Source organism: Halopseudomonas oceani (assembly GCF_002903165.1).
Classification (GTDB): domain Bacteria; phylum Pseudomonadota; class Gammaproteobacteria; order Pseudomonadales; family Pseudomonadaceae; genus Halopseudomonas; species Halopseudomonas oceani.
On the sequence record NZ_PPSK01000019.1, the window covers coordinates 1 to 53815 of the forward strand.

66 protein-coding genes and 1 pseudogene (1 of these 67 cut by a window edge) are annotated in these 53815 nt (G+C 60.3%); 55 read left to right on the forward strand and 12 right to left on the reverse strand.

Annotation, left to right across the window (positions count from 1 at the left end):
- Positions 1-175 precede the first annotated feature (175 nt).
- From rpsJ to C1949_RS15950, 29 genes are all read left to right on the forward strand, one after another.
- On the forward strand, positions 176-487 hold the full coding sequence (gene rpsJ / locus C1949_RS15810; protein WP_044501102.1) for a 30S ribosomal protein S10: 312 nt from the start codon (positions 176-178) through the stop codon (positions 485-487).
- Positions 488-578: 91 nt separating this feature from the next.
- Positions 579-1217, forward strand: coding sequence for a 50S ribosomal protein L3 (gene rplC / locus C1949_RS15815; protein ID WP_104739441.1), 639 nt, complete (start codon positions 579-581; stop codon positions 1215-1217).
- A gap of 12 nt (positions 1218-1229) precedes the next feature.
- A complete protein-coding gene (gene rplD / locus C1949_RS15820; RefSeq protein WP_104739442.1) occupies positions 1230-1832 on the forward strand; it encodes a 50S ribosomal protein L4 in 603 nt (200 codons plus the stop codon).
- Positions 1829-2125, forward strand: a complete 297-nt coding sequence (gene rplW / locus C1949_RS15825) for a 50S ribosomal protein L23 (protein ID WP_104739443.1) — start codon at positions 1829-1831, stop codon at positions 2123-2125. The genes rplD and rplW overlap by 4 nt, the downstream gene beginning before the upstream one ends.
- A gap of 14 nt (positions 2126-2139) precedes the next feature.
- Positions 2140-2964, forward strand: a complete 825-nt coding sequence (rplB, locus tag C1949_RS15830) for a 50S ribosomal protein L2 (RefSeq protein ID WP_088277341.1) — start codon at positions 2140-2142, stop codon at positions 2962-2964.
- 17 nt (positions 2965-2981) lie between these two features.
- Positions 2982-3257: a 30S ribosomal protein S19 gene (gene rpsS, locus C1949_RS15835; RefSeq protein WP_104739444.1), complete on the forward strand. Its 276-nt coding sequence runs from the start codon at positions 2982-2984 to the stop codon at positions 3255-3257.
- Positions 3258-3268: 11 nt separating this feature from the next.
- Positions 3269-3601: a 50S ribosomal protein L22 gene (gene rplV, locus C1949_RS15840; RefSeq protein ID WP_065335991.1), complete on the forward strand. Its 333-nt coding sequence runs from the start codon at positions 3269-3271 to the stop codon at positions 3599-3601.
- A gap of 11 nt (positions 3602-3612) precedes the next feature.
- Positions 3613-4293: a 30S ribosomal protein S3 gene (gene rpsC / locus C1949_RS15845; RefSeq protein WP_104739445.1), complete on the forward strand. Its 681-nt coding sequence runs from the start codon at positions 3613-3615 to the stop codon at positions 4291-4293.
- Positions 4294-4304: 11 nt separating this feature from the next.
- Positions 4305-4718 (forward strand): 50S ribosomal protein L16, encoded by a 414-nt coding sequence (rplP, locus tag C1949_RS15850; protein ID WP_088277349.1) that lies wholly within the window; start codon positions 4305-4307, stop codon positions 4716-4718.
- Positions 4718-4909 (forward strand): 50S ribosomal protein L29, encoded by a 192-nt coding sequence (rpmC, locus tag C1949_RS15855; protein ID WP_104739446.1) that lies wholly within the window; start codon positions 4718-4720, stop codon positions 4907-4909. The genes rplP and rpmC overlap by 1 nt, the downstream gene beginning before the upstream one ends.
- 2 nt (positions 4910-4911) lie before the next feature.
- Complete coding sequence (rpsQ, locus tag C1949_RS15860; RefSeq protein ID WP_104739447.1) at positions 4912-5175, forward strand: 30S ribosomal protein S17; 264 nt, start codon at positions 4912-4914, stop codon at positions 5173-5175.
- Between the two features lie 42 nt (positions 5176-5217).
- Positions 5218-5586 carry a 50S ribosomal protein L14 gene (gene rplN / locus C1949_RS15865; protein WP_088277353.1) on the forward strand — a complete coding sequence of 123 codons (369 nt, stop codon included), beginning with the start codon at positions 5218-5220 and terminating at the stop codon, positions 5584-5586.
- Between the two features lie 11 nt (positions 5587-5597).
- A complete protein-coding gene (gene rplX, locus C1949_RS15870; protein WP_088277355.1) occupies positions 5598-5912 on the forward strand; it encodes a 50S ribosomal protein L24 in 315 nt (104 codons plus the stop codon).
- Between the two features lie 17 nt (positions 5913-5929).
- Positions 5930-6466, forward strand: coding sequence for a 50S ribosomal protein L5 (gene rplE / locus C1949_RS15875; RefSeq protein WP_088277357.1), 537 nt, complete (start codon positions 5930-5932; stop codon positions 6464-6466).
- Between the two features lie 11 nt (positions 6467-6477).
- Complete coding sequence (rpsN, locus tag C1949_RS15880) at positions 6478-6783, forward strand: 30S ribosomal protein S14 (RefSeq protein WP_088277359.1); 306 nt, start codon at positions 6478-6480, stop codon at positions 6781-6783.
- 39 nt (positions 6784-6822) lie between these two features.
- Positions 6823-7215, forward strand: a complete 393-nt coding sequence (gene rpsH / locus C1949_RS15885; RefSeq protein WP_104739448.1) for a 30S ribosomal protein S8 — start codon at positions 6823-6825, stop codon at positions 7213-7215.
- A gap of 12 nt (positions 7216-7227) precedes the next feature.
- Positions 7228-7758, forward strand: coding sequence for a 50S ribosomal protein L6 (gene rplF, locus C1949_RS15890; RefSeq protein WP_104739449.1), 531 nt, complete (start codon positions 7228-7230; stop codon positions 7756-7758).
- 10 nt (positions 7759-7768) lie between these two features.
- A complete protein-coding gene (rplR, locus tag C1949_RS15895; RefSeq protein ID WP_104739450.1) occupies positions 7769-8119 on the forward strand; it encodes a 50S ribosomal protein L18 in 351 nt (116 codons plus the stop codon).
- A gap of 10 nt (positions 8120-8129) precedes the next feature.
- Positions 8130-8633: a 30S ribosomal protein S5 gene (gene rpsE, locus C1949_RS15900; protein ID WP_083728626.1), complete on the forward strand. Its 504-nt coding sequence runs from the start codon at positions 8130-8132 to the stop codon at positions 8631-8633.
- A 6-nt stretch (positions 8634-8639) separates the two neighbouring features.
- Positions 8640-8822, forward strand: a complete 183-nt coding sequence (gene rpmD / locus C1949_RS15905) for a 50S ribosomal protein L30 (RefSeq protein WP_088277367.1) — start codon at positions 8640-8642, stop codon at positions 8820-8822.
- Positions 8823-8825: 3 nt separating this feature from the next.
- Positions 8826-9260: a 50S ribosomal protein L15 gene (gene rplO / locus C1949_RS15910; protein ID WP_088277369.1), complete on the forward strand. Its 435-nt coding sequence runs from the start codon at positions 8826-8828 to the stop codon at positions 9258-9260.
- A complete protein-coding gene (gene secY, locus C1949_RS15915) occupies positions 9261-10589 on the forward strand; it encodes a preprotein translocase subunit SecY (protein ID WP_104739451.1) in 1329 nt (442 codons plus the stop codon).
- Positions 10590-10613: 24 nt separating this feature from the next.
- The gene (gene rpmJ / locus C1949_RS15920) at positions 10614-10730 is read left to right on the forward strand and encodes a 50S ribosomal protein L36 (RefSeq protein ID WP_088277373.1); all 117 of its coding nucleotides are present in this window, start codon (positions 10614-10616) and stop codon (positions 10728-10730) included.
- Between the two features lie 160 nt (positions 10731-10890).
- Positions 10891-11247: a 30S ribosomal protein S13 gene (gene rpsM / locus C1949_RS15925; protein WP_104739452.1), complete on the forward strand. Its 357-nt coding sequence runs from the start codon at positions 10891-10893 to the stop codon at positions 11245-11247.
- A 20-nt stretch (positions 11248-11267) separates the two neighbouring features.
- Complete coding sequence (rpsK, locus tag C1949_RS15930) at positions 11268-11657, forward strand: 30S ribosomal protein S11 (protein WP_083728622.1); 390 nt, start codon at positions 11268-11270, stop codon at positions 11655-11657.
- A gap of 15 nt (positions 11658-11672) precedes the next feature.
- Positions 11673-12293, forward strand: a complete 621-nt coding sequence (rpsD, locus tag C1949_RS15935; RefSeq protein ID WP_104739453.1) for a 30S ribosomal protein S4 — start codon at positions 11673-11675, stop codon at positions 12291-12293.
- Positions 12294-12320: 27 nt separating this feature from the next.
- Positions 12321-13322 carry a DNA-directed RNA polymerase subunit alpha gene (locus tag C1949_RS15940; RefSeq protein WP_104739454.1) on the forward strand — a complete coding sequence of 334 codons (1002 nt, stop codon included), beginning with the start codon at positions 12321-12323 and terminating at the stop codon, positions 13320-13322.
- Between the two features lie 26 nt (positions 13323-13348).
- Positions 13349-13729, forward strand: a complete 381-nt coding sequence (gene rplQ / locus C1949_RS15945) for a 50S ribosomal protein L17 (protein WP_104739455.1) — start codon at positions 13349-13351, stop codon at positions 13727-13729.
- Between the two features lie 230 nt (positions 13730-13959).
- The gene (locus tag C1949_RS15950; RefSeq protein ID WP_104739456.1) at positions 13960-15918 is read left to right on the forward strand and encodes a methyl-accepting chemotaxis protein; all 1959 of its coding nucleotides are present in this window, start codon (positions 13960-13962) and stop codon (positions 15916-15918) included.
- Positions 15919-15920: 2 nt separating this feature from the next.
- On the opposite strand, the gene uvrA is transcribed toward C1949_RS15950, so the two are convergent.
- Positions 15921-18752 (reverse strand): excinuclease ABC subunit UvrA, encoded by a 2832-nt coding sequence (gene uvrA / locus C1949_RS15955; protein ID WP_104739457.1) that lies wholly within the window; start codon positions 18750-18752, stop codon positions 15921-15923.
- 170 nt (positions 18753-18922) lie between these two features.
- Between uvrA and C1949_RS15960 the strand changes: the two genes are divergently transcribed.
- The 4 genes from C1949_RS15960 to C1949_RS15975 all read left to right on the forward strand — a co-directional run bounded on the left by C1949_RS15960 (position 18923) and on the right by C1949_RS15975 (position 22679).
- Positions 18923-20275 (forward strand): MFS transporter, encoded by a 1353-nt coding sequence (locus tag C1949_RS15960; RefSeq protein WP_104739512.1) that lies wholly within the window; start codon positions 18923-18925, stop codon positions 20273-20275.
- A gap of 26 nt (positions 20276-20301) precedes the next feature.
- Complete coding sequence (ssb, locus tag C1949_RS15965; protein ID WP_104739458.1) at positions 20302-20790, forward strand: single-stranded DNA-binding protein; 489 nt, start codon at positions 20302-20304, stop codon at positions 20788-20790.
- Positions 20791-20876: 86 nt separating this feature from the next.
- Complete coding sequence (locus tag C1949_RS15970) at positions 20877-21602, forward strand: histidine phosphatase family protein (RefSeq protein ID WP_211287187.1); 726 nt, start codon at positions 20877-20879, stop codon at positions 21600-21602.
- Between the two features lie 207 nt (positions 21603-21809).
- Complete coding sequence (locus C1949_RS15975) at positions 21810-22679, forward strand: sugar nucleotide-binding protein (protein ID WP_104739459.1); 870 nt, start codon at positions 21810-21812, stop codon at positions 22677-22679.
- Between the two features lie 66 nt (positions 22680-22745).
- Here the strand turns inward: C1949_RS15975 and C1949_RS15980 are convergent, their stop codons facing one another.
- Complete coding sequence (locus C1949_RS15980) at positions 22746-23441, reverse strand: OmpW/AlkL family protein (RefSeq protein ID WP_104739460.1); 696 nt, start codon at positions 23439-23441, stop codon at positions 22746-22748.
- Between the two features lie 207 nt (positions 23442-23648).
- Here C1949_RS15980 and C1949_RS15985 point away from each other — a divergent pair, with 207 nt between their 5' ends.
- Genes C1949_RS15985 through C1949_RS16010 form a run of 6 tightly spaced genes read left to right on the forward strand, consistent with a single transcriptional unit; the run spans position 23649 to position 28435 of the window.
- Positions 23649-24410, forward strand: coding sequence for a DUF3450 domain-containing protein (locus C1949_RS15985; RefSeq protein WP_104739461.1), 762 nt, complete (start codon positions 23649-23651; stop codon positions 24408-24410).
- A complete protein-coding gene (locus C1949_RS15990) occupies positions 24407-25747 on the forward strand; it encodes a MotA/TolQ/ExbB proton channel family protein (protein ID WP_104739462.1) in 1341 nt (446 codons plus the stop codon). The genes C1949_RS15985 and C1949_RS15990 overlap by 4 nt, the downstream gene beginning before the upstream one ends.
- On the forward strand, positions 25740-26255 hold the full coding sequence (locus C1949_RS15995) for a MotA/TolQ/ExbB proton channel family protein (RefSeq protein WP_229744475.1): 516 nt from the start codon (positions 25740-25742) through the stop codon (positions 26253-26255). The genes C1949_RS15990 and C1949_RS15995 overlap by 8 nt, the downstream gene beginning before the upstream one ends.
- 10 nt (positions 26256-26265) lie before the next feature.
- Complete coding sequence (locus tag C1949_RS16000) at positions 26266-26676, forward strand: ExbD/TolR family protein (RefSeq protein ID WP_104739463.1); 411 nt, start codon at positions 26266-26268, stop codon at positions 26674-26676.
- Positions 26676-27368, forward strand: coding sequence for an energy transducer TonB (locus tag C1949_RS16005; RefSeq protein WP_104739464.1), 693 nt, complete (start codon positions 26676-26678; stop codon positions 27366-27368). The genes C1949_RS16000 and C1949_RS16005 overlap by 1 nt, the downstream gene beginning before the upstream one ends.
- The gene (locus C1949_RS16010; RefSeq protein WP_104739465.1) at positions 27368-28435 is read left to right on the forward strand and encodes a tetratricopeptide repeat protein; all 1068 of its coding nucleotides are present in this window, start codon (positions 27368-27370) and stop codon (positions 28433-28435) included. The genes C1949_RS16005 and C1949_RS16010 overlap by 1 nt, the downstream gene beginning before the upstream one ends.
- Here C1949_RS16010 and C1949_RS16015 read toward each other — a convergent pair.
- The 7 genes from C1949_RS16015 to C1949_RS16045 form a co-directional block, all read right to left on the reverse strand.
- Positions 28429-28935: a DUF3299 domain-containing protein gene (locus tag C1949_RS16015; protein WP_104739466.1), complete on the reverse strand. Its 507-nt coding sequence runs from the start codon at positions 28933-28935 to the stop codon at positions 28429-28431. The genes C1949_RS16010 and C1949_RS16015 overlap by 7 nt on opposite strands.
- 15 nt (positions 28936-28950) lie before the next feature.
- A complete protein-coding gene (locus tag C1949_RS16020; RefSeq protein WP_104739467.1) occupies positions 28951-30213 on the reverse strand; it encodes an ABC transporter permease in 1263 nt (420 codons plus the stop codon).
- Positions 30213-30923, reverse strand: coding sequence for an ABC transporter ATP-binding protein (locus tag C1949_RS16025; RefSeq protein ID WP_104739468.1), 711 nt, complete (start codon positions 30921-30923; stop codon positions 30213-30215). Before C1949_RS16025 ends, C1949_RS16020 begins: the two co-directional genes overlap by 1 nt.
- Positions 30924-30930: 7 nt before the next feature.
- Positions 30931-31581: a DUF2796 domain-containing protein gene (locus tag C1949_RS16030; protein ID WP_104739469.1), complete on the reverse strand. Its 651-nt coding sequence runs from the start codon at positions 31579-31581 to the stop codon at positions 30931-30933.
- 115 nt (positions 31582-31696) lie between these two features.
- Positions 31697-32575 (reverse strand): thioredoxin, encoded by an 879-nt coding sequence (gene trxA / locus C1949_RS16035; protein ID WP_104739470.1) that lies wholly within the window; start codon positions 32573-32575, stop codon positions 31697-31699.
- A 58-nt stretch (positions 32576-32633) separates the two neighbouring features.
- Entirely contained in the window at positions 32634-33287 is a 654-nt protein-coding gene (locus C1949_RS16040; RefSeq protein WP_104739471.1) for a class I SAM-dependent methyltransferase, read from the reverse strand.
- Positions 33288-33303: 16 nt separating this feature from the next.
- A complete protein-coding gene (locus C1949_RS16045; protein ID WP_104739472.1) occupies positions 33304-34251 on the reverse strand; it encodes a LysR family transcriptional regulator in 948 nt (315 codons plus the stop codon).
- Between the two features lie 103 nt (positions 34252-34354).
- Between C1949_RS16045 and C1949_RS16050 the strand changes: the two genes are divergently transcribed.
- The 16 genes from C1949_RS16050 (at position 34355) to C1949_RS16125 (ending at position 47974) form a co-directional block, all read left to right on the forward strand.
- A complete protein-coding gene (locus C1949_RS16050) occupies positions 34355-35341 on the forward strand; it encodes an NAD(P)H-dependent flavin oxidoreductase (RefSeq protein ID WP_104739473.1) in 987 nt (328 codons plus the stop codon).
- Between the two features lies 1 nt (position 35342).
- Positions 35343-36824: an AMP-binding protein gene (locus C1949_RS16055; protein WP_104739515.1), complete on the forward strand. Its 1482-nt coding sequence runs from the start codon at positions 35343-35345 to the stop codon at positions 36822-36824.
- A 208-nt stretch (positions 36825-37032) separates the two neighbouring features.
- Complete coding sequence (nrdR, locus tag C1949_RS16060; protein ID WP_104739474.1) at positions 37033-37506, forward strand: transcriptional regulator NrdR; 474 nt, start codon at positions 37033-37035, stop codon at positions 37504-37506.
- Entirely contained in the window at positions 37499-38629 is a 1131-nt protein-coding gene (ribD, locus tag C1949_RS16065; RefSeq protein ID WP_229744476.1) for a bifunctional diaminohydroxyphosphoribosylaminopyrimidine deaminase/5-amino-6-(5-phosphoribosylamino)uracil reductase RibD, read from the forward strand. The genes nrdR and ribD overlap by 8 nt, the downstream gene beginning before the upstream one ends.
- Before the next feature lie 12 nt (positions 38630-38641).
- Positions 38642-39898: a sodium:proton antiporter NhaD gene (gene nhaD, locus C1949_RS16070; protein ID WP_104739475.1), complete on the forward strand. Its 1257-nt coding sequence runs from the start codon at positions 38642-38644 to the stop codon at positions 39896-39898.
- A gap of 27 nt (positions 39899-39925) precedes the next feature.
- Positions 39926-40588 carry a riboflavin synthase gene (locus C1949_RS16075; protein WP_104739476.1) on the forward strand — a complete coding sequence of 221 codons (663 nt, stop codon included), beginning with the start codon at positions 39926-39928 and terminating at the stop codon, positions 40586-40588.
- Positions 40589-40612: 24 nt separating this feature from the next.
- The gene (gene ribBA, locus C1949_RS16080) at positions 40613-41707 is read left to right on the forward strand and encodes a bifunctional 3,4-dihydroxy-2-butanone-4-phosphate synthase/GTP cyclohydrolase II (protein ID WP_104739477.1); all 1095 of its coding nucleotides are present in this window, start codon (positions 40613-40615) and stop codon (positions 41705-41707) included.
- 195 nt (positions 41708-41902) lie between these two features.
- Complete coding sequence (gene ribH / locus C1949_RS16085; RefSeq protein WP_104739478.1) at positions 41903-42379, forward strand: 6,7-dimethyl-8-ribityllumazine synthase; 477 nt, start codon at positions 41903-41905, stop codon at positions 42377-42379.
- Complete coding sequence (gene nusB / locus C1949_RS16090; protein ID WP_104739479.1) at positions 42379-42855, forward strand: transcription antitermination factor NusB; 477 nt, start codon at positions 42379-42381, stop codon at positions 42853-42855. The genes ribH and nusB overlap by 1 nt, the downstream gene beginning before the upstream one ends.
- Before the next feature lie 16 nt (positions 42856-42871).
- Entirely contained in the window at positions 42872-43861 is a 990-nt protein-coding gene (thiL, locus tag C1949_RS16095) for a thiamine-phosphate kinase (protein ID WP_170063098.1), read from the forward strand.
- Positions 43854-44348 carry a phosphatidylglycerophosphatase A family protein gene (locus C1949_RS16100; protein WP_104739481.1) on the forward strand — a complete coding sequence of 165 codons (495 nt, stop codon included), beginning with the start codon at positions 43854-43856 and terminating at the stop codon, positions 44346-44348. Before thiL ends, C1949_RS16100 begins: the two co-directional genes overlap by 8 nt.
- A gap of 33 nt (positions 44349-44381) precedes the next feature.
- On the forward strand, positions 44382-45038 hold the full coding sequence (locus tag C1949_RS16105; protein WP_104739482.1) for a retropepsin-like aspartic protease family protein: 657 nt from the start codon (positions 44382-44384) through the stop codon (positions 45036-45038).
- A 122-nt stretch (positions 45039-45160) separates the two neighbouring features.
- Positions 45161-45790, forward strand: coding sequence for a GTP cyclohydrolase II (gene ribA, locus C1949_RS16110; RefSeq protein ID WP_104739483.1), 630 nt, complete (start codon positions 45161-45163; stop codon positions 45788-45790).
- Positions 45783-46208, forward strand: a complete 426-nt coding sequence (locus tag C1949_RS16115) for an MFS transporter (protein ID WP_104739484.1) — start codon at positions 45783-45785, stop codon at positions 46206-46208. Before ribA ends, C1949_RS16115 begins: the two co-directional genes overlap by 8 nt.
- Positions 46209-47021, forward strand: coding sequence for a cobalamin-binding protein (locus tag C1949_RS16120; RefSeq protein ID WP_104739485.1), 813 nt, complete (start codon positions 46209-46211; stop codon positions 47019-47021).
- Positions 47022-47086: 65 nt separating this feature from the next.
- On the forward strand, positions 47087-47974 hold the full coding sequence (locus C1949_RS16125; RefSeq protein ID WP_308421314.1) for an NYN domain-containing protein: 888 nt from the start codon (positions 47087-47089) through the stop codon (positions 47972-47974).
- Here C1949_RS16125 and C1949_RS16130 read toward each other — a convergent pair.
- The 3 genes and pseudogenes from C1949_RS16130 to C1949_RS16140 form a co-directional block, all read right to left on the reverse strand.
- Positions 47903-48508, reverse strand: a pseudogene (locus tag C1949_RS16130) (DUF2931 family protein); the annotation flags it as partial. The gene C1949_RS16125 and the pseudogene C1949_RS16130 sit on opposite strands and share 72 nt — an antisense overlap.
- Positions 48505-50391: a PAAR domain-containing protein gene (locus C1949_RS16135; RefSeq protein ID WP_104739486.1), complete on the reverse strand. Its 1887-nt coding sequence runs from the start codon at positions 50389-50391 to the stop codon at positions 48505-48507. The pseudogene C1949_RS16130 and the gene C1949_RS16135, both read right to left, overlap by 4 nt.
- 147 nt (positions 50392-50538) lie before the next feature.
- Positions 50539-53815 carry the 3' portion of an ATP-binding protein gene (locus tag C1949_RS16140; RefSeq protein ID WP_104739487.1) on the reverse strand. It continues 359 nt past the right edge of the window, so 3277 of the gene's 3636 nt are visible here — the last part of the coding sequence; its start codon lies beyond the right edge, outside the window; its stop codon occupies positions 50539-50541.

Here is a 53815-nt window from a genome sequence, read left to right on the forward strand (position 1 = left end):
GGTAGCCAAGATCATCGAGTGATGGTCTGAAGTAAAAGCAAAAGCCCCCGCTGAGCGGGGGCTTTTGTCTTTTGGTTGACAGTGGGGAAGCGCATCAGTAGAATTGCGCCTCCCTTGGACAGGCGTACCTGAAGTTGGGTGTGCCTGAAAACAGTTACTTGGAGTTTCTGGTCAAATGCAGAACCAACAGATTCGTATTCGGTTGAAGGCTTTTGACCATCGCCTGATCGATCAGTCTACCCAGGAAATCGTGGATACCGCGAAACGTACTGGGGCTCAGGTGCGTGGTCCGATCCCTTTGCCGACGCGCAAAGAGCGTTTTACTGTACTGATTTCTCCGCACGTCAACAAAGACGCGCGCGATCAGTACGAAATCCGTACCCATAAGCGGGTGCTGGATATCGTTCAGCCCACCGACAAAACTGTCGATGCGCTGATGAAGCTGGACCTTGCCGCTGGCGTTGAGGTTCAGATCAGCCTCGGCTGATAGCCCCAAAACGGGGGCTAAAGGTCGTGTAACGCCCTGTGTTGGGCGGCCATAGCGGGTAATAGCCCCGTGCACTCATGAGGTTTACAAAATGACTATTGGTTTAGTCGGCCGGAAATGCGGTATGACCCGCATTTTCACTGAAGATGGTGTTTCCATTCCGGTTACGGTTGTAGAAGTTGAACCGAACCGCGTCACTCAGGTTAAAACCCTGGAGACTGATGGCTATCAAGCCATTCAGATCACTGTGGGTGAGCGTCGCGCCAACCGCGTTACCAAGCCGATGGCTGGGCATTTTGCCAAAGCCAGCACCGCGGCTGGTCGCCAGGTCTGCGAATTCCGCATCGAAGACGGTTCCCAGTATGAAGCTGGGGCAGAGCTCACTGTAGCCCTGTTCGAAGCCGGTCAGAAGGTGGATGTAACTGGTCAATCCAAGGGTAAAGGCTTTGCCGGTACCATCAAGCGCTGGAATTTCCGCGGCCAGGACGCAACTCACGGTAACTCTGTATCCCACCGTGTACCCGGTTCCATCGGTCAATGTCAGACCCCGGGCCGTGTATTCAAGGGCAAAAAGATGTCTGGTCACATGGGTGCCGAACAGGTGACCGTCCAGACTCTCGAGGTCGTTCGCGTAGACGCTGAGCGCAATCTGCTGCTCATCAAGGGCTCCGTGCCTGGCGCTACCGGCAGCGACGTCGTTGTTCGCCCGGCGGTCAAGGCCAAGGGTTAAGGGGGAGTTACCATGAATCTGAATGTAGCTGGTGCAAGCGCGATCGAAGTTTCCGATCTGACCTTTGCTACCGAGTTTAACGAGACCCTCGTTCACCAGGCCGTTGTTGCATACATGGCTGGTGCTCGTCAGGGTACCAAGCAGCAGAAAAATCGTTCCGACGTCTCCGGTGGCGGCAAGAAGCCCTGGCGTCAGAAAGGCACCGGCCGTGCCCGTGCCGGTACTATCCGCAGCCCGATCTGGCGCTCCGGTGGTACTACTTTTGCTGCCCGTCCGCAAAATCACGAGCAGAAGCTGAACCGCAAGATGTATCGCGGTGCTATGCGCTCCATCCTGTCCGAACTGGTTCGCCTGGATCGCCTGGTAGTTGTCGAGAGCTTCTCTGTTGATGCACCGAAAACCAAGGCTCTGGCTGGCAAGCTGAAGGATCTCGATCTGCAGAATGTGCTGATCGTTACCGAAGGCGTTGATGAGAACCTGTACCTGGCAGCACGTAACCTGCCGCACGTCGACGTTCGCGACGTTCAAGGTTCCGACCCGGTTAGCCTGATCGCTTACGACAAGGTGCTGATTACCGTACCTGCTGTTAAGAAGTTCGAGGAGATGCTGGGATGAACCAAGAGCGCATTTTCAAAGTACTGCTTGGCCCGCATGTTTCCGAGAAGGCAACTGTGCTGGCTGACAGCCAGAACCAGTTCGTGTTCAAAGTAGACACTACTGCGACCAAGCTGGAAATCAAGAAAGCCGTTGAGCAGCTGTTCAACGTCAAGGTCAAGGCTGTTTCGACCTTGAATGTAAAAGGCAAGACCAAGCGAACCGTTCGCGGCCTGGGCAAGCGTAATGACTGGAAGAAGGCGTACGTCAGCCTGCAGCCCGGTCAAGACATCGACTTCGCCAGCGCTGAATAAGACAGGGGTACATCATGGCTATTGTTAAATGTAAACCTACTTCCGCTGGCCGCCGCTTCGTCGTTAAGGTCGTTAACGCTGACCTGCACAAAGGTGCTCCTTACGCGCCTCTGGTGGAGAAGCAAGGCAAGTCTGGTGGTCGTAACAACAACGGCCGCATCACCACGCGTCATCGTGGGGGCGGTCACAAGCAGCACTACCGCATCGTGGATTTTCGTCGCAACAAGGACGGCATCCCCGCTGTTGTAGAGCGCGTCGAGTACGATCCGAATCGTACCGCTCATATTGCTCTGCTGAAGTATGCCGACGGTGAGCGTCGCTACATCATCGCCCCGAAGGGCGTTGTTGCTGGCGATCAACTGGTCTCCGGTGCCGATGCGCCGATCAAGGCCGGTAACACTCTGCCGCTGCGCAACATTCCGGTAGGTAGCACTATCCACGCGATCGAACTGAAGCCTGGTAAAGGCGCTCAGGTAGCTCGCAGTGCTGGTGCCGCTGTCCAGCTGGTTGCTCGCGAAGGTGCCTATGTCACCGTTCGTCTGCGCTCCGGCGAAATGCGCAAAGTCCTTGGCGAATGCCGCGCGACTCTGGGTGAAGTGTCCAACGGTGAGCACAGTTTGCGCTCGCTGGGTAAGGCTGGTGCCAAGCGCTGGCGTGGTGTTCGTCCGACCGTTCGTGGTGTTGCCATGAACCCGGTAGATCACCCGCATGGTGGTGGTGAAGGTCGTACCTCCGGTGGTCGTCATCCGGTTTCCCCGTGGGGCTTCCCGACTAAGGGTGCCAAGACTCGGTCCAACAAGCGCACTGACAAGATGATTGTCCGTCGCCGCAGCAAGTAATTAGAGGGGATACGACAGTGCCGCGTTCTCTGAAGAAAGGTCCTTTTATCGATCTTCACCTGTTGAAGAAGGTCGAAGTGGCAGTAGAAAAGAACGACCGTAAGCCGATCAAGACCTGGTCGCGCCGTTCCATGATTCTGCCGCAGATGGTCGGTCTGACCATCGCTGTACACAACGGTCGTCAGCATGTGCCGGTTATCGTTACCGAAGACATGGTCGGTCACAAGTTGGGCGAATTCTCTGCTACGCGTACCTACCGTGGTCACGTAGCAGACAAGAAAGCCAAGCGCTAAGGGGTTAGAAGATGGAAGTAGCCGCTACTCATAAGGGCGCCCGACTCTCTGCCCAGAAAGCGCGTTTGGTCGCCGACCAGATCCGCGGTAAGAAGGTGGATGAGGCCCTGAACCTGCTGGCATTCAGCAACAAGAAGGCCGCTGCCGTCATCAAGAAAGTGCTGGAGTCGGCTATTGCCAACGCTGAGCACAATGATGGCGCAGACGTGGATGACCTGAAGGTCTCCACCGTGTTTGTCAACGAAGGTCGCTCTCTGAAGCGCATCATGCCACGTGCCAAAGGCCGTGCTGATCGCATCATCAAGCGGTCTTGCCACATCACGGTCAAGGTTGCTGACAAGTAGGAGTCGATCAAATGGGTCAGAAAGTACATCCGGTAGGCATTCGCCTCGGTATCGTTAAACAACACACTTCGGTGTGGTATGCAGACGGCCGCAACTATGCGGACTATCTGAACACTGACCTGAAGGTACGTGCGTACATTCAGGAAAAACTGAAAAGTGCCTCTGTCAGCCGCGTTGATATTCAGCGTCCGGCACAGACAGCCCGCATTACCATTCACACCGCTCGTCCGGGCATCGTGATTGGCAAGAAGGGTGAGGACGTTGAGAAGCTGCGTCAGGAACTGACCAGCCAGATGGGCGTGCCGGTGCACATCAACATCGAAGAGATCCGCAAGCCGGAGCTCGACGGTGCCCTGGTTGCACAAAGCGTTGCTCAGCAGCTCGAGCGTCGTGTGATGTTCCGTCGTGCCATGAAGCGCGCTGTACAGAACGCCATGCGTATTGGTGCCAAGGGTATCAAGATCCAGGTTAGCGGCCGTCTGGGCGGCGCCGAGATCGCCCGTACCGAGTGGTATCGCGAAGGTCGTGTGCCGCTGCACACCCTCCGTGCCGACATTGACTACGCGACAGCTGAAGCCCACACCACCTACGGTGTGATCGGTGTGAAGGTTTGGATCTTCAAGGGTGAGATCATTGGTGGTCTCCCGGAAGAAACCAAAGCCGTCGCGGCCAAGAAAAAAGCTGCTAAGTAAGGGGTACGCACATGTTACAACCTAAGCGTACGAAGTTCCGCAAGCAGATGACCGGCCACAACCGTGGTCTGGCGCATCGTGGTAGCAAGGTGAGCTTCGGTGAGTTCGCTCTCAAAGCCGTAAGTCGTGGTCGTCTGACTGCTCGTCAGATCGAAGCGGCTCGTCGCGCCCTGACTCGTCACGTTAAGCGTGGCGGTAAAATCTGGATTCGGGTCTTCCCGGACAAGCCTATCTCCAAGAAGCCTCTCGAGGTGCGGATGGGTAAAGGTAAGGGTAACGTCGAGTACTGGGTAGCCCAGATTCGTCCGGGTAAGGTCCTTTACGAGATTGAAGGTGTTTCCGAAGAGCTGGCCCGCGAAGCATTCGCACTGGCCGCAGCCAAGCTGCCTCTCGCTACCACCTTTGTTAAGCGGACGGTGATGTAATGAAAGCGACAGAACTTCGTGAAAAATCTGCTGAGCAGCTGAATGAGCAGCTGCTCACCCTGCTGCGCGATCAGTTCAACCTGCGCATGCAGAAGGCAACCGGTCAGCTCGGTCAATCGCATCTGCTGAACCAGGTAAAGCGCGACATCGCTCGCGTCAAGACCGTGCTCAATCAGAAAGGTGGTAACTGATCATGGCCGAGAACAAAACAGTTCGTACCGTTACTGGCCGTGTTGTCAGTGACAAGATGGATAAAACCATCACTGTGCTCATCGAGCGTCAGGAAAAGCACCCTCTGTACGGTAAGTACGTGAAGCGCTCTACCAAGCTCAAGGCGCACGACGAGAACAACGAATGCCGCATCGGCGATCTGGTGACCATTCGTGAGACCCGCCCCTTGGCCAAAACCAAGAGCTGGGCCCTGGTTCAGATCGACGAGCGCGCGGCGCAAGTTTAAGCCCGCGCAACTTAGCGGATTATTTAAGGGTCGGAGAAAGTTATGATTCAGACTCAATCCATGCTGGATGTGGCTGACAACAGTGGTGCACGTCGCGTTATGTGTATCAAGGTTCTGGGCGGTTCTCACCGTCGCTACGCCGGCATTGGCGATATCATCAAAGTGACCGTGAAGGAAGCGATTCCGCGCGGCAAAGTAAAGAAAGGCCAGGTGCTCAACGCGGTCATCGTGCGTACCCGTCACGGCGTACGCCGTACTGACGGTTCGCTGATCCGTTTCGATGGCAACGCTGCCGTTCTGCTCAACAACAAGAATGAGCCGATCGGTACCCGCATCTTTGGGCCGGTGACTCGTGAACTGCGTAATGAGCAGTTCATGAAGATCGTTTCCCTCGCGCCCGAAGTGCTGTAAGGAGCCCGGTCATGCAAAAGATCAAACGCGACGACGACGTTATCGTCATTGCCGGTAAAGACAAGGGCAAGCGCGGCAAAGTCCTGAAAGTTGGTGACGATGCCCGCCTGCTGGTTTCCGGTGTCAACATTATCAAGCGCCACACCAAGCCGAACCCGATGGCTGGTGCACAGGGCGGTATTGTTGAGAAGGAGGCGCCAATCCACGTCTCCAACGTGGCAATCTTCAACCCCGAGACCAACAAAGCCGATCGCGTCGGCTTCAAGGTCGAAGACGGTAAGAAGGTTCGTATTTTCAAGTCGACCCAAAAAGCCGTCGACGCTTGAGAATCTAGGTGCTTACCATGGCGAGATTGAAAGAAACCTACCGCACTACTATCGCTCCGAAGCTCCAGGCTGAACTGGGTCTGAACGCGATGGAAGTGCCGAAAATCACCAAGATCACCCTGAACATGGGCCTTGGCGAAGCTGTTGGTGACAAAAAGGTCATCGAAAACGCACTGGCTGACCTCGAGAAGATCACTGGCCGTAAAGGCATCGTGACCTATGCTCGCAAGTCCATTGCAGGCTTCAAGATTCGTGACGGCTGGCCGATTGGCGTTAAGGTAACCCTGCGCCGCGAGCAGATGTACGAATTCCTGGATCGTCTGCTGTCGATTTCCCTGCCGCGCGTTCGAGACTTCCGTGGCCTGAATGCCAAGTCCTTTGACGGTCGTGGCAACTACAGCATGGGCGTCAAGGAACAGATCATTTTCCCGGAAATCGATTACGACAAGATCGATGCCCTGCGTGGTCTGGACATCACCTTGACTACTACTGCGCGAACCGACGACGAAGGTCGTGCGCTGCTGCGCGCGTTCAACTTCCCGTTCCGTAACTAGGAGTCAGGACAATGGCAAAAGTCAGTATGAAGAACCGCGAAGCCAAGCGCGCCCGCCTGGTTGCCAAGTTTGCTGCAAAGCGTGCAGCTCTCAAGGACACCATCGGTAACGTTAACGCTTCCGTTGAAGATCGCTGGGCAGCTCAAGTTGCCCTGCAGAAACTGCCGCGCGATTCCAGCCCGGTCCGTCAGCGTAACCGCTGCCGCGTCACCGGTCGTCCGCACGGCGTATACCGCAAGTTTGGACTGAGCCGCATCAAGCTGCGTGAAGCAGCAATGCGCGGCGATGTGCCCGGCCTGGTCAAGGCCAGCTGGTAAACCAGACTTTTATTACTCAGTTTCAGGAGCACATAGCCCATGAGTATGCAGGACCCGTTGGCAGATATGCTGACCCGTATCCGTAATGCCCAGATGGCTGAGAAGTCCAGCGTCAGCATGCCTTCGGCAAAGCTGAAGGTGGCTGTCGCCAAGGTACTTAAGGAAGAAGGCTACGTTGCGAGCTACGAAGTAGTTGGCGACGTCAAGCCCACTCTGTCTATCGAACTCAAGTACTTCGAAGGCAAGCCGGTAATTGAAGAGCTCAAGCGCGTAAGCCGTCCCGGCCTGCGTCAGTACAAGTCCGCTGACCAACTTCCGAAGGTCAAGGGCGGTCTGGGCGTTTCCATCGTCTCCACCAATAAAGGTGTGATGACTGATCGCGCTGCTCGCGCTGCCGGTATCGGCGGCGAAGTTCTCTGCACCGTATTCTGATAGGGGGTCACGATGTCTCGCGTCGCTAAGAACCCTGTCAAGCTGCCGCAGGGTGTTGAAGTAAAACTGGACGGTCAGGAACTGTCGATCAAGGGCGCTAAAGGCACCTTGAATCTGAACCTGCACCCAACTGTTGAAGTTGTTCAGGAAGACGGCGAGCTGCGCTTTGCAGCCCGTGCCGGCAGCCCGAACATGGCTATGGCCGGTACTACCCGCGCCCTGGTCAACAACATGGTTATCGGCGTCAGCCAAGGCTTTGAGCGTAAGCTCCAGCTGGTCGGTGTTGGTTATAAGGCCCAGGCCAAAGGTCAGGTTCTGAACCTGGCTCTGGGTTACTCGCACCCGATCGACTACCAGCTGCCCGAGGGCGTTTCTGCTGAAACCCCCAGCCAGACTGACATCATTATCAAAGGCATCGACAAGCAACTGGTCGGCCAAGTAGCAGCGGAAATCCGTGATTTCCGTCGTCCGGAGCCCTATAAGGGCAAGGGTGTACGCTACGCCGATGAGGTAGTGCGTCGTAAAGAAGCCAAGAAGAAGTAGGGCATAGCAAATGAGCGATAAAAAAGTTATTCGTCTCCGTCGCGCTCGCCGTACGCGCCTGAAGCTGCGTGAACTGGAAGCCGTTCGTCTCTGCGTGCACCGCTCTTCGCAGCACATGTACGCGCAGGTTATCTCGGCAGATGGCAGCCAAGTGCTGGCCAGCGCCTCCACTCTGGATGCTGAACTGCGTGCTGGTAGTACCGGCAACATGGAAGCAGCCAAGAAGGTAGGTCAGCTGGTTGCTGAGCGTGCCAAGGCCGCCGGTGTAACTCAGGTCGCCTTCGACCGTTCCGGCTTCAAGTACCATGGTCGCGTAAAAGCGCTGGCCGATGCCGCTCGTGAAGGCGGGCTGGAATTCTAAGGGTAGAGTTATGGCTAATTTCGATCAAAAGCGCGACGAAGGTTACATCGAGAAGCTGGTCCAGGTGAACCGCGTTGCCAAAGTAGTAAAAGGCGGCCGTATCTTCGCTTTCACTGCGTTGACCGTTGTCGGTGACGGCAAAGGTCGCGTGGGCTTCGGTCGCGGCAAGGCACGTGAAGTGCCTGCCGCCATCCAGAAAGCTATGGAAGCGGCTCGTCGTAACATGATCCAGGTAGATCTGGACGGTACCACTCTGCAGTACCCGGTTCGTGCAGCTCATGGCGCCTCCAAGGTGTTCATGCAGCCGGCTTCCGAAGGTACTGGTGTTATCGCCGGTGGTGCAATGCGCGCCGTCCTGGAAGCGGCTGGCGTGCACAACGTACTGGCCAAGTGTTACGGTTCCACCAACCCGGTTAACGTCGTTCAGGCTACCTACAAGGGTCTGAAGTCGATGCAGTCTCCTGAGTCTGTAGCGGCCAAGCGCGGCAAGACCGTCGAAGACATCACGGGGTAAGCGGACATGGCAAACGCAAAAATCAAGGTGACTCTGTTCAAGAGCGTCGCTGGTCGTCTGCCGAAGCACCAGGCCTGTGTTAAGGGTCTGGGTCTGCGCCGCATCGGCCACACCGTCGAAGTCGAAGACACTCCGTCGGTTCGTGGGATGATCAACAAGGTCTCCTACATGGTTCGGGTAGAGGAATAAGACATGAAACTGAATGATCTGCGTTCCGCACCGGGTGCACGCCGTGAAAAGCTGCGCGTCGGTCGTGGTATCGGTAGCGGTCTGGGTAAGACCGCTGGCCGCGGTCACAAGGGTCTGACCTCGCGTTCCGGTGGCACTGTTGCCCCCGGTTTCGAGGGTGGTCAGCAGCCGCTGCACCGTCGTCTGCCGAAGTTTGGCTTTACTTCCAAACTGGCTATGGTCACTGCTGAGATTCGCACTAGCGAACTGAACGCAGTTGACGCTGAGGTCATCGACCTGCAGGCACTGAAAGATGCCAACGTAATTGGCAACAAGTTTGTACGAGCCAAGATCGTGCTGTCCGGCGACGTAACCAAAGCGGTTACCGTCAAGGGTCTGGCCGTCACCAAAGGTGCTCGTGCAGCGATCGAAGCAGCTGGTGGCAAGATCGAGGACTAAATGGCTAAGCAAGGCGCTCTTTCTGGAATGAATCAAGGTGGCTTGAGTGAACTCTGGGGGCGCCTGCGCTTTCTGTTCCTCGCGATCATCGTTTACCGTATCGGGGCGCATATTCCGGTTCCCGGGATAAACCCTGATCGTCTGGCCGATCTGTTCAATCAGAATTCAGAGACGATCCTTAGCCTGTTCAACATGTTCTCCGGCGGTGCCCTGGAGCGGATGAGTATCTTCGCTCTGGGCATCATGCCGTACATCTCTGCATCCATCATCATGCAGCTGATGACCGCGGTAACGCCGTCGCTTGAGCAGTTGAAGAAGGAAGGGGAGTCCGGACGCCGGAAGATTAGTCAGTACACGCGTTATCTAACGCTGGTGCTGGCATGCGTACAAGCCATCGGTATGTCCGTTGGCCTGGCCAGTCAGGGCGTTGCGTTCGACACCGGTTTCAGCTTCTATTTTGTTGCTGTTACCACGTTTGTCGCTGGCGCGATGTTCATGATGTGGCTTGGTGAGCAGATCACCGAGCGGGGTGTCGGCAACGGCATCTCGATGCTGATTTTTGCCGGTATTGTCGCCGGTCTACCAGCAGCCATTGGTCAGTCCTTCGAAGGTGCCCGTTTGGGTACCATCAACATTTTTGCGCTAATTGGTGTTGGTCTGGTGGCCATTGCCATGATCGCGTTCGTCGTTTTCGTCGAGCGTGGCCAGCGCAGAATTACGGTCAACTATGCCAAGCGTCAGCAAGGTCGCAAGGTATTTGCCGCTCAGACCAGTCATTTGCCCCTCAAGGTCAACATGGCAGGTGTGATTCCGGCGATCTTTGCCAGCAGTATTCTGTTGTTCCCGGCGTCGCTGGGTACCTGGTTTGCCCAGGGTGACAACATGGAATGGCTGCAGACTCTGGCTCAGGCTATTGGGCCGGGTAAGCCGCTGAATATCATTCTGTTTAGTGCAGGGATTATCTTCTTCTGCTTCTTCTATACAGCGTTGATGTTCAACCCGAAGGATGTTGCGGAAAATCTCAAGAAGTCCGGTGCGTTCATTCCGGGTATCCGCCCCGGTGAGCAATCGGCTCGTTACATTGATAGCGTGCTGACTCGTCTCACTTTGTTCGGTGCTCTGTACATGACCGCGGTCTGCTTGCTGCCGCAGTTTCTGGTGGTATCGGCGAATGTGCCCTTCTATCTGGGTGGGACTTCGCTGCTGATCGTCGTAGTGGTTGTTATGGACTTCATGTCCCAAGTACAATCGCACCTCGTTTCTCAGCAGTACGAGTCTCTTTTGAAGAAATCTAACCTGAAGGGTTACGGCAGCGGCATGCTCCGCTGAGTATTCGGGTTATAGGAGTCGGCTATGAAAGTTGCAGCATCAGTTAAGAAGCTTTGCCGTAACTGCAAGGTTATCCGTCGCAACGGTTGCGTACGTGTAATTTGCAGTGCTGAGCCCCGTCATAAGCAGCGCCAGGGTTAATTCCCGGTTCTGAATTAAGACTACGTCTCAGGATAACCGCCACCTGGCCAAATTTTGGTCAGGTGGTTGAATTTTGTTTTTGTTAGCGCTACCCTACTGCACCCTTTTTCGAGCAACCTCTTTGGGTTGAGTCAGGTAGCTGTCAGACGGAGTAAATTGGATGGCCCGTATTGCAGGCGTCAACATCCCGGATAACAAGCACACTGTTATCTCTCTGACCTATATCTTTGGTATTGGTCAGACCAAGGCACAACAGATCTGTGCCGCCACTGGCATTGAGCCCAGTGTCAAGATCAAGGATCTGAACGAAGAGCAGATTGATACCCTGCGTAATGAAGTCGCCAAGAGCACCACTGAAGGCGATCTGCGCCGCGCGATCAATATGAACGTCAAGCGCCTCATGGATCTCGGCTGCTATCGTGGCCTGCGTCACCGTCGTGGCCTGCCGGTCCGCGGTCAGCGCACCAAGACCAATGCCCGCACCCGTAAGGGTCCGCGCAAGCCGATCCGTAAGTAATTGCGAGGGAATCTACAGATATGGCTAAGCCAGCTGCTCGTGTACGTAAAAAAGTAAAAAAGACGGTCGTTGATGGGGTCGCCCACATCCACGCGTCTTTCAATAACACCATCATCACCATCACTGACCGTCAGGGTAACGCCCTGAGCTGGGCAACTTCTGGCGGCTCCGGCTTCCGTGGTTCCCGTAAGAGCACTCCGTTCGCTGCCCAGGTAGCTGCTGAGCGCGCCGGTCAGGCTGCTCTTGAGTATGGCCTGAAGAACCTCGACGTTTGCGTTAAAGGCCCCGGCCCAGGTCGTGAGTCGGCAGTTCGTGCACTGAATTCTTGTGGTTACAAGATCAGCAGCATCACCGATGTCACCCCTATTCCCCACAACGGCTGCCGCCCGCCCAAGAAGCGTCGCGTTTAATCAGGAGACGGTAAAATGGCTCGTTATATTGGTCCCAAGTGCAAGCTGTCTCGTCGCGAAGGTACTGACCTGTTCCTGAAAAGCGGCGTGCGCGCTCTCGACTCCAAGTGCAAACTGGAAACCCCTCCGGGTGTTCACGGTCAGCGCCGCGGTCGTCTTTCAGAATACGGTACTCAGCTGCGCGAGAAGCAGAAAGTCCGTCGTATGTATGGCGTTCTTGAGCGTCAGTTCCGCAACTATTACAAGGAAGCTGCCCGTCTGAAAGGCGCTACCGGTGAGAACCTGCTGCAACTGCTCGAGCGTCGTCTGGACAACGTTGTTTACCGCATGGGTTTCGGTGCTACTCGCGCTGAAGCACGTCAGCTGGTATCCCACAAGTCCATCAGTGTTAATGGCAAGACTGTCAATATCGCGTCCTACCTGGTTTCCCCGGGTGACGTAGTTGCTGTCCGTGAAAAAGCCAAGAACCAGCTGCGCATCAACAGCGCACTGGAGCAGGCTGCTCAACGCGGTGGTGCGGAGTGGGTAGATGTAGACGCCGGCAAGAAAGAAGGTGTCTTCAAAGCCCTGCCTGCACGCAGCGACCTGTACGCCGACATCAACGAAAACCTGATCGTCGAGCTGTACTCCAAGTAAGCGACAGACAGCATAAAGGTGCCCCACATGCAGAGTTCGGTTACCGAGTTTCTAACACCGCGTCACATTGACGTTCAGGAAACTTCACCCACGCGCGCCAAGATCACTCTTGAGCCGCTGGAGCGTGGTTTCGGTCACACCCTGGGCAATGCGCTACGTCGCATTTTGCTCTCGTCCATGCCCGGCTGCGCCGTGGTAGAGGCCGAAATCGACGGCGTGTTGCACGAATACAGCGCCATCGAAGGCGTTCAGGAAGACGTCATCGAGATCCTGCTCAACCTGAAAGGGTTGGCGATCAATATGCACGGTCGCGATCAGGTAACCCTGAACCTTTCCAAGAAAGGCCCGGGTGTTGTTACTGCCGCCGACATTCAGCTGGACCACGAAGTCGAAATCGTCAACCCGGAACACGTGATTGCCACGCTGTCCGACAATGGCGAACTGAACATGAAGCTCACCGTAGCTCGTGGTCGTGGTTATGAGCCGGCCGACGCGCGCCAGTCCGATGAGGACGAGACGCGCTCTATCGGTCGGTTGCAGCTGGATGCCACTTACACTCCCGTACGCCGCGTTGCGTACGTGGTAGAGAGTGCGCGTGTCGAGCAGCGTACCAACCTGGATAAGCTGGTCATCGATCTCGAGACCAACGGCACCCTGGATCCGGAAGAGGCGATTCGTCGCGCTGCAACCATTCTCCAGCAGCAACTGGCTGCCTTCGTTGATCTGAAGGGCGACCAGGAGCCGGTGGTAGAGCAGCAGGAAGATGAGATCGACCCCATCCTGCTGCGCCCGGTGGATGATCTTGAGCTGACTGTCCGTTCGGCCAACTGCCTGAAGGCTGAAAATATCTATTACATTGGCGATCTGATCCAGCGTACCGAAGTAGAGCTGCTGAAGACCCCGAACCTGGGCAAGAAGTCTCTGACCGAGATCAAAGACGTTCTGGCCTCTCGTGGTCTGTCTCTGGGTATGCGTCTGGACAACTGGCCGCCTGCAAGCTTGAAGAAGGACGATAAGGTTTCGGCCTGATCGTCTCGACACCGAGGAATTGAGAGATGCGTCATCGTAAAAGTGGTCGTCACCTGAGTCGGACCAGCGCACACCGTAAGGCCATGTTCCAGAACATGGCAGTGTCGCTGTTCGAGAACGAACTGATCAAAACTACTCTGCCGAAAGCCAAGGAGCTGCGTCGCGTTGCCGAGCCGCTGATCACCCTGGCCAAGGAAGACACCGTTGCCAACCGTCGTCTGGCATTTGACCGTACTCGCAGCAAGTCTGCAGTCGGCAAACTGTTCAACGATCTGGGCAAGCGTTATGCAACCCGTCCGGGCGGCTACGTTCGCATCCTCAAGTGCGGTTTCCGCGCTGGCGATGCAGCCCCGATGGCTTACGTTGAGCTGGTTGACCGCCCTGAAGCGGCAACAGCTGAAGAGTAAGTATCAGGCTCTACAAAAAAACCGGCTCAGGCCGGTTTTTTTGTGCCTGCAGTTCGTCGCTCATTGCACCACGAGAGCTCCGAATGCGCGCTGTTGGTGCTTCGGCTGAGCAGGTTCATGCAAGGGCGCAGGCAAAAGTCGGAGGTTTAGTATGTTTTACGCCCTGTAAATAAAGTTGCACGATTTTTGCTTGTTGTTCCCCAGAGTTCATCCTTGTGGAGCGGCACCTAATGTCCCTGCGTTTCAAGTTGGCAATGACCTACCTGATCATCGGGCTGGTACCTGTAATGGTAATGGCGGCGACGGTGTACTCGCAGGCCAGCGCCGCATTACGCGACCAGACGCTTAATACGTTGCAGGCGGTTGCCAGTATCAAGCAGCATCAACTGCAAGCCGGCTGGGATGAGCGCCGCAATCAGCTCGACACCTTGAGTCGGACGCTGAGTAACAGCTATCTGGGGCTGGACGCGGTTTCTCTGGTCAGTGCCAGCAGTTATGACAAGCCGACATTCGAGTATTTTATCGATACCTATGGATACCGTGATCTGAAGCTTGTCAGCCCGGATGGCTTGGTGTTCTTCAGTGTCGCGCGTGGCGCAGACTATCAAGCGCTGCTGACCGGCTCCGAGTGGGCGACTACGCCCCTAGGTCGGGCCGTTACGTCGGGGCTGTCCGACCGGCAAATACATATCAGTGACCTCGTTACCGACCCGGTCAGCGGTGAACCTACTCAGTATCTGATTGCACCGGTCGGGACGGGGGATCAGTTGCAGGCGCTGTTGGTGCTCGAGCTGCCGCTCGATTCGTTGAACGCGTTGATGCACTCCCGCCAGGGATTGGGCGAAAAGGGGGAGACCTATCTAGTCGGCGGCGATGGGCGGCTGCGGTCCGATTCGGTTCGCTTTTCAGGTATGCGCGTTGCTCGCGCCGGAGACGGCGGCGAGCTTGTTGCCGGCGCGGCCGTCTCGAGAGCCATGGCGGGAGAAGCGGGACGTGTAAGCGAGCCGGGGCTGGATGGTGCGCTGGCGTTGAAGGCATACGCACCGCTTGAGTTTGATGGCCAGCGTTGGGCGCTGATCGCGGAAGTTGATGCCAGCCAGGCATACGCACCGGTTCGTGCTCTGATGTGGCAGGTTTTGCTGCTGGGGATTGCGACTGTTGTTGCGGTGATCCTGGCAACCTTGCTGGTCAGCCGTAGCGTTATGCGCCCGCTGGGTGGCGAGCCGGTGGAGATGGTCGGCCTTGCCAAGAGCCTTGCACAGGGGGAGCTTCATTCGGCTGGTGGTCCAGTGCGGTCGGGTGGTCTGTTGCAGGCGCTGCATGATATGGCGACAGCCTGGCGCGAAGTGGTTCAGCAACTGCGTGCTTCCAGCGAGGCTGTGGGGGGCGCCAGTGATGACATTCTTGATGCTGCTGGGCGCACCAGTGCCCGACTGGAGCAACAGCAGCAGGCGGTAGAACTGGTGGTTACCGCAGTGGACGAAATGTCGGCGACGGTGCAGGAGATTGCCAGCTCCGCGGCCGCTAGCGCCGAAAGCACTGCCAGTGCCCGCGAGGTATTCGGCGCGATGCAGAACACGTTGAAGGACATGATCGGGCGCCAGGATCAATTGCTCGGGGGGCTGCGAGGCGCAGACGCCATGGTGCATACCCTGGCGGACGACAGCCGGCAGATTAGTGCGGTTTTGCAGGTGATCAACGGGATTGCGGAGCAGACCAACCTGCTTGCGCTCAACGCAGCGATTGAAGCTGCTCGAGCGGGCGAGCAGGGACGTGGATTCGCAGTGGTTGCCGACGAGGTACGCCAGCTCGCGTTGCGCACCCGGACTGCGACTGAAGAGGTGGTTGCCATCGTTGGGGCGCTGGACCAGTCATCGCTGCAGGCATTGGACCGCATGCAACAGGCGTCATCGCAGGCGCAGTCTCTCGAGCAGGAAACGCAGCGCGTGCTTGACCGTCTTGGCGATCTGGATGGGGCACTGCATTCGGTTCAAAGCTTGGCGTTTCAGATAGCAACTGCGGCGGAACAGCAGGCAACGACTACGGCGGAAGTGAACCAGCATATGCATCAACTGCAGGATATGACGGGTGAAAACCGTGATACAGCTGCTCACACCCGCGACTGCGGCCAGCGGCTGCAGCTGATGGCGGGCAGTCAGCTGGAGCTGGTCGCACACTTCCAGCTATAGGTTCAGGCGCGGTCCCGCTCCAGCAGCGGTCCCAGGAAGCGGCCGGTATGTGACGCCGGTTCGGCGGCGATCTGCTCAGGTGTGCCGGCGGCAATGATCTGGCCACCGCGCGAGCCGCCCTCCGGGCCCAGGTCGACAATCCAGTCGGCGGTCTTGATTACATCGAGGTTGTGCTCGATAACCACCACGGTGTTGCCGTGATCGCGTAGACGGTGCAGCACGTCCAGCAGTTGCTGGATATCAGCGAAGTGCAGACCCGTGGTTGGTTCGTCCAGAATGTACAGGGTCTTGCCGGTGTCGCGCTTGGACAGTTCGCGGGCTAGTTTGACCCGCTGGGCTTCACCACCGGACAGCGTGGTGGCGGATTGCCCAAGGCGGATATAGGAGAGTCCGACGTCGATCAGGGTCTGCAGTTTGCGGGCAAGAGCGGGAACCGGATCGAAGAATTCGCGCGCTTCCTCGATGGTCATCTCCAGCACTTCGTGGATGTTCTTGCCCTTGTATTTGATCTCCAGGGTTTCGCGGTTGTAACGCTTGCTTTTGCAGACGTCGCAAGGCACGTAGATATCCGGCAGGAAATGCATCTCTACCTTGATCAGGCCGTCGCCCTGACAGGCCTCGCAGCGCCCGCCCTTGACGTTGAACGAAAAGCGCCCGGCCTTGTACCCGCGCGAACGGGCTTCCTGGGTGCCGGCGAACAGTTCGCGGATCGGGGTGAACAGGCCGGTGTAGGTTGCCGGGTTCGAGCGCGGGGTGCGGCCGATCGGGCTTTGGTCAATGTCGACAACCTTGTCGAGATGCTGGAGCCCGTCGAAGCTGCCATAGGGCGCGGTCTCCAGCGTGGTCGCTCCGTTCAGGGCTGTGGCGGTGATCGGGAACAGGGTGTTGTTTATCAGTGTCGACTTTCCCGAGCCGGACACGCCGGTCACACAGGTCAGTAGTCCGACCGGTATGTCCAGGTTGACCTTCTGCAGGTTGTTGCCACAGGCTCCCTTGAGGCGCAGCCAATCCTTGCGCAGTGGCGTGCGTTCCGCCGGAACGGCAATTTTTACCTTGCCGGACAGATACTTGCCGGTCAGCGAGGCCGGATCATCCATCACCTCCTGTGGGGTGCCATGGGAAACCACCTGGCCGCCGTGAACGCCCGCGCCAGGGCCGATATCGACGACGTAGTCGGCAAGGCGAATAGCGTCTTCGTCATGCTCGACAACGATAACGGTGTTGCCCAGATCGCGCAGGTGTACCAGGGTGGCGAGTAGCCGCTCGTTGTCACGCTGGTGCAAGCCGATGGAAGGTTCGTCAAGGATGTACATCACGCCCACCAGGCCCGCGCCGATCTGGCTGGCCAGACGGATCCGCTGGGCTTCGCCGCCGGAGAGGGTGTCGGCGCTACGATCCAGGGTCAGATAGTCGAGGCCAACGTTGACCAGAAACATCAGGCGAGCACGGATTTCCTTGAGGATTTTCTCCGCAATCTCGCCGCGACTGCCGTCGAGCGTGAGCTGTTCGAAGTACTCGGCGGCACTGCCAACGGGCAGCGTGGTGACGCCGGGCAGGTTGCGCCCATCAATCATCACGTGGCGGGCCTCGCGGCGCAGACGGGTACCGTGGCAGTCCGGGCACGGCTGGGTGCTCAGGTACTTGGCCAGCTCCTCGCGTACGCTCTGTGATTCGGTTTCGCGGTAGCGGCGCTCCAGATTTGGCAGAATGCCTTCGAAGGGGTGCTCGCGACGGACCACGTCACCACGATCGTTGAGGTAGCGGAAGGGCACGTTGTCCTTACCTGTACCGCTCAGGATCAGCTTGCGGTGTGGCTCCTGCAGCTTCTCAAACGGTTGGTCGAGGTCGATACCGTAGTGCTCGGCCAGTGAGCTGAGCATCTGAAAATAGTAGACGTTGCGGCGGTCCCAGCCGCGGATAGCGCCTTCGGCCAGGGTCAGCTCGCCGTTAACCAGGCGACGGGCGTCAAAGAACTGTTTTACGCCGAGGCCGTCGCAGCCGGGACAGGCCCCGGCCGGATTGTTGAAGGAAAACAGGCGCGGCTCGAGCTCGCTGATCGAGTGGCCGCATTCCGGGCAGGCAAATCGGGCGCTGAAGGTGATTTCTTCACCATCCTCACCGTCCATGGGGGCGACAATGGCAATGCCGTCCGCCAACCCGATGGCGGTCTCGAATGACTCGGCCAGCCGTTGTTGCAGGTCCGCGCGGACCTTGAAGCGGTCAACCACCACTTCGATTGTGTGCTTGCGCTTCTTGTCCAGTGCCGGCGCTTCGTCCAGTTCATGGATGCGGCCGTCGATGCGGGCGCGGACGAAACCCTGGGCACGCAGTTCCTCGATCAGCGCCAGGTGCTCACCCTTGCGCTCACGCATGACCGGTGCCAGCAGCATCAGCTTGCTGCCTTCGGGCAGCGCCAGAACCTGGTCAACCATCTGGCTGATGGTCTGGGCGGCCAGCGGCAGATTGTGATCCGGACACATGGGTGTGCCCACTCGGGCGAACAGCAGGCGAAGGTAGTCGTATATTTCGGTGATGGTGCCGACCGTGGAGCGCGGGTTGTGCGAGGTGGACTTCTGTTCGATCGAGATGGCCGGCGAGAGGCCTTCAATATGATCTACATCGGGTTTTTCCATCATCGACAGAAATTGTCGCGCGTAGGCCGACAGCGATTCGACATAGCGGCGCTGACCTTCTGCGTAGAGCGTATCGAAAGCCAGTGACGATTTGCCGGAGCCGGACAAGCCTGTGATCACGATTAGCTTGTCGCGCGGCAGATCAAGGTCGACGTTCTTCAGGTTGTGCGTGCGCGCACCACGTATCTGGATGGTATCCACAGTACTCTCACCTCGCGGCCGACAAAGCAGGCAAGTATACGTGCTGCGCAGGCCCGGCGGCAAAGTTGTGGGGGCGCGATACGCTCTGTCCGGATGGCCGTCCCGGTTATTGGAAAGGCGTGATAAAATCCGCGCTTTTACCCGGAGCTGTCATGCATCAGGTTGACTCAATGAGTCCGCAAGAACGCCGTGCCTCGGTATCGCTGGCGTTGGTCTTTGCCTTCCGCATGCTGGGGTTGTTCATGGTGCTGCCGGTGCTGGCCACCTATGGTCAGCAACTGGAGGGTGCGACCCCGCTACTGATCGGCATGGCAATTGGTGCCTACGGTCTGACCCAGGCGTTTCTGCAAATCCCTTTTGGCATGTTGTCGGATCGGGTCGGACGCAAGCCGGTTATTGTTGTCGGTCTGCTTCTGTTTGCTGCCGGTGGCTTGCTCGCAGCCGGCGCCGATAACATTCAGCAGGTCATTGCCGGCCGTATTTTGCAGGGGGCGGGCGCCATTGCCGCGGCGGTCATGGCGCTGGTAGCCGACTCCACTCGCGAGCAGCATCGGACCAAGGCCATGGCGATGATCGGCATGAGTATTGGCCTCGCGTTCGCGGTGGCGATGGTAGCGGGCCCTGTCGTGGCGCGGCTGGCCGGGCTGGGTGGTGTGTTCATGTCCACATCGGTGCTGGCACTGGTTGGCATTGCGCTCGTATTGCTGGTGGTGCCTACACCGCAACAAACCCAGCGTCACCGGGATGCAGGCATCGTTGGCGGTGCGCTCTGGCCGGCAATCAGTAACCCCGAACTGTTACGTCTGAACTACGGCATTGCCTGTTTGCACGCGATCCTGATGGCAACCTTTCTGGCTATTCCTCTGGCGTTGGCACGAGAGGCCGGTTTGCCCAAGGAAGAGCACTGGTGGGTCTACCTGGCGGCACTGCTGCTGTCGTTTTTCGGTATGGTGCCGTTCATCATCTATGCTGAGCGCCAACGTCAGATGAAACGGGTGTTGCTCGGTGCCGTTGCGCTGTTGGCCCTGGTGCAGCCGCTGTTCTGGTTGACTGAGCATTCGCTGCCCTGGCTGGTAACCTGCATCATTCTCTTTTTTGTCGGCTTCAATCTGCTGGAGGCGACGCTGCCCTCGCTGTTGAGCAAGATTGCACCGGCCGGCGGCAAGGGCACGGCCATGGGGGTGTACTCCACCAGCCAGTTTGCCGGTGCCGCGCTGGGCGGCATGTTTGGCGGCTGGCTGTTTGCCCATTTCGGGCTTGGCGGGGTATTCGTCGGATGCGGGCTGCTGGCGCTGTCGTGGCTGGCTATTGGTGTTACCATGCGCGAACCGCCTTACGTAACCAGCTATCGGCTGGCCGTGTCCCCCGAACGGGTGCAGGACGCCGGCCTGGCCGCCAGCCTGCTTGCTGTTGCAGGTGTGACCGACGTCGTGATTGTTGCCGACGAAGCGGCCGCCTACTTGAAAGTTGACAGCAAATTGCTGGATCGTGAGGCGTTGGACCGGGTCGCAGCACCCGTTTGATCACCCAGGCATATCAGGAGAGTGGAATGGCCAGAGGCGTCAACAAGGTAATTTTGATCGGTAATGTCGGTGGTGATCCGGAAGTGCGCTACCTGCCCAACGGCAATGCAGTCGCCAACGTCACTCTGGCGACCTCAGACAGCTGGAAAGACAAGCAGACCGGCCAGATGCAGGAGCGTACCGAATGGCACCGTGTGGTGTTCTTTGGTCGTATCGCCGAGGTGGTTGGCGAGTACGCGCGCAAGGGCTCCAAGCTCTACGTCGAAGGTCGCCTGCAGACCCGCGAATGGGAGAAGGACGGCGTCAAGCGTTACACCACCGAGGTTGTTGTTGATATGGGTGGCCAGATGCAGCTGCTGGACAGCCGTCAGGCTGGTGGTGGTGAGCAAGGCATGGGGCAGTCCCGTCCGCAACGCCCCGCTGCTCAGCCGCAGGCTGCCGCGCAACCGCAGCAGGCAGCGCCGCAGCAGTCGGCGCCGGATTACGACAGCTTTGATGATGACATTCCTTTCTAGAATGTAGCTGTCGCCGCGACCCGGCATGACCTAGGATCCTGGTATCCCCGGTCTGCCGGGTTTTTTTATGGCTCGTGAAAGCTCCTGTGTCGCTGTTGATGCCGGGCAGCGGGTTACAGCACAAGGGTATCAAGATGTCAGAGGTGTACTTCGTTCGTCACGGTCAGGCTTCATTTGGCAGCGACAACTACGATCAGCTGTCCGGAAAGGGGCACCAGCAGGCGCGTATGCTGGGCGAGTACTTTGCTACCCAGCAGCTGCAGTTTGACCATATTCTGACTGGAGATATGGTTCGCCATCGTGAAACCGCGGAGGGGATTTGCGCGGGGATGGGGATCGAGGCCGCCAATTTTCAGGTATTTCCCGAGCTGAACGAGTTCGACTTTCATTCTATTCTGCACGCCTTTCTCGCCCAGCACCCGGAGCAGGCATTGCCGGACAAACCCTCCGTGGCCGATTTCTTCAAGCGCTTGAAGCAGGGGATCGTGCTCTGGTCGGAAGGGGCGCTGCAGGGCGATCTGCCGGAAACCTGGGCCAGCTTCGAAGACCGTATCCTCACCGTGCGAGAGCACATAATGCAAAACTTCAAGGGCAGCAAGGTTCTGGCAGTCAGTTCCGGCGGAGCGATTGCCATGCTGGTGCGTCAGCTGCTTGAGGCGCCCAGCCGCACCATGGTTGAGCTGAATCTGCAGACGCGCAATACCGGGATCATTCAGTGTGTTTTCAATCAGCACAACATGCGGCTGAGCAGCTTCAACAGCATCCCGCACCTGGATGGGCTGCAGCACCGTGATCTGATTACCTATACCTGAAGTTTGTTGCCGCTTCGTTCGCCGGTCTGTGGCGGCCAGTACAGCTGCCAATGAAGGCGTGGCGGCGAACGGCGGTTTTACTGGTGCAATTCGCAGAGGATGGGTGGAATTAGTCAGTGCTTCCCCTAACTCGACAGGTGACGTAATCGACCCGAGCCTGCACAATACAGGCTGTCTCGGGTAATCAGGTTTAAGGGTCATCAAAGCATGCGGATGCGGGTGTTGCTGCTGGGCAAGTCGTCACTCCTTGGACGCGCACTGAACGTGCAGGCGGCAGCGGAAGATATCGAATTCCTGACACTGGATGATGAACCCGCGCAGTGGCAGCCCGAAGAGATCGCTGGTTGGCTTGAATACTTGAGCCCGGATGCGGTTGTCGATCTGTCCTTTTATCATCAGCAGTTTCAAGTGCTGGCGCCTGCTGCCGAGGCGCTGGCGCAGCATACCCGGTTCGCTGAGCAACTGATTGCCGAGTGCAGGCAGCGTGACCTGTTGCTGTGCATGCTGTCCAACACCCGCGTTTTTGATGGCAGCAAGGGACAGCCTTATACCGAGAAGGACCCGCTGCAGCCGATTGGTCTGCACGGTGAGCAGCAGGCTGCGCTTGATACCCTGCTTGAGCAGCGTTGTCGCCGTCATCTGCTGCTGCGTTTCAGCTGGGTTCTGGATGCCTCGGAAGGCGGGATGCTGCAGCGCCTGGTCAGCCAGTTATGCAGTGAGCAGACCGTGGTGCTGGCAGAGGAGTGGCGGGGCAATCCGACCACGGTGGCGGATGCCGCGCGAGTGGTGTTGAGTGCGCTGAAACAGCTGGATTGCAACGCTGAACTCTACGGTTGTTACCATTACGCCAGCGGTGAAATGGCCAGCTGGATCAGCTTTGCCCGGACGCTGGCGCAGGAGCTGGTTTCCTGCGGACAGATCGAGCGTGAGCCCGGCATCGAGCCGGTCGCCTTTGAAACGCAGCCTGCGGCTGCACTGGAGCCGCGCAATGCGGTACTCAGCGGACGCCGGCTGCTCTACACCTTTGGTATCAAACCACGCACTTGGCGTATCGGCCTACCCGAATTGCTTAACTAAAAAAGCCCTGAGATCACGGAGGATCCCAGGGCGAAGTGCAGCCGTGAGTGAGATTGAGATCGGGGCTTAGAACTTGTAGCCCAGGCCAACCATGTAAACGAAGGGATCGACATCAACGTCAACGTTGAGTCGGCCAACCCCAGCCAGATTGGTGTGGCCAGTGGTTTCGATGTCGATATAACGAGCCTGGGCGTTCAGCATGACCTTGTCAGTCAGCATGTAGTCAAAGCCAAGCTGTGCCGCGAGGCCCCAAGAGTTGTCAAGGCTAAGGCTGTTGAAGCCTTTTGCTTTCGCAGAGCTGCTAACTTCCTCATCGAAGAACCAAGTGAAGTTAACGCCAGCACCAACATAGGGTTGGAATGCCGAGCTGCTGGCCATCGGATACCATACCGCGCTCAGCGTCGGCGGCAGGTGTTTGATGGAACCCAGTTTTCCGTTCAGTGCAGGGGCTCCTGCTGGTGAGCCGGCAACGCCGACATCATGGCTGAAGGGAGTTGCTGCAAGCAGTTCAACACCGACGTGGTCGGTCAGCATATACGCGAAGTTCAGGCCGAGCTGAGTATCGCTGTCGAGGGTAGCATTGCCGCCCAGATTAGCGCCGCCCAGCTTGATGCCGGAACTGTCTTCATGCGGGTCAACGGTGACCGCGCCAGCGCGAACGATGATGTCACCTGCTTGGTGGGCCTGAGCGGTAACCGAAACGGCCAGCAGTGCAGGGGCAAAAAGGGCTGCAAGGCCAAGACGGGATGCGAAAGCTGACATGTTCTGTCTCCTAGTGTGTTGGACAGGTGTCACTTTACGAGCGAGGCTGCAGCGGTCTATTGATCTGGAGCAAGTTGCTGGTCTGAACGGGTGCGGCAGGCTGACGCAGCATTGCATAGTCGTCATGGTTGCTCGCGGACGGCGCAGCAAAGACAATGTCGCTCCTATGTCTGGCTGGCGCTGCCAGCGCGTGTTGAGGGGAGAGGGATGAAATCAGTATGGCTGACGGTACTGTTGCTGCTGCCATTGAGTCTGCAGGCCGAGCAATTGCTGGAGCAGGCGCAGCAACAGAGCGAGGCGCTGACCAGCGAAGCGGTGGCAGCACAGCAGCGCATTGACCTGCTCGACGATGCCACCCGCGCGGCGCTCACCGAATACCGGCAGGCCAGCACGCAGGCAGAGGCGCTGACCGAATACAGCGAGCGGATGCAGCAGTTGGTCCAGACCCAGGCGGCCGAGATCGCCAGTCTGCAACAACAGATTGACAGCGTTGCCGACACCCAGCGCGAGATGGTGCCGCTGATTCGGCGCATGATCGAGTCGTTGGATGCCTTTGTTGCACTGGATCTGCCTTTCCTGCTGGAAGAGCGCGAGGAGCGGATCGCCCGTTTGCAAGCGTTGCTGGTTGAGCCGGAGGTCAGCGTTGCCGAGTTGTATCGCCGGGTCCTGGAGGCCTACCAGATCGAGAGTGATTACGGCCGCACGCTGGAGGCCTGGCGCGGCCCGTTGGGCGAAGGCGAGCAACAACGGGTCGTCGAGTTCCTGCGTGTTGGTAGGCTGATGCTGTTCTACCAAAGCCTGGACGGGCAGCAGCAGGGTTATTGGGACACCGCCCAGGGGCAGTGGCAGGCGCTGCCCTCCAGCTACCGGCGGGCGCTGGATCAGGGCATGGCGATTGCCCGCAATGAGCAGACGCCGCAGTTGTTGCGCTTGCCGATGCCCGTGGTCAGTGCGGAGGTGACGCCATGAAGTGGATTATTCCACTGCTGATCTGTGCGATCGCGCCGCTGGCACAGGCACAGACGCTGAACAAGGAAGCGCTGCTGCAGAGCATTCGTGATACCCGCAATGCCGAGCAGGCGGCGATGCAGGCGCGTGAGCAACAATTCCTGCGCGAGCGTGATCAGCAACAACAGCGGCTGGCGCAGGCCCGTACACGACTGGCACGGGCGCAGGCCAGAGCAGACCAGCTGGACGCGCAGTTCAAGGCTCAGGGTGACCAGTTGGCCGCATTGAGAGAAGAGCTGACGCAGCGCAGCGGCAATCTTGGGGAGCTGTTTGGGGTCGTCCGTCAGGGAGCTGGTGATACCCTCGGGCAGTGGCAGGACTCGCAGCTTAACCGTCGTTATCCCGAGCGGCGCGACGAACTGGAAGCGCTGGCGCAAAGCAGCAGAATTCCCAGCGTCGAGACGCTGGAGCAGTTCTGGTATCGGTTGCAGCAGGACATAACCGCCAGTGGCGAGGTGGCGCAGATCAGTGCGCCTGTGGTTGATCGCCAGGGCCTCAGCACCGCGATGCCGGTGGTGCTGGTCGGCCCCTTCGTTGCCCTTGCCGAGCCGGGGTATCTGCTTTATCAGCCTGACAGCAACAGCCTGGAGTTGGCCGCTCGCCAGCCGGGCAGTAGCGGGCTGGTCGGCGACTTTCTCGCGCCGCGTGAGGCACCTGCCGATCTTTTGGTCGACCCCGCTGGTGGACAGGTCATCGCGCAACTGCAGCGCACGCCGGATCTGCTGACCCGGCTGTCTCAGGGCGGCATCGTTGGCTATGTGATTGTCGCGCTGGGTGTGTTGGGTGTACTGCTGGCGCTGGCACGACTGGTTTGGCTGCAGCGGGTGCAGCGCGGTGTGGATCGTCAGATCGACGACCTCAACGCGCTGCGCAGCGACAACCCGCTGGGGCGGGTGCTGAGCGTGATCGGCAGCAAGCCGCGGCTGGAGGAACTGGACACCCTCGAACTCAAGCTGGATGAGGCCATTCTGCGCGAAACGCCGGCGCTGGAGCGCTGGCAGGGACTGGTCAAACTGCTCGCCGCAGTTGCGCCGCTGCTCGGGCTGTTAGGTACCGTGACCGGTATGATTGCGACCTTTCAGGCGATTACCCAGTACGGCAGTGGCGACCCGAAGCTGATGGCAGACGGTATTTCGCAGGCGCTGGTAACCACCGTTCTGGGGCTGCTGGCGGCGATTCCGCTGCTGTTTCTGCACAGCCTGGTCGCGGCGCGCAGTAAGGCGCTGATTCAGTTGCTGGAGCAGCAGAGTGCAGGGTTGATCGCGCTGCATCTGGGTGGCGGAGAGTCGCGTGACTGATCTGCTTTGGCGCCTGCTGGCGTTTCTCGACAGCGGCGGCTGGGTGCTGTGGACCATTCTGGGGGCCACTGTACTGCTGTGGACGTTGATGCTGGAGCGACTGTGGTATCTCGCGCTGGTGTTCCCGCAGCAGGCGCAGGCGTTGCAGCAGCGTTGGCTGGCGCGCGGTGAACGCCGCAGCAGTGCTGCACGCCATATTCGTACTGCCTGGCTGGCACAGGCGCAGGCGCAGCTGGCGCGTTTCATGCCGCTGGTACGGGTGCTGATTGCGCTGTGTCCACTGCTCGGGTTGCTGGGCACGGTCAGCGGCATGATTCAGGTGTTTGATGTGATGTCGATCAGCGGGAATGGCAACCCGCGGGCGATGGCCGCCGGCGTGTCGCGCGCGACAGTCCCGACCATGGCCGGTATGGTGATCGCGATCAGCGGTCTGTTTTGTCTGGCGCGGCTGGATCAGCAGGCGCGAAGGGCGCTGCAGCGCCTGTCCGATCGTCTGCAGCAGGATTAGGAGAGCACCGATGCGCATGCGCAGACATCACGCTGGTAGCGACGAGGAAGCGGGTATCGACCTGACGCCGATGCTCGACATCGTTTTTATCATGCTTATCTTCTTTATTGTGACCAGTTCCTTTGTGCGCGAAGCCGGTATCGACGTGTTGCGCCCGAGTGCTGACAGCGCGGTGAGCAAGCCGCGAGCGAGCATTCTTATTGCTGTCAGCGCGGATGGTGAGATCTGGATGGATGGTAAGGCTATTGATATCCGTGCTGTACGTGCAGCCGTCGAGCGTATGCGTGTCGATCAGCCGGACAGTACCGTTGTAGTGCAGGCCGACCGTGATGCGCGCACCGGATTGGTGGTGCGCGTGATGGATCAGGCCAAGCTGGCTGGCATCGAGGATGTGGCGCTGGCGGCGACGGCGGGGCCGTGATGCGGCTGCTGGGCAGTTTTTTTCTGGCCCTGCTGGTGGCGTTGGCGCTGTTCGGTCTGATGCTGGCGCTGGTGATGCCGCCAGAGCGGGTCGAGCAGCCCGAGCGCGAGGTGCTGCGTATCGGGGTTACCCGTAGCGTGGCCGACACCCCCAGCGAGCGTAACCAGCCACAGCAGGCGCCGGAGCGTCCGACTCCGCCACAACGGCCGCGAGTGCAGCCACCGACGCCTGTTGCCCCGCCATTGCCAACGCCGACGTTGAAGATTGAAGTCCCGCAACTGCAAAGCGATCTCACGACCAGTGCCGCCCCAGCGCAACCGGTGCTGGAACCCGCTGCGGTGGCCGCCGCGCCGAGTGAAGCGAGCAGCAATTCGGCGCATCAGGCTGCAGCGCACGGTGCCCCCGAGAGTGATGCACAAGAGCTGGTAGCGCTGAATCTGGTCGAGCCGGAGTACCCGGAGCGGGCGCAAAGGGCAGGTATCGAGGGAGCGGTTACTCTGCAGTTTGTGGTGAACGCCGAGGGGCGTGTCGAGAATATCAGAGTGCTGAGTTCCGAGCCGCCCGGTGTGTTTGACCGCGCTGCCCGCAGAGCGGTCAGCCGCAGCCGATTTGTGCCTCGGCAGGAAAACGGTATCGCGGTCGCGCGGGAGGCAACCAAGGAGTTCCAATTCGTTCTTCCGGGGCGGCACTGATGCGCGCCTGGATTTTCAGCTGTTTGCTGCTGGCGGCGCCGGTGTTGGCCGAGCAGATCGACCCGAGGGTCTACAGGGCGCTGGATGATGTACGGGCGGCCGAGCAGGGTGGTGATCAGGCTGCCGCTCGCCTGCAGCTACAGGCGGCATTGCCGGCGAGCGCCGAGGGTAGTCTGGAGCGTGCGCTGTTACAGCAGCGATTGGCCTACATGGCGATTGATGCCGGTGATGCCGAACATGCGATTCACTGGTTGCGCGAGTCGCTCAATCAGCACGCGCTGGGCGCTGAGGTTGAAGCGCAGGATCGGGCCAACCTGGCCCGTTTACTGATGCAACAGCAGCGTTACCGGCAGGCCGTCATGGAGCTGGAGCAACTGCCGACAAGCGATGCCAGCCGCGAGTTGCTGGTCCAGGCCTACCGCGAGCTGGGTGAGTTCAGCAAGGCCCTGCCGCTGGCCGAACAGGTGGTGCGCCGGCGCCCGGAGGCCGGGGATATCTGGTATCAGTTGCTGGTCGGCATGAACTACGAAATCAAGCGCTACTCTGAGGCCGCGCGCTGGCAGCAGGTATTGCTGACCCGCGCGCCGGACAATCGGGCCAATTGGCGTCAACTGGCCAGTCTGCAGAGCTTGGCCGGTCAGCAGGCCAAGGCGGCGGCGACCATGCGGCTGGCACAGCTGGCGGGTGTCGGGCTGACGCCCGGCGATATGGAAACACTGGTCGCGCTGCATACCCGTGCGGGCGCACCCTGGCAAGCAGCCCGCCTGCTTGAGCAGTTGTTGAGTGATCGCCTGCTGGACAGCACGCTCGAGCGTCAACGTCAGTTGGCCCAGTTGTGGCAAGCGGCGCGGGATTATCCGCAGGCCCTGCAGCTTTGGCTGCGGGTGGCGGCGGCTTCAGGGCAATCGGCGGACCGCCTGCAGGTGGCCTGGTTGCAGTATCAGCAAGAGCAGTGGCAGGCGTTGCAGGCTACCTTGCGAGGGTTCCAGCCATCCGGAACGGTACAGCGCAATCAGGTCAACCTGCTTCGCACGCTGGCGGAGCAGGCGCTGGAAGTTGCTCAGTAGGCAAACTCCTCAATCCCGCTGGCGTCCAGGCGATAACCCGCGTTTGCCAGCTCGCTTTCACTCTGCTCGACCCGCAAGGTGCCGGTGATCCAGTACGGCACCCAGGTTGCGTCCAGAGCGATGCCGATTTCACTGTGAACCAGCACGATCTGGTTCGAGGGGGGCGGTGGTACGTGGATGCAGGCACCGAAGTAGGGTACCAGCAGAAACTCGGTGACGCGCTGGTTTGGGTCGACATTGAGCGGAACCACATAGCCCGGCAATTTAACCTCCTGGCCGTCCAGTTCTGCGACTGTGGGCGCGTTGGTCATGCTTTGGGTTAGCGGATCGGCAGGGGGCTGATCTTCCGACTGGAGGCCGTCATGGCGTGCCGGCGGCATCCCGTACAGGTAGCCGGTACCGGCGGGCACCAGTTCCTCCCAGCTAAGCTCGCGGGCGGCTTCAGCTGGCAGGGCAAGCAGACCCAGGGTCAGAGCAAGCAGGCGGGTGAGGCGGGTCATGGTATGTGCAGATTCCTAAAGTCGAATGGATAAGCCGTCGAGCAACGCCTGTCGATAGGCACGCCAGGCTGGAATGCATCCCATCAGCACGCTGGCGCCGACGATGCCGGCAAGCAGCGCCAACTCGTTGCCGGTTGGCCAGCCGAGCGGCAGGAACAGACCGTATTGCTGTTCCAGCCAGGGCCGGGCCACAGCAATGCCGGCGTACAGCAGGCCCAGGCCGAGCGCGATACCGGCGATGGTCAGGCTGACAGCCTCCAGCAACAGCAAGCCGAAGATATGCAGCGGCCGCGCACCGACCGAGCGCAGTACGGCCATTTCCCGGCGTCGCTCGTTCAGGCCACTGAGAATCGCGGTCAGCATGCCTACCAGTCCGGTCAGTACGACAAATACGGACACCAGCAGCAATGCTTTTTCCGCCACGCTAAGCAGCCCCCAGAGTTCCTGCAGGGCAACGCCGGGCAGGATGGCCAGCAGCGGCTCACCCGTGAACTCGTTGATCTGACGCTGCAAGGCAAAGGTATCGATGCGGCGATTGAGGCCAAGCATAAACGCGGTAATGGCGTGCGGCGTCAGGTCCAGCTCACGCGCCTGCTCGGCGCTAATCCTGCCGGCGCCGCGCGCGGGCATGCCCTGCTGCCAGTCCACGTGCAGGGCTTCGATGCCTTGCAGACTAACATGGATAGTGCGATCAACCGGGGTGCCGGTCTTGGCCAGGATGCCGACTACGTGGAAGGGTTTGTCCGCATGTTTGACGAAGCTGACCGCGCCGGCGCCGTGGGCCAGCACCAGCTCGGTGCCGAGCTGATACCCGAGTTCCTGTGCGACGTCCGCGCCGAGCACCGCATCATAGAGATCGGAAAACGGCTGGCCCTGGCTGAAGCTCAGGCTGCGATTGCGGCCAAAGTGGTAATGCTCGAAATAGGCCTGACTGGTGCCGAGTACGCGGAAGCCGCGGTGTGAGTCACCAAGCGACAACGGGATAGCCCATTTGACCTGCGGCTGACTGCTGATCTGCTGGAAGCTGTCCCAGCGAATATTGTTAGTGGCGTTGCCGATACGAAAAACGGAATACAGCAGCAACTGAACCGAGCCGGAACGGGCTCCGACGATCAGGTCAGTGCCGCTGACGGTGCTGGCAAAGCTGCTGCGAGCCTCGGTGCGAACCCGCTCAACGGCGAGCAGCAGGGTGACGCTCAGGGCAATTGCAAGCACGGTAAGCAGGGCAGAAAAACGGCGGTTGGCCAGACTCTGGATAGCAAGGCGCAGCAGATACATCAGAATGTCTCCGGCTGACTGGCGCGGTTCAACTCGGCCAGCGACAGGGCGCGATCAAAGCGCGTGGCGAGGCTGGTGTCGTGGCTGACAAACAGCAGGCTGCTGCCCATCTGTGCGCACTCGTCGAACAGCAGCTTGAGAAAGGCGTCGCGGCTGTCGGCATCCAGTGCCGAGGTTGGCTCGTCCGCGATGACCAGTTCAGGGCTGCCGATCAGTGCGCGGGCGGCGGCCACGCGCTGTTGCTGGCCGATCGACAGGGCGCTGGCGCTGCGTTGTTGCAGGGTAGTATCGCTTAGCCCGAGTTCTCGCAGCAGATGTTCGGCGGCGGCGTTCAGGCTGGGATGTTGACGCAGTGCACGTTCGCGGCGCAGGGCTGAAAAGCGGCAGGGCAGGGTAACGTTGTCGAGTACCGACAGGTACGGCAGCAGGTTGAACTGCTGAAACAGGTAACCGGTGTGGTCAGCGCGAAAGCGGTCTCTGCGCAGGGCGGAGAGTTGACCCAGTGACTGGCCCAGCAGGTTGATCTCGCCCCTCTGCGGCTGGTGCACTCCGCCGAGCAGCCCGAGCAGCGTGGTCTTGCCGCTGCCGGACGGGCCCTTGAGAAACAGCCGCTCTCCCGGCTGAAGGGTGAAGGCCGGAATGTCCAGCAAGGTCGGCTGGCCCGGCCAGGCGAACTGCAGGTCAGTGACCTGCAGCAGAGGTGTGGTCATGTTGGCTTTAGTCCAATGACAGCGTGGGTTGGTCGGCGGTCAGCACGGCGCCATGCTGGCCGCTGGTGGTGATGGCCTGCACCTGAATGCGCTGCATCGCCGGAAAGCTATTGAACAACGGCAGGGTCAGCGCTTCAAGTCGCTCGGGAGTCGAGCAGTTGAAGTCAAAGCGGCCCTCGATATCGGCGTGTTCACCGTGTTCATGGTCGTGATGATCGTCGTGGTCATCATGCTGTTCATGTTCGCCCGATGCGTGATCGTCATGATGCTCATGCTCATGCTCATGCTCATGCTCATGCTCATGCTCATCCGAGTCTTCGTCCTCGTGTGCGGCAAACAGAGGGCTCTCCAGCTCGACTTGCTGCAGTGTGCAGCCGGCTGCCGGGGTGAAACTGAACAGTGTGTCAGCCTGTTCGAGTGCCGCTTTGACGCGGGCGACGGTAGCGCGATCCTCGTCATTGCTTGGCAGGTGCTCGAAGCCAACCAGATTGGCTGCGGGGCTGTCGAGCTCAAGGCTCACGAGGCTGCCATCCACCACCAGGTTGAGGCTTGCAACGCCGTGCTCATGGGCGCCGAGGCTGGCGTGCTGGTGTTCTTCGGCAAGGACGGACTGGCTGACGGACAGGGCGACGCTCAGGGCAAGCAGGGTACGGCGCATGGGTAAGCTCCTGGTTGAAATAAAATGTTATCTTATTTCATTTTTGCGATAAGGCAACCCCGCATTTATCGCTCCCGGTCATGCACTGTCGCCGACGCGGGAGCAATTGATTGAATCAGTAGAGGGCCTGGTACAGCTTGCGGCGGTACTGCACCGTGAGTGGGTGATCGCCCCCCAGCAGATCAAAGACCTGCAGCAGGGTCTTCTGCGCTGCTCCGTCATTCCAGCTGCGGTCGCGCTGCAGCAGGTCAAGCAGCGATGCCAGGGCGCTGTCGCCATGGCCATCAGTGAGGTCGTGCAGGGCCAGCTGGTAGCGTGCCTCGCTGTCACCTGCGTCGGCGTTCAGGCGTGCTTGCAGTTGCTCGCGGGAGGGGATGCCGCTGGTCTGGCGGGCGAAATTCAGTTGCGCCTTGAGTGCGCTCAAAGTTTGTTTGTGGCTGTCTTGCTGTTGGACGGCGCTGATGACTTGCTCGGCGTCGTCCAGTTGGTTGTCGGCCAGCAGTGCGCGAGCCAATACCAACAGCAACGCATCATCCGGCTCCGCCTGCAGGGCCGATTGCAACAGGGTGATCGCCTGCTGCGGCTGGCCAGCATCGATCAGCGCCTGTGCCTGGCTGGCCAGATCTTCTCCGGGCTGCTCGGCAACGGGTGCGGGCTCGTTGACGTGCGGCGTCAGCAGTTCACGAATGGCACTCTCGGTTTGTACGCCGGCGAAGCCCTCGACCGGCTGGCCGTCCTTGAATAGTACGACGGTCGGCAGACTGCGGATGCCGAAGCGCTCGGTCAGGCCTGGCTCTGCGTCGCAGTTGACCTTGGCCAGCAGCAGTTCGCCTTCGTAGCTGTCGACAATTTTCTCCAGTACTGGAAACAGCGCTTTGCAGGGCGCGCACCAGTCGGCCCAGAAGTCCACCAACACGGGTTTGTGGAAGGAGTTTTCGAGCACGTAGCGATCGAAGGTATCGGTGGTGGCGTCGAACAGATAGGGCGATGACATGGACTATTCCGCTGCGGTGATATCGAGTTTGGCTTATATGGTGGCGATGGCGCCAAGGTCAAGGGGTAAGCTGGTACAGGCTGACATCGCGAAACTCGAGCGGCTCACCCAGATCGGGCCAGGTACGCCCCGACAGGATGGCGCTGCGCTGGTAACGGGGGTGGGTCAGGTTACGTACCCGCGAGTCGGCAATCAGTACGTTGCCGGCGCGCTCGGCGAAGTGGTCCAGCAGCGGACGGTTCTCGATGTCGTAGAGCACGTCAGCGGCGATAAGCAGATCGATCTCGCCTTCAACGGCGAAGTAGTTGTCAGACAGCACGATCTGCATGTCATTGAGCCGGGCGTTGAGTGCGCAGGCCAGCAGGGCGGGGCGGTCGAGGTCACAGGCGATAGCCTGTTCGGCGCCCGCCATGCGGCAGGCCAGGGCGACCACACCGGAACCCGCGCCGAAATCCAGTACCCGCTTGCCGCGCACCTGTTCTGGGTGATCCAGCACCCAACGCGCCAGCGCCAGACCGCTGCCCCAACAGAATCCCCAGTAGGGCGGGTGCTCCAACAGACGACGGGTTTCATCGCTAGCGAAGGCACGATCGAGATTGCGCGGATCGAGCAACCACAGCTCCAGTTCCGGCAGGCCGGGCAGGCGGCTCGGCACAAGCTGGGCATCGGGCAGAACCTGATGCAGTTCAGCGGTAAGGGCGTCGAGTGTCATGGTCGGGTTCCTGAAGTCAGGCGGGCATTGTAGCGAGTTCACTCGCTGTCGGGTGTTGCGGTGTCAGCGGTATGTCGGCCAGCCGGGTGCGCAGGAACTCGATCAGTGCCCGGGTGGCCAGGGTTGGATAGAGGTTGGGCGCGGTCAGCAGGTATAGGTGATCGCCCCAGGCATCGACTCGCGCGCGGTAGCCAGGCAGCACGGCTTTCAGGCTGCCGGCATTCAGCTCCTCGCGCACCGCGTAGTAGGGCAGCAAAGCGCAACCCAGCCCCTGCAGTGCGGCGCGCCGCAGGAACAGCATGTCCTCTGTCTGCAAGCGTGGGCGCAGGGTCAGCTGCTGGCTGTGCTTGCCATCGGACAGCTCCAGCGGCAGGCGCAGATCCGGCACCTTGACGCTCACGACATCACAGCGCAGCAGGTCCTCTGGCGCCGCTGGTGTACCGATGCGTTGCAGGTAGCTGGGGCTGGCGCACAGCACCCATTCGATGGGGCCCAGATCGCGGGCGACCAGCGTATCCGGCGGGGTGTTGGTGACGCGAATGGCGACGTCAATTTCCTCGGCTACCAGATCGAAGATGCGGTTGCTGAAGGTCAGCTGCAGGGTCACATCCGGATAGGTGTCGGCAAACTCCAGCAGCAGCGGGCCGATGATCTGCTGGCCAAGCGCCGAGGGTACGCTCAGGCGCAAATGGCCGCGCAGGTTGCGCCCGAGGTTGTCGACCGTCGATTGCAGCGCGCTCAGCTCCTGGCTAATACGGGCGGCGTGTTCATATAACGCCCAGCCGATCTGGGTCGGCTCGACCCGCCGGGTAGTGCGGCGCAGCAGCTGCACCTGCAGATCCTGCTCCAGTGCCTTGAGGCGCCGGCTGATATGCGAACGCGAGGTGCCAAGCCGACGAGCTGCACCGCTCATGCTGCCGGCTTCGACGATGGCGCTGAAGTACTGCAGGGTTTTGATATCCATAATTGTTGCCGATTGGTAAACAGTTTGGGCATTGAGTGTGTGCATTGTAGATCAATGGCGGCGCTTCTATAGTCGGTCAACCACAACTACAAGGAATGCACGCATGAGTATGCCCGCCGTACTGCAAGGCAATCTGAGCCTGCCGGTCATCTGTTCGCCGCTGTTTATCATCTCCAACCCGGACCTGGTTATTGCCCAGTGCAAGGCCGGTGTTGTCGGCTCGTTTCCGGCCCTCAACGCGCGCCCGGCCGAAGTGCTGGACGAATGGCTGCAACGCATTACCACCGAGCTGGCGGACTACAAGGCGGCAAACCCGGATGCTGTGGTGGCGCCGTTTGCGGTCAACCAGATCGTGCACAGCAGCAACGACCGTCTGCAGCACGACGTCGAGCTGTGCGTGAAGTACAAGGTGCCGATCATCATCACCAGCCTGCGCGCACCCAATGAAGTGGTTGGCCCGATTCACAGCTATGGTGGCCTGGTGTTCCATGACGTGATCAACGTCAAGCACGCCAAAAAGGCTATCGAAGCCGATGTCGATGGCCTGATCCTGGTGTGCGCTGGCGCCGGAGGGCATGCCGGTCAGCTCAGCCCGTTCGCGCTGGTGTCGGAAATTCGCGCTTTTTACGACGGCCCGATCATTCTTTCTGGCTCGATTACCAAGGGTGAGCAGATCCTTGCTGCGCAGGCGATGGGCGCGGATCTGGCCTATATGGGCACGCGCTTTATTGCCACCCATGAAGCTAACGCCGATGCGGCTTACAAGCAGATGTTGGTCGATACGACGGCTGACGACATCGTTTACAGCAACCTGTTTACCGGCGTGCACGGCAATTATCTGAAACCGAGCATTGTCAATTCCGGCATGGACCCGGACAACCTGCCCGAAGGCGACAAGAGCAGCATGAAGTTCGGTTCCGGTGGCAGCAGCAAGACCAAGGCTTGGCGCGATATCTGGGGCGCAGGTCAGGGCGTTGGCAGCATTGGCGCGGTCACCTCGACAGCGGAAGCGGTCAGCACGCTGGAGCGCGAGTACCACGAGGCACAGGAGCGCATGGCGCGTATTACCCAACCCTTTGGAGCGCGCTGATATGACGGCCGAGCTGGTTTGCGGCGAGCTGCAGCGCAGCGGTGACGAGCTGGAGCTACGCGCGCAGCGTCTGGCTGGTGGTCTTGCGCGCATGGGGGTGGAGGATGGAGACGTCATCGCCGTGATGCTGCGCAATGGCCCGGTGTTTATCGACGCTATTCAGAGCTGTCAGACCGCGGGATGCTACTACTGTCCGATCAACTGGCACTTCAAGAGCGACGAGGTGGCTTATTTGCTGAACGACTCGGCGGCCAAGGTGCTGCTTGTCGAGGCTGATCTGCTGGCGACGCTTGACGGTGCCATTCCGGCGGGTGTGCATGTGCTGGTAGTTGGTGGCGGGGCAGAGGATGCACGCGACTACGAGCGCTGGCTGGCGCAGCAGGCACCCTATGACGGTCCCGAGCGTACGCCGCGAGCTCACATGGCGTACACCTCCGGCACCACCGGGCGCCCCAAGGGGGTCGTGCGGCTGGCGCCGCCGCCAGAGGCGCGCGCGCAGATGGCCGAGCATATGCGCGAGCTGTGCCGGATTGCCTGGGGCATAACCCCCGGCACGCGCGCTCTGGTGACCGCGCCGCTGTATCACAGCGCGCCAACCTCCTATGCCCAGCAGGCGATCCAGCAGGCCGAAACACTGGTGGTCATGCCGCGCTTCGACGCCGAGCAGACGCTGGCGCTGATCGAACAGCACCGGATCGAAACCGTTTATCTGGTGCCGATCATGTACGTCCGGCTGTTGCGTCTGCCGGCTGAGGTGCGGGCCAAGTACGATATTTCGTCCGTGCGCTTTGTTGCCTCGACCGGCGCGCCCTGCGCTCCGGACGTTAAGCAGGCGATGCTCGACTGGTGGGGCGACGTGATTTTTGAAACCTACGCCTCCAGTGAGACCGGCATGATCACCCTGCAAGACCCCCAGTCGGCCCGGCGCAAGCCGGGTAGCGTAGGGCGACCGATCGGTGATACGCGGATCCGTATCGTTGCTGAGGATGGCAAGGTGTGCGGTGTCGGTGAGCCCGGCGTGATCTACGTGCGTCAGCCGCTGGTGCCGGATTTTACCTACCTGAACAACGACGCGGCTCGTAGCAAGGCCGGACTCGACGACCTGGCAACCGTTGGTGATATCGGCTACCTCGATGCCGACGGCTACCTCTATGTCTGTGACCGCCAGTCCGACATGGTGATCTCCGGTGGTGTGAACATCTATCCGGCGGAAATTGAACACGTGCTGATCACCTTGCCCGGTGTGCGCGACTGCGCGGTATTCGGTATGCCGGACGCCGAGTATGGCGAGTCTTTGATGGCGGTGGTCGCCGTCTCCGACCCGGATCTGGATGAAGCTGCCGTTCAGGCGTTTATCCGCAGCAACATGGCCGGTTACAAGGTTCCCCGGCGCGTCGAGCTGGTGGATGTGCTGCCCCGTGACGACAACGGCAAGGTGGCCAAGCGCAGGTTGCGTGATAGCTATCTGAGCGCCAGCGCCTGAACACGGTGTTTCCATTTAGGCTCTGCTGCTGTTTCAGCCTGCCCGGCTTGGTGATCAGGCAGCCTCTCTGGTCCGGCGCCGGGCGGCTGAAACGCTGGCAGCCCGGTCGGGTGCGACAATGTGGTAGTTGAAATGTAATGACACATTTCATCCGCGGCCTACAAAAGGTAAGATGTAGGCCGTTTTTTATTCGCCTGGGAAAACCTGCATGCACTGTCCATTCTGTGGCGCACATGACACCAAGGTGATCGACTCTCGTCTTGTGGCTGAGGGCGATCAGGTACGTCGGCGCCGCGAATGTCTGGCCTGCCAGGAGCGCTTCACCACCTTTGAGACCGCCGAGCTGGTCTTGCCCCGTGTCATCAAGCAGGACGGCCGTCGCCAGCCCTTTGATGAAGACAAGCTGCGTGCCGGTTTCCAGCGCGCGTTGGAAAAGCGTCCGGTGAGCGTCGAACAGATCGAGGCCGCGATCGGTCATATCAAGCACCGCTTGCGGGCGACCGGCGAGCGTGAGGTCAAGGCCCTGGCTGTCGGTGAGATGGTCATGCGCGAGCTCAAACAGCTCGACGAGGTGGCCTATATCCGATTTGCGTCTGTTTACCGCCGCTTCCAGGACCTCAATCAGTTCCGCGAAGAGATCGAGCGGCTTGCGCGCCGCGATCAGGATGAAACGGATGCCTGATTGGAGCACGGCTGACCGGGAGTGGATGAGTCGAGCATTGATGCTCGCTGAGCGGGGTGTCTTTACCACCGAACCCAATCCGCGCGTTGGTTGTGTCCTGGTCGCAGACGATCAGGTTGTCGGCGAAGGCTGGCACGTACGTGCCGGCGAAGGCCACGCTGAAGTCAACGCGCTGGCGCAGGCCGGCGACCGGGCGCGCGGCGCCACTGCCTACGTTACCCTCGAACCCTGCAGTCATTTTGGTCGCACGCCACCCTGCGCCGAGGCGTTGGTCAAGGCAGGTGTCCGCCGCGTGGTTGCGGCCATGCAGGACCCGAATCCCCTGGTTGCCGGTAACGGCCTGAATCGGCTGCGCGAGGCGGGTATCGAGGTCAGTTGCGGCCTGCTTGAGGCACAGGCTCAGGCGGTCAACCCCGGGTTTATCAAGCGTATGCAGCAAGGCCTGCCGTGGGTGCGGGTGAAGCTGGCGATGAGCCTTGATGGTCGTACCGCCATGGCCAGCGGTGAGAGCAAGTGGATTACCGGGCCCGCAGCCCGTGCCGATGTGCAGCGCCTGCGCGCGCGTAGTGGGGCGGTTGTCAGCGGTGCCGACAGCGTGCTGCTGGATGATTCTGCGCTGACCGTACGTGCTTCCGAATTGGGGTTGCCCGAAGACGAAGCCGCGTCAGCAGCCGCGCGTCAGCCGCTGCGCGTGTTGATCGACAGTCTGCGCCGGGTGCCGCTGGATCAGCGTTTTTTCCGAGAAACGGGGCCGACATTGGTCATAAGTACCAGTGCAGAACAGGCCGCCGATGATTATCGTGCTGCTGGCAGTGAGCTGCTGGCGGTCCCCGGTGCAGACGGCAAAGTCGATCTGCACGCGGTGCTGCAGACCCTCGCCGGGCGAGGCTGCAATGAGGTGCTGGTGGAAGCTGGCGCCGGCCTGTCTGGTGCCTTCTGGCGCGCCGGGCTGGTTGATGAACTGATTGTGTATATGGCGCCGCGTCTGCTCGGAAGTCAGGCGCGGCCGTTGATGCAATTGCCCTTCGAAAGCATGAGTGAGGCGATGGACGTAGACATCGTCGACATGCGCGCAATAGGCCAGGACTGGCGCATCACAGCACGACCGATTTTCCCTTCCTGAGAGTGTAAGACAATGCAAAGTAGTGTGCAGATACTGCTGTGGATAATGGCGGTAGTGGCCTTTTTGGGGGTCGTGCTGGAAGAAGTCATTCACGTCAACAAGGCCAAGGTGGTGCTGCTGTTCGGGGCACTTTCCTGGCTGGTGCTGTTTATCGCGGCGCCGAGCGATGCGGTACGGGAGCATGTGCAGGAGGCACTCAACGAGAACATCACCGATATCGCCAGCCTCTGGCTGTTCCTGCTGGCAACCATGACCTTCGTCGCCTATCTCAACAAGAAGGGGCTGATCGAAAACGTTATCTATCGCATCCTTCCCGGGCGGATTACCGAGCGCAAGTTGCTGTTTCTGACCGGCGCATTCTGTTTTGTCTTTTCCTCCATCGCCGATAACATCACCGCCACCCTGGTGTCGGTGGCGTTGGTATTGAGCCTCAATCTGGAGCTGCGCAAGATGCTTCGCTTCGCCACGTTGGTGGTGTTTGCGGTCAACTCCGGCGGTGTCGCGATGATCACGGGTGACGTGACCACCCTGATGATCTTTATGGCTGACAAGGTCGAGATCACCAACTTGCTGCTGCTCAGTGCGCCGGCACTGATAGCGGTGCTGCTGCTGGCCGGGTTGCTGTCGATCGGTATGAGCAACGAAGTGATCATCGAGAAGAACCAGTTGCACGAGTTGCGTGGGGTGGATCAGGTCATCGGCGGGCTGTTCCTGCTGACCATTGTCTCCACCATTCTGCTCAGCCTGTTCTTTGCTATTCCGCCGGTGCTGACCTTCCTGACCGGCCTGGCGCTGATGTTTTTGATTGCACGGTTCTTCAACGAAGACATCGATGCGGACCCGATTCTGGAGTACATCCGCGTTATCGAGTTCGAGACGCTGCTGTTCTTCCTTGGCGTGCTGCTGCTGGTTGGCATGCTTCAGTACATTGGCACCCTGCAGAACCTGACCGCGCTGTATGACGTTATGCCGACCCTGCTGGCCAACTTCCTGATGGGTATGCTGTCGGCCTTGATTGATAACGTACCGCTGACCGCTGCGCTGCTGAAAGCTGACCTGCATATGAACGTCGCCGAGTGGATGGGGCTGACCTACGCTGTCGGTGTGGGCGGTTCCCTGCTTATAATTGGCTCCGCTGCCGGCATCGTCGCCATGAGCAAGATGCCCGGCCTGACATTCATGACCTACCTGCGCAGCTTTGGCTTGTTGCTGATGGCCTTTGCCTTCGGCTTCATCGCTGTCTACGGTCTGGGTCTGCTGGTTTCCTGACCGGCATAGGCGAAAGCGAGGCAATTCATGTTTACCGGCATTATCGAAGCGGTTGGTCAGATTCAGAGCATGCAGCCCAAGGGCGGCGACGTACGTCTGTATGTGCGCACCGGCAAGCTGGATCTCGGGGACGTCAAACTGGGCGACAGCATTGCAGTCAACGGTGTCTGCCTGACTGCCGTCGAATTGCCGGGTGACGGCTTCTGGGCTGACGTCAGCCAGGAGACTATTCGCCGCACCGCGCTTGCCGCCCTCAAGCCCGGTAGCCGGGTCAATCTGGAAAAGGCGCTGACACCGACTACCCGGCTAGGTGGTCACCTGGTCAGCGGTCATGTCGATGGCGTCGGCAAGGTGCTGTCGCTGCAGCAGGACGCTCGCTCATGGCACTTCCGCGTGGAAGCCCCGGCCGAGCTGGCCAAGTACATTGCCCACAAAGGCTCTATTACTGTTGACGGCACCAGCCTGACCGTCAACGCGGTGGAAGGCGCGGTCTTCCATCTCAACATCGTTCCGCACACCCTGCAGGAAACCGTCATGGGCGATTACCAGCCCGGCACCACCGTCAATCTGGAAGTGGATCTGATCGCCCGTTATCTGGAGCGTCTGCTGTTGGGCGAAAAAGCCGCCGAGCCGACATCTACTGGCATCAGCATGGCCTTTCTGGCGGAAAACGGGTTCCTCAAGTCTTGATATAACCAGCCCTTGGAGGGCCGGATGAAACTGAACAGCATTGAAGAACTGATCGACGATATTCGCGCTGGCAAGATGGTCATCCTGATGGATGACGAAGACCGCGAGAATGAAGGCGACCTGATCATGGCCGCCGAGGTCTGCCAGGCCGAGCACATCAACTTCATGGCGCGCTACGGCCGGGGTCTGATCTGCATGCCGATGAGCCTGGAGCGCTGCGAGCGTTTGAAGCTGCCACTGATGGTGCAGCGCAACGGTTCCGGTTTCGGCACCAAGTTCACCGTCTCCATCGAGGCCGCTGTTGGTGTCAGCACCGGTATTTCTGCGGCTGATCGTGCGCGCACCGTACAGGCTGCCGCCGCACCTGAAGCGACTGCCGATGATATCGTCAGTCCCGGGCACATCTTCCCGCTGATGGCGCAGCCTGGTGGCGTGCTGGCGCGTGCCGGGCATACCGAGGCGTCCTGCGATCTGGCGCGCATGGCGGGTTTTGGCGAGTCTGCGGTGATCTGCGAGATCATGAACGACGATGGCAGCATGTCTCGTCGCCCTGAGCTGGAAGAATTCGCCAAACAGCACAACATCAAGATCGGCACCATTGCCGACCTGATCCACTACCGGCTGCTCAACGAGCGCACGGTCGAGCGGGCGGACGAGAAAGTGCTGAGCAGTGAGCTGGGCCAGTTTAATCTGGTTGCTTACCGCGACCGTACCGCCGACGTGGTGCATCTGGCGTTGACGCTGGGTGACATCGAGCCGGAAGAGCCGACCCTGGTTCGCGTCCACAACGTCGACCCGCTGCGTGACCTGTTTCTGGTACCGGAGGCTGGTCGCTGGAGCCTGCAGGAAGCGATGCGCCGGGTAGCGGCCGAAGGCCGTGGCGTGGTGCTGATGCTGGGTAATCAGGTCGACTCCGAAGCATTGCTGGAGCACGTCAGCAACCTGGGTACCGGCAAGTCGGCACCACGCCGTCCCTCGACCTATAATACCGTTGGTGCCGGTTCACAGATTCTGCGTGATCTGGGTGTGCGCAAGATGCGCCTGCTGTCGGCACCGATGAAGTTCAATGCCATATCCGGCTTTGACCTGGAAGTAGTAGAATACTTGCCCTGCGACTGACTAATTTTTTAGAAAACGTAGGCGAGGCAGCCAGCGCAAGGCAAAAACAGGCGAAGAAGCGGAGTTTACGAGTTGTAAATGAGCATTCTAAGCCTGTTTTTAACGCAGCGATGGCAACGCAGGTAGTTTTCTTCATTCATTTGATTTACGGCAGCGCCTGGCGCGTTGCCGGTTCTTTATACAGAGAGACTGTTCATGACTGCTATCCGTACCATCGAAGGTGATTTTGTAACTGGCCAAGGCCGCTATGCACTGGTCGTTGGCCGGTTCAACAGCTTTGTGGTGGAAAGCCTGGTCGAGGGCGCAGTTGACGCGCTCAAACGTCACGGCGTCAAGGAGTCAGACATCACCATCGTGCGTGTTCCCGGCGCTTTTGAAATTCCGCTGATGGTCAAGAAGGTTGCCGACCTGAAGCAGTACGACGCTATTGTTACCCTGGGCGCCGTTATTCGTGGCGGTACCCCGCACTTCGAATACGTTGCTGGCGAGTGCGTCAAAGGCGTGGGTGCGGTATCTCTGGAGTACGGCATCCCGGTTGCTTTCGGCGTACTGACCGTCGATAGCATCGAGCAGGCTATCGAGCGCTCCGGCACCAAGGCTGGCAACAAGGGCGCGGAAGCGGCCATGTCGGCCTACGAAATGGTCAGCGTGATCAAGCAGCTGGAGGCCTGATGGACGCTCAGCAGAGTTCTGGCGCTGCCGGTCGCCCCAAGGCGTCGGCCCGCCGCAAGGCGCGTAGCCTGGCGATGCAGGCCCTGTATTCCTGGCACATGGCTGATCTGCCGGTGTCGGATATTGAAGCGCAGTTTCGCACTGATAACGACTTCAGCAAGGTTGATAGCGCCTATTTCCACGAGTTGCTGACCGGCGTGCCGCGCAACCTCGGCGATATCGACGACGAGCTGAGCCGTGTGCTGGATCGCGACATCAAGGATGTCGATCCGGTCGAGCTGAGCGTGCTGCGCATCGGCGTATATGAACTGCTCAAGCGCATCGACGTACCCTACCGGGTGGTTATCAACGAGGCCATCGAGATGGCTAAGTCGTTTGGTGCGACTGACGGTCACAAGTACGTCAACGGCATTCTCGATAAGCTAGCGCCGCGTCTGCGTGCGGCCGAAGTCGGTGCTGCCCGCAAGGGGCGCTGATCGACCGGCCATGGCGCTGGACGAGTTTGAACTCATTGCCCGTTACTTTCGCACTGCGCGTCTGGAGCGGGCTGGCGAGGCCAGCGCTACCGTCCTCGGCATCGGTGACGATGCCGCGGTACTGCAGCCTGCTGCTGGGCAGCAACTGGTCGTTTCCACTGACACCCTGGTCGAGGGTGTGCACTTCCCTAAAGAGGGTCCCGCCGCAGAGTTGGGATACCGTGCTCTGGCGGTTGCGGTCAGCGATCTGGCGGCGATGGCCGCGTCTCCCCTTGGTTTTACTCTTGCGCTGACCTTGCCGCAGGCGACGCCCTGCTGGTTGCAGGCGTTTTCCAGCGGGCTAGCAGACGCGGCGCGTGACGCTGGGATCAATCTCATTGGTGGCGACACCACCCGTGGTCCGCTGAATATCGGTGTGACCGTGCTTGGTCAGGTACCCGCTGGCCAGGCGCTGACTAGGTCTGGCGCTCGCCCCGGCGACTTGCTCTGCGTTGGCGGCAACCTGGGCGATGGCGCTGCCGGCCTTGACGTCGTGCTGGGCAATCAGCTGCCAGTGGGATTGCCGATGGCAGCACAGGATTATCTGTACCAGCGTTTCTGGCGGCCTATGCCGCAGTTGGCGCTGGGGCAACGGCTACGGGGCGTTGCCAGCGCCGGACTGGATGTGTCTGACGGGCTGCTGGCCGACGCCGCGCATATCGCCTCAGCCAGCGGCGTGCGGCTGCTGATCAATGGGCCGCAGCTGCCGATGTCGGATGCGCTGCGCAGCTGGTCCGAACGGCAGCGGCTCGACTGGATGCTGCGCGGTGGCGACGATTACGTTTTGCTGTTCACCTTGCCGCGCGCTGCCCGCCGGTGGTTGGAGCAATGGCGTGCTGCCGGGCTTGCGGTGAGCGTGATCGGCGAGGTGCAGGGCGGCAAGGGGGTTCAGCTGGACCTCGGGCTTGGCCCGCAGAACGTCGACGGCCCGGCGGGATATCAACATTTCAGGAGCACGGATGACTGACGCGCGCGAGACCACGCCACCTTCGGTGTGGCGCAACCCGATCCATTTTCTGGCCTTTGGTTTCGGCAGCGGCGCGATTCGCCCTGCGCCGGGTACTTGGGGCACGCTGGCGGCATTGCCCTTTGTGTTGCTGTGGCAGCAACTGCCCTTAGGCGGCTACAGCCTGGTGATCGTACTGTCGACCCTGCTCGGCATCTGGCTGTGCCATCGGACCGCTGAAGACCTGGGCGTGCACGACCACGGTGGCATCGTCTGGGACGAGTTCGTCGGGCTGTGGATTGCGCTCTGGCTGGCGCCGACCGGCTGGCTCTGGTTGCTGGCCGGTTTTGTGTTATTCCGCCTGTTCGACATATGGAAGCCCTGGCCGATTCGCTGGGTTGATCGTCAGGTTGGCGGAGGGTTCGGCATCATGCTCGACGACATCATTGCGGGCTTTATGGCGTTGCTGGTGCTGTTGCTGGCTGAAACCCTGTTGGCTATGGTGTAAATCTCGCCGGCTGTCGCACAAAGGAAACTCCGCATGGGCCGTATCGCTTCTCTCTCTGCTGTACTGCTGGGCGTTGGACTGGCGGCGACCTCGCTGGTATCGGCGGCAACCCAGGTGCGGGTAGTCGGGCTGTTCGCCAACGCGGCAGTGGTTAATATCGATGGCCAGCGGCACATGCTGCGGGTGGGCAGGCCGCCGGTGAACGGGGTCGAGTTGATCGCCGCCGACAGCCGGACTGCAACCCTGAGAGTGGATGGTCAGACGCGCCAGTTCGGTCTGCAGCGTGAATATACCGAAGGGTTTGCCCAGGCCGAGCGGCAGCAGGTGAGCATCCCCCGCGGCGAGGGCGGGCACTATCGGATTACCGGCTCAATCAACGGCCAAGCCGTGGGCTTTATGGTCGACACCGGGGCGACCAGTGTTTCAATGAGTTCCGCCCAGGCGCGACGTCTCGGTATTGATTATCGAATGGATGGTACTCCGGTTCGGGCGGCGACGGCGTCGAGCGCAGTGGAAGGCTATCAGGTTAATCTGGCCCGGGTGAAAGTGGGCGACATTGAGTTGAGCAATGTGCAGGCATTGGTGCTGGAGGGCCGTTTCCCGCTCGAAGTGCTGCTGGGCATGAGCTGGTTGAGCCGTGTCCGTATGGATGAGCAGGACAACCTGCTGTTGCTCCAGCGCAAATACTGACTCCCTGGCGCTCAGATCAGGGCATTCACCACGGCTATCAAGGCGTCTTGCAGATCGCCCGCAGCCGCTTCAGCTGATAATATAGCGGCCCCTTTTTTGCAAAGGTCGTACAGGAGACCGGTGTGACTGTCACCTTTATTGCGTCATCCCAGCTGCCCACCAAGTGGGGCACGTTCACTATGCACGGCTTCCTGGAAGAAGCGACCGGCAAGGAGCATGTGGTGCTGACGATGGGCGATGTGTCCGATGGCGAGCCCGTGCTTGGCCGTCTGCACTCCGAATGTCTGACCGGCGACGCCCTGTTCAGCCTGCGCTGCGATTGTGGCTTCCAGCTGGAAGCGGCGCTCAAGGCCATTGCTGAGGAAGGTCGCGGCGCGCTGCTGTACCTGCGTCAGGAAGGTCGCGGCATTGGCCTGATGAACAAGATCCGCGCCTACCACCTGCAGGATGGTGGTGCCGATACCGTTGAAGCCAACGAACTGCTCGGCTTTGGTGCGGATCAGCGCGATTACGGCATCTGCAAGCCGATGCTCGATCATCTGGGCATCAAAAGCCTCAAGTTGCTGACCAATAACCCGCGCAAGGTCAAGGCCATGCAGGGCTTTGGCGTACTGGTCGCCGAACGTCTGCCGCTGCAATTCGGCAAGAACCCGCACAACACCAAGTATCTGGAAACCAAGGCCGGCAAGTTGGGCCATATGCTCGGTCAGCTGCATCAGGCAGAAGCCGAGGCTGAGTCTGGCGATGTTTGATCCCAAGCCCCATTGGCGCGCACTGCGCAGTGTCTGGCGGATGCTGAGTCTGGCCGTTCTGCTGCTGCCGATCCTGCTGGTTGTGGTGCTGGGCGACTGGACCGGCTTGTTTGACGAGGCTGCCGTCCCGCTGTTTGGCGTGGGCATGGCCAGTCTGATGCTGACCCTCTGGCGCTTCCGGCTCTACAAACGCGCTCTTATTCGCGCCGAAGGCTTGGGTGAGAGCCACGAGGCCGCCAGTGCTTGGGCAGTCTTGCACCGCAATCAGAGTCTGGGCCTGGCTGCCGCCGCGCTACCGGCGCTGATTGCGCTGGTGCATTACTTCTGCGTGGGTGAGGTCATCCCGCTGGTGCTGCTGATGATCGTCAGCCTTGGCGTTATGCTGCTGTATCGCCCGCCGGCTGCCTGGGTCGACTGAGTGCGCCAACTGCTGGCGCTGCTGCTGGCGCTATCGCTCAACGCACTTCCCGTTCAGGCTGCCGAGCGCATCGTCAGCCTGGCTCCTTTCCTGACCGACATGACCCTGCAGCTGGGCGCTGGTGCCCGGCTGGTCGGTGTACTGGATGATGGTCAGCTGCCTGCCGAGCTGAGCGACCGGCAAACCGTCGGCAGCTATCAGAGCCTCTCTGCCGAGCGGATCGTGTCCGTCCAGCCTGATCTGATCCTCGCCTGGACCTCAGGCAATCCCCCCGAACTGCTTGAGCGCCTTCGTGGCTGGGGCATTCGCGTCGAACAGTTCGACCCGCAACGGCTTGATGACATCGCCAGCATGACCCTGCAGCTCGGTGAACTGCTTGATCAGACAGCCGAAGCCCAAGCGCTGGAAGCCGACTTCCGCGCCCAGCTGGACCGGCTCCGCGCTGCACCCTCGGCAACCCGGCCCAAGGTCTTCCTGCAGCTCTGGGACAACCCGCTCTACACCGTCGCCGGTGACCAGCTATTGTCCGATGTCCTGACTCTGTGCGGTGCTGACAATGTCTTCGCCGACCTTGCCGGCCTCGCCCCGCAAGTCGGCCGCGAAGGTGTGCTGGCCGCCAACCCCGACATCATCATCGCGTTGGCCGATCAGGGCGTCACCGCCGAAGGCTGGCTTGACGACTGGCGTCGTTTTCCGCGAATGAGCGCGGTGCAGCACAACCGCCTCCATGTACTCGACAGTGACCTACTGGTCCGCCCGACCCCGGCGATTATTGGTGGGGTAGAGCAGTTGTGCGGGTTGGTGCGTTTCTAGACAGGGTTGTTCACCAGCCCTATTGCCTGCCAAGATGACCGCTACCTGTACAGGAGAGTTAGGCTATGGCAGCACAGATGGAGCCAACACGGTTGGCCGTGTTGATTGATGCCGACAACGCCAATCCGGCGATTGTTGAAGGGCTGCTGGCCGAGGTGGCCAAGTTGGGTGTGGCGAGCGTAAAGCGTATTTATGGCGACTGGACTACGCCGAGTCTGGGCAAGTGGAAAGCGTCGCTGCTGGAACACTCGATTCAGCCGATCCAGCAGTTTGCCTACACCTCCGGCAAGAACGCGACCGACAGCGCGATGATCATCGATGCCATAGACCTGCTGTACTCGGCGGACCTTGGCGGCTTCTGCATTGTTTCCAGCGACAGTGATTTCACCCGTCTGGCCGCGCGCCTGCGTGAGTCGGGCAAGGTGGTGTATGGCTTTGGTGAGCAGAAAACACCCAAGCCTTTTGTTGCCGCCTGCGACCGCTTTATCTACACCGAAATCTTTACCCAGCATCCGGAGAACGCCGAAACGGTTATTCAGCGTCGCTCTGCTCAGGAGCTGCGACAGGACGCCAAGCTCTGCACTCTGTTGCGTCAGGCAATCGAAGCGGCCTCCGACGATGATGGCTGGGCCAACCTCGGCCCGGTTGGCAGCCAGCTGGCCAAGCAGATGCCGGAATTTGACCCGCGCAACTATGGCTACAGCAAGTTCAGTGGGCTAGTGGAAGGTATTGGCCTGTTCACCCTGCGACGGGAAAACAACCTGCTGCTGGTCAAGGACCAGCGCCCGGGCAAGAAGGGCTGCCCCCAGCGGTTACCAGCTCCCGAATGGTATGCCGTGGGTGTCGATATAGTGCTGGGCGTTGGGGCTGGGTGGGCGGTAGAACTCGCCGTTGGATTCACCGTTGTAGGGGCCGACGGGGTTGATTTCGCCTTCCACTCGTCCTATTTCTAGTGGCTCCAGGCAAGTGCCCAAAAGCCAGAATTTCGCGATGCCGCCGGGCGCGACGCCGATGGCGATGAACTTTCGATATTGATACACATAATCGTTGTCGTACCGGCAGAAGACCCGCCTTTCAGCGCGCATTTCATCTCGGACCCACTGCGGTATGTCGATGGATGCCCGATAGGCTTCTGGTTCTGCGAGTGATTGCCAGCGTACAGTGATCTTTTCGGGCAAGTCTATTCCGGACATTGGAAAGCTTGAACCGGGGCCAGGGCGCTCTGGCCAGCCGCGTGGGTCGCCTTTGTTGTCCGGAGGTGTTCTTGTGGAGGCGATTCCGCCAAACACATCTTCGTACATCAAGTCATTCACATCCGTTAGGTCTACCTGCTCTACCCAGGCCTCCATATAGTCGGGAGCTCCCAAGCCTATGTACCAGGCGCGGTACGGTAGATCCGGCTTGGGCGGAAATACTTCAATTGGTTTGCTGTGCTGGCAACCGCCAAGGACTAGCGCTGTGAGTATGATCAGAGTGCGCACAATCATACTGGGTACCCTGTCTGTGGTTTATCTGGGTAGATGGCGCGGATAAAATCATGGCGCGGTTTGTTGGCCATAAAGCCTTTTACCGGCACCCAGTTGGCCGAGCTGTGGATATAGCGGCTATGCAGGAAGCGCTTTTCCTCGTCGCTTAGGTTCGGGTTGTGTCCGGCCATGCACGCGGAAAATACCTTATCTGCGATTGGACCAAGGTCTGACGGAATAGCGAAGCGCTTATCCGTGGCGTTTATCTGATTGAGCGGCACGCCAGAGCTTGACGCCTTGGCATGCATGACCTTGAGGGATACACGAGACAGCTCACCCCGGACGCTGCGGATAATCGACAGAGTCAGCAGCACTTTGGCGTTCGGGCGGCTACCAACCACTTCTTCATGTCGCTCAAAGTGCCCGTCGCCCGGTAGTCCACGTGTCCGGAAGCGCTCTTCCTCCTGCTGCCTGACCCGCCAGGCCCGGGAGCGAATCAGTTGCTGGCGCGCCGGGCCGTCCAATGGGTAGTGATTGCTGAGAAAGAAGACCGGTCTGCCGATCACCAAGCGCTCGTAGGACAGCGTTGGATAGCCGCCACCGAGGTTGGAATGGACGCCGGGTAGCACCAGTTCCTCATGGGCTTCGTCTACTCGGTTCAGGCTGAAGTTATGGCGGTGTTCATCGGCTGCGGTGAGATGCACCACCTTGCGGGCGCAGTCGGGTGGCAGGTATAGATTCACGCCTGGATTATAGTCGTCACCGACGCTGAGGTGTCCTTGAGCTGGGTCGCCGATGGCCGCGACAGTATCGAACAGGCCGATAAAGTTTATGCTGATGCACTCCTCAATGGAAAAGCCGCCAGCAAACACAGGGCTCTTGGTATCAAGGTTGTTTGTGAGTATGCCGTGATTGGCTTTCAGCACCTCATTTGCGAAGTGTCGAGCCGCGGCGGCGCCGCGACTGAAGCCGAAGATATCGAACTCGATTTTCTCAACACATATGGACGGGTTGTTAGTAGCCAGCACCTGTAGGCTCTCAACTATCCGTTCAGGACTCTGCTCAACCCGCTCAACAACCCCTGTCTCGCCTTGCCCAAATGCCATGCCCATGGTGGCGTCTTCCTCGCCTGCTTTGCTGCCAGCACCTTCAATGTAAACCTTCACTGCGGCTTGCTTGGCATTAGCTTGTAACTGCTGCCGCGAGTCGTCGCGGTACAACCGAAACAACAACGCCACATTACTCAACTCATTCCCGTAACTGTTATCCGGGCGTTGATCAAAAAAAACGTCACCGTTGCTGTCGTTATAACCGTGGGACTGGCAGAAGCGGGTGACGGCCTCCAGACCGTCGGGGCCGAGTTGGGCGAGGTCTTCGCGGCGGCATTGGGCGGTGAGCGAAGCATTGGGCAGGTTGTTGAGGGTGCCGTCGAAGAACATGCCGACGCGCAGGGTGATGCGTTGCTTCTGCGGCAGTTCGGTTTCTTCTTCCTCCTCTTCTTCCTCGCGCTCCAGCGGCACGGCGTTGCTGGCGCCGTGCTGCACTGGAACGTCAAAAAGCGCCCGCAGGGCGCGCACCAGGCCGGTGATGATCATGGCTTGAGCCGCGCGGCTATCGGCGCTGCCGGGTTGATTGCCAATAAGAACGGTCGGGGAGCCGGCGGTGATGGAGTCGCCGTGGGCGCCAACGCTACCGAGCACGGCGGTGGGGCGGCCGTTGATGAGCACGTTGCTGATCAACTGGCTGCTGAGCGGGCTGCCGCACTGGGTGATGTCACCCTGACGGGCAGCGGGCTTGCCGTTGATCAGTACGTCAGCGGCGCCGCTGATCAGGCGCTGGCTACCGTGGCCGGTCTGCGGGCATTGTGTGGGGTCGCCGAGTCGGGCGGCGGGTTTGCCGGACATGCCATTTCCCTTTGGCTGCAGGTGTTCCTGCGCTGATCCTGCGGGGGCGGTGGCGGGTTGGACAATCGACTATTGGGGGGAATGTGCGGTGCTTGGCATCTGCCGGTGCAATGCGTTGCCGGGGTGGCCGGCAACGCATTGCACCGGTCAGATCACGTCTTCCATAAACTCCAGCGCACCCTGCTGACGAATCACCCGGCGATGCTGGGCCCACAGCTCGGCCACGCGTTCGCGGTTGAGCTGCTGGCGGTCGAGCAGCACGCGGGTGTTCAGCTCGCCGACCGGTTGGCTGCTGGGCACCTTGCTGAACACAAACTGGTTGCTCACCAGCTCCAGGAAGGGGCCAGCCTTGCTGGTCGGCATGATGAAGATCAGCTGCAGGCCGAGGGTTTCGGTCAGGTAGGCGATAACTTCACGCGAACGGATTTCATCCATGTGCATGAAGGCTTCGTCGACGATCACCATACGCAGGTGGCTGTCGCCCTCGTTGAAGCGGAAGGCGCTGGTCACGGCGGCGGCGCGGATGATGTAAGCCGGGGTTTCCAGCTGACCACCGGAGCCGGTGCCGTATTCGCTCAGTCGGATCGGCGACTTGCCTTCCGGGTGCTTGAGGATGTCGTAGCGGCGGTAGCGACGGTAGTCGCTGATGCGCTCCAGTTCGCGCAGAGCCTGCTGTTCGTCGCCATCAAGCAGCAACGCCAGCAGCTGATCGCGCACCGCGGCCGAACGCTCGGACAGGGCGTCGTCGAACAGGCTGGTGCCGTCGCCCAGGTTCGGCATCTGGATCAGTTCGCGGAAGAAATCCCAGTAGGCCTTGTACTCGGGCAGCCAGTCCCAGTCGAACTGGAAGCGCTCGCGGTCGGCACCGAAGCGGTGGTGCTCCAGCTCCTTGTTCAGTTGCTCGAGCGTTCGACGGCCGTCGTTGATGGCCTGATGAATCTCGTGGCAAAGGTCGCTGACGAAGGTCGTGTTGAAGCTGTCGCGCAGGCTCGCGAGCTGTTCCTGCTTGGCCAGCAACACGTTGTTGCGCAGGCGGTTGTGCAGGTTGTCGAGCTGTTGATGCAGCGCGCCGACATGGCGGAAGAAGGCCAGGCTGTGCAGTTCCGCCGGGGTGTCGGCGAGTACCTGATCGGCGGGCTGGGCCTGCTCGTTGTAGTGCTCGATGGCGCGCTGCAGGTCGGCAACCTGACGGTGCAGGCTGCTGGTCAGCGCCTGGGCGTCGGCAATGAAGTCGAACTGGCCGCCACGCTGTTCGAGCATGGTGTCGAGCTGCTCCAGCCGCGCCTGCGGGTCGAGCCCCGGCACTTGGGCGGCAGCATCCAGAAGATACTGCTCGGCCTTGTCGCGGGCGTCGAGCAGGGCATCGCTCTGGTCGGCGAAGTGGGTAATGCGTTGGCCGATGCTGACCTGCTTCTCCTGCAGACGGCCAAGTTGCACGTCCAGCTCCTTGCCGTGCAGTTCCAGCTCGCGGTGGCGCAGGGTCACGCGCTGTTGTTCGGATTCCAGATCGTGGTGCGCGCCTAGGTCAAGCGCTTCCAGTTGCTGTTCGACTTCGCGCAGCTGGCGCTGGCTGTCGAGCAGCTCGCTGGCGCGGGCGGCGTAGTCGAGCGGCGCGATCTGACCTAATTGACGGGCCAGTTCGCGCAGGGCTTCCAGTTCGCGGCGCAGTTGATGCTGCTGCAGATCCAGATCGTGCAGGCGCTGCTCCTGCGCGCGCAGGTTGCGTTCGCGGGCGGCGGCGCCGAATACCAGCTGGCTGTCGTCGATGTCGCAGCGAAACAGCGCGTAGTTGCCCGAGCCCATACCGTCGCGGGTGATGCCGCGGCGGGTTTGGCGCAGGGCACCGGCGTCGGCAACCCGGGCCACGGTGGCGTATGACGCCTGCAGGTAGTATTCGGCGACGCGATGGCTGAAGCGCATGACCTGCAGGATCGAGTCGTTCGGCAGGCTGATGCGTTCGGCGTCCTGCTTGGCCTTGCTGCCCTGAATCACCCGCGCGCGGTTGCGCTCGCGGCTGTTCATCTGGCGTACGATGCGGATCGCTTCGGCTTCATATTCGGGCTCGACCAGAATGGCGTAGCGGCTGCCGCCGATGTAGCCCTCGATCGCCATCTGCCAATCCGGGTCGAGTACCTCGACGTGGTCGCAGAGTACCCGCGGATCGGCCTGCGGGCATTGTTTGCGGATCGCCAGCAGCGCTTCCTCGACATACGCCGGATACGTCACACGGCTGCTCTGCAGGGTGCTGATCTGGTGGCGAATCTGGCTGACCTGGCGATCAAGATTGTTCAGCGCGCTGGTGCGTTCCTGCACCAGCCGGTCGACCCGCTGCAGCAGGCTGGCGCCTTCACTGTCCTGCTCGCGCAGGCGCTCAGCCAGCTGGTTGTGTGCGCGCTGCTGACTGCGAATGGCATCCAGACCGGCGTCCAGCGGGGTCAGGTCGATCCAGTCGCGGGCCAGCAGTTGATTGAGGTCGGCAACCGGCTCGCGCTCGGCGGCCAGCACTGCGGCGCTGGCCTCGCGCCAGCCACGGCTGGCCAGCTGTGGAATGGCCTGACTCAGGCTGTGCTGGGCCAGCAGCGCACCGGCGGATTGCAGCGCCACCAGGTTACGGTCGCGCTGATGGGCCTGGGTCAGCAGGCCGGGTACGGCGCTGCGCAGTTGCTCGCTCAGCTGGCGCTGGCGCTGCTCCAGTTGGTCCTTGTTCTGCAGCGCCGGAATGCCCTGACGGCGGGCTTCCAGTTGCACCAGTTCGTGGTGGGCCTGGGCCAGGCGCTCGGTGGTCAGGCGCTGGTCTTCCTGCAGCGCTTCGAGCTGACTGGCGAGCTGTTGCTGTTCTTGTTTGGCCGCCAGATAGCCCTGCTGGTTGTTCTGCCAGGCTTGCGCGGCGGCGGCGTACTCCAGCCCGGTGCGCTCCAGCCAGCTGTCCAGATACTGCGTGGTCTGGCTGGTGGTCAGCGACAGCAGCTCAACCGCCTGACGCACGCGCGCCGCTTCCTGCTCCATGCCATGCACGGTGCGCAGCAGCTCGCGGATGCGCTTGATGGTGTCGCCAAACTCGCGCGGCTCCAGCACTTCCTCGGCGACAAACTGGTCGATGGATTTAACCGGTTTGTAGGCCATGAAGTTGGCAAAGGTGCGCGCGGCGTTCTTCGCTTCGCGGGTCGACAGCGCATCGCGGCGGCCGCGCAGGGCGGCGTACAGGCGGGCCAGGTAGGCGCTCTTGCGGTCGTAGACTTCGATCTGCTGGGCGCTGAACTGCTTGCGCAGCAGGCCCGGCAGCTCGGTCACGGCGATCACGTGGCGGCCGTCATCCTGCTCGCGCAGAAAGTGCGACAGCGACAGCATCTCGCCGGGGATGATCATCAGCAGCAGTTCGTCCTGCCGTGCCTGCCGGCTGCTGCCGGCGGCGTCGAGATGGGCG

Excerpts from the sequence above, each read along its gene's own strand:
- C1949_RS15950 (WP_104739456.1), top strand. The coding sequence starts at position 13,960 with ATGTCCCTGCGTTTCAAGTTGGCAATGACCTACCTGATCATCGGGCTG.
- C1949_RS16025 (WP_104739468.1), bottom strand. The coding sequence starts at position 30,923 with ATGACCACACCTCTGCTGCAGGTCACTGACCTGCAGTTCGCCTGGCCG.
- rpsJ (WP_044501102.1), top strand. The coding sequence starts at position 176 with ATGCAGAACCAACAGATTCGTATTCGGTTGAAGGCTTTTGACCATCGC.
- rplR (WP_104739450.1), top strand. The coding sequence starts at position 7,769 with ATGAGCGATAAAAAAGTTATTCGTCTCCGTCGCGCTCGCCGTACGCGC.
- C1949_RS15940 (WP_104739454.1), top strand. The coding sequence starts at position 12,321 with ATGCAGAGTTCGGTTACCGAGTTTCTAACACCGCGTCACATTGACGTT.
- ssb (WP_104739458.1), top strand. The coding sequence starts at position 20,302 with ATGGCCAGAGGCGTCAACAAGGTAATTTTGATCGGTAATGTCGGTGGT.
- rplW (WP_104739443.1), top strand. The coding sequence starts at position 1,829 with ATGAACCAAGAGCGCATTTTCAAAGTACTGCTTGGCCCGCATGTTTCC.
- C1949_RS16015 (WP_104739466.1), bottom strand. The coding sequence starts at position 28,935 with ATGACCCGCCTCACCCGCCTGCTTGCTCTGACCCTGGGTCTGCTTGCC.
- rplP (WP_088277349.1), top strand. The coding sequence starts at position 4,305 with ATGTTACAACCTAAGCGTACGAAGTTCCGCAAGCAGATGACCGGCCAC.
- rplV (WP_065335991.1), top strand. The coding sequence starts at position 3,269 with ATGGAAGTAGCCGCTACTCATAAGGGCGCCCGACTCTCTGCCCAGAAA.
- rpsM (WP_104739452.1), top strand. The coding sequence starts at position 10,891 with ATGGCCCGTATTGCAGGCGTCAACATCCCGGATAACAAGCACACTGTT.
- rplE (WP_088277357.1), top strand. The coding sequence starts at position 5,930 with ATGGCGAGATTGAAAGAAACCTACCGCACTACTATCGCTCCGAAGCTC.
- rpmD (WP_088277367.1), top strand. The coding sequence starts at position 8,640 with ATGGCAAACGCAAAAATCAAGGTGACTCTGTTCAAGAGCGTCGCTGGT.
- C1949_RS16100 (WP_104739481.1), top strand. The coding sequence starts at position 43,854 with ATGACTGACGCGCGCGAGACCACGCCACCTTCGGTGTGGCGCAACCCG.
- C1949_RS15975 (WP_104739459.1), top strand. The coding sequence starts at position 21,810 with ATGCGGATGCGGGTGTTGCTGCTGGGCAAGTCGTCACTCCTTGGACGC.
- nusB (WP_104739479.1), top strand. The coding sequence starts at position 42,379 with ATGGACGCTCAGCAGAGTTCTGGCGCTGCCGGTCGCCCCAAGGCGTCG.
- rpsQ (WP_104739447.1), top strand. The coding sequence starts at position 4,912 with ATGGCCGAGAACAAAACAGTTCGTACCGTTACTGGCCGTGTTGTCAGT.
- ribD (WP_229744476.1), top strand. The coding sequence starts at position 37,499 with ATGCCTGATTGGAGCACGGCTGACCGGGAGTGGATGAGTCGAGCATTG.
- rpsE (WP_083728626.1), top strand. The coding sequence starts at position 8,130 with ATGGCTAATTTCGATCAAAAGCGCGACGAAGGTTACATCGAGAAGCTG.
- rpsN (WP_088277359.1), top strand. The coding sequence starts at position 6,478 with ATGGCAAAAGTCAGTATGAAGAACCGCGAAGCCAAGCGCGCCCGCCTG.
- nhaD (WP_104739475.1), top strand. The coding sequence starts at position 38,642 with ATGCAAAGTAGTGTGCAGATACTGCTGTGGATAATGGCGGTAGTGGCC.
- C1949_RS16135 (WP_104739486.1), bottom strand. The coding sequence starts at position 50,391 with ATGTCCGGCAAACCCGCCGCCCGACTCGGCGACCCCACACAATGCCCG.
- C1949_RS15990 (WP_104739462.1), top strand. The coding sequence starts at position 24,407 with ATGAAGTGGATTATTCCACTGCTGATCTGTGCGATCGCGCCGCTGGCA.
- C1949_RS16000 (WP_104739463.1), top strand. The coding sequence starts at position 26,266 with ATGCGCATGCGCAGACATCACGCTGGTAGCGACGAGGAAGCGGGTATC.
- nrdR (WP_104739474.1), top strand. The coding sequence starts at position 37,033 with ATGCACTGTCCATTCTGTGGCGCACATGACACCAAGGTGATCGACTCT.
- rplN (WP_088277353.1), top strand. The coding sequence starts at position 5,218 with ATGATTCAGACTCAATCCATGCTGGATGTGGCTGACAACAGTGGTGCA.
- rplC (WP_104739441.1), top strand. The coding sequence starts at position 579 with ATGACTATTGGTTTAGTCGGCCGGAAATGCGGTATGACCCGCATTTTC.
- C1949_RS16030 (WP_104739469.1), bottom strand. The coding sequence starts at position 31,581 with ATGCGCCGTACCCTGCTTGCCCTGAGCGTCGCCCTGTCCGTCAGCCAG.
- C1949_RS16075 (WP_104739476.1), top strand. The coding sequence starts at position 39,926 with ATGTTTACCGGCATTATCGAAGCGGTTGGTCAGATTCAGAGCATGCAG.
- rplF (WP_104739449.1), top strand. The coding sequence starts at position 7,228 with ATGTCTCGCGTCGCTAAGAACCCTGTCAAGCTGCCGCAGGGTGTTGAA.
- C1949_RS16105 (WP_104739482.1), top strand. The coding sequence starts at position 44,382 with ATGGGCCGTATCGCTTCTCTCTCTGCTGTACTGCTGGGCGTTGGACTG.
- C1949_RS16010 (WP_104739465.1), top strand. The coding sequence starts at position 27,368 with ATGCGCGCCTGGATTTTCAGCTGTTTGCTGCTGGCGGCGCCGGTGTTG.
- rpmC (WP_104739446.1), top strand. The coding sequence starts at position 4,718 with ATGAAAGCGACAGAACTTCGTGAAAAATCTGCTGAGCAGCTGAATGAG.
- C1949_RS16125 (WP_308421314.1), top strand. The coding sequence starts at position 47,087 with ATGGCAGCACAGATGGAGCCAACACGGTTGGCCGTGTTGATTGATGCC.
- rpsC (WP_104739445.1), top strand. The coding sequence starts at position 3,613 with ATGGGTCAGAAAGTACATCCGGTAGGCATTCGCCTCGGTATCGTTAAA.
- C1949_RS16115 (WP_104739484.1), top strand. The coding sequence starts at position 45,783 with ATGTTTGATCCCAAGCCCCATTGGCGCGCACTGCGCAGTGTCTGGCGG.
- rpsH (WP_104739448.1), top strand. The coding sequence starts at position 6,823 with ATGAGTATGCAGGACCCGTTGGCAGATATGCTGACCCGTATCCGTAAT.
- ribBA (WP_104739477.1), top strand. The coding sequence starts at position 40,613 with ATGAAACTGAACAGCATTGAAGAACTGATCGACGATATTCGCGCTGGC.
- rpsK (WP_083728622.1), top strand. The coding sequence starts at position 11,268 with ATGGCTAAGCCAGCTGCTCGTGTACGTAAAAAAGTAAAAAAGACGGTC.
- C1949_RS16040 (WP_104739471.1), bottom strand. The coding sequence starts at position 33,287 with ATGACACTCGACGCCCTTACCGCTGAACTGCATCAGGTTCTGCCCGAT.
- rplD (WP_104739442.1), top strand. The coding sequence starts at position 1,230 with ATGAATCTGAATGTAGCTGGTGCAAGCGCGATCGAAGTTTCCGATCTG.
- secY (WP_104739451.1), top strand. The coding sequence starts at position 9,261 with ATGGCTAAGCAAGGCGCTCTTTCTGGAATGAATCAAGGTGGCTTGAGT.
- rpmJ (WP_088277373.1), top strand. The coding sequence starts at position 10,614 with ATGAAAGTTGCAGCATCAGTTAAGAAGCTTTGCCGTAACTGCAAGGTT.
- rpsD (WP_104739453.1), top strand. The coding sequence starts at position 11,673 with ATGGCTCGTTATATTGGTCCCAAGTGCAAGCTGTCTCGTCGCGAAGGT.
- rplQ (WP_104739455.1), top strand. The coding sequence starts at position 13,349 with ATGCGTCATCGTAAAAGTGGTCGTCACCTGAGTCGGACCAGCGCACAC.
- C1949_RS16020 (WP_104739467.1), bottom strand. The coding sequence starts at position 30,213 with ATGTATCTGCTGCGCCTTGCTATCCAGAGTCTGGCCAACCGCCGTTTT.
- rplO (WP_088277369.1), top strand. The coding sequence starts at position 8,826 with ATGAAACTGAATGATCTGCGTTCCGCACCGGGTGCACGCCGTGAAAAG.
- C1949_RS15980 (WP_104739460.1), bottom strand. The coding sequence starts at position 23,441 with ATGTCAGCTTTCGCATCCCGTCTTGGCCTTGCAGCCCTTTTTGCCCCT.
- C1949_RS15960 (WP_104739512.1), top strand. The coding sequence starts at position 18,923 with ATGAGTCCGCAAGAACGCCGTGCCTCGGTATCGCTGGCGTTGGTCTTT.
- C1949_RS16045 (WP_104739472.1), bottom strand. The coding sequence starts at position 34,251 with ATGGATATCAAAACCCTGCAGTACTTCAGCGCCATCGTCGAAGCCGGC.
- C1949_RS16055 (WP_104739515.1), top strand. The coding sequence starts at position 35,343 with ATGACGGCCGAGCTGGTTTGCGGCGAGCTGCAGCGCAGCGGTGACGAG.
- C1949_RS15985 (WP_104739461.1), top strand. The coding sequence starts at position 23,649 with ATGAAATCAGTATGGCTGACGGTACTGTTGCTGCTGCCATTGAGTCTG.
- rplX (WP_088277355.1), top strand. The coding sequence starts at position 5,598 with ATGCAAAAGATCAAACGCGACGACGACGTTATCGTCATTGCCGGTAAA.
- ribH (WP_104739478.1), top strand. The coding sequence starts at position 41,903 with ATGACTGCTATCCGTACCATCGAAGGTGATTTTGTAACTGGCCAAGGC.
- C1949_RS16005 (WP_104739464.1), top strand. The coding sequence starts at position 26,676 with ATGCGGCTGCTGGGCAGTTTTTTTCTGGCCCTGCTGGTGGCGTTGGCG.
- trxA (WP_104739470.1), bottom strand. The coding sequence starts at position 32,575 with ATGTCATCGCCCTATCTGTTCGACGCCACCACCGATACCTTCGATCGC.
- rplB (WP_088277341.1), top strand. The coding sequence starts at position 2,140 with ATGGCTATTGTTAAATGTAAACCTACTTCCGCTGGCCGCCGCTTCGTC.
- C1949_RS16050 (WP_104739473.1), top strand. The coding sequence starts at position 34,355 with ATGAGTATGCCCGCCGTACTGCAAGGCAATCTGAGCCTGCCGGTCATC.